Source organism: Marinobacter sp. AC-23 (assembly GCF_001858325.1).
Classification (GTDB): domain Bacteria; phylum Pseudomonadota; class Gammaproteobacteria; order Pseudomonadales; family Oleiphilaceae; genus Marinobacter.
In genome coordinates this window covers 1-41,326 of sequence record NZ_MBPP01000064.1, presented here as the reverse complement: position 1 = coordinate 41,326, position 41,326 = coordinate 1, and the positions used below count along the sequence as shown (strand labels likewise).

General features: G+C 53.4%; 44 protein-coding genes and 4 pseudogenes. 14 read left to right on the top strand and 34 right to left on the bottom strand.

Annotation, left to right across the window (positions count from 1 at the left end; genetic code table 11):
* Positions 1-76: 76 nt before the first annotated feature.
* The 3 genes from BCA33_RS16620 to BCA33_RS16615 form a co-directional block, all read right to left on the bottom strand.
* On the bottom strand, positions 77-1,072 hold the full coding sequence (locus tag BCA33_RS16620) for an HAD-IC family P-type ATPase (protein ID WP_254774526.1): 996 nt from the start codon (positions 1,070-1,072) through the stop codon (positions 77-79).
* Positions 1,051-1,446: a cation transporter gene (locus BCA33_RS22205; RefSeq protein WP_254774525.1), complete on the bottom strand. Its 396-nt coding sequence runs from the start codon at positions 1,444-1,446 to the stop codon at positions 1,051-1,053. Before BCA33_RS22205 ends, BCA33_RS16620 begins: the two co-directional genes overlap by 22 nt.
* A gap of 72 nt (positions 1,447-1,518) precedes the next feature.
* Positions 1,519-1,920, bottom strand: coding sequence for a MerR family transcriptional regulator (locus tag BCA33_RS16615; protein WP_071267603.1), 402 nt, complete (start codon positions 1,918-1,920; stop codon positions 1,519-1,521).
* 172 nt (positions 1,921-2,092) lie between these two features.
* Here BCA33_RS16615 and BCA33_RS16610 point away from each other — a divergent pair, with 172 nt between their 5' ends.
* The 8 genes and pseudogenes from BCA33_RS16610 to BCA33_RS16575 all read left to right on the top strand — a co-directional run.
* Positions 2,093-2,305, top strand: a complete 213-nt coding sequence (locus BCA33_RS16610; RefSeq protein ID WP_071267601.1) for a hypothetical protein — start codon at positions 2,093-2,095, stop codon at positions 2,303-2,305.
* The gene (locus BCA33_RS16605) at positions 2,305-3,888 is read left to right on the top strand and encodes a multicopper oxidase family protein (protein WP_071267599.1); all 1,584 of its coding nucleotides are present in this window, start codon (positions 2,305-2,307) and stop codon (positions 3,886-3,888) included. Before BCA33_RS16610 ends, BCA33_RS16605 begins: the two co-directional genes overlap by 1 nt.
* Positions 3,889-4,147: 259 nt before the next feature.
* Positions 4,148-4,531: a hypothetical protein gene (locus BCA33_RS16600; RefSeq protein ID WP_254774524.1), complete on the top strand. Its 384-nt coding sequence runs from the start codon at positions 4,148-4,150 to the stop codon at positions 4,529-4,531.
* 123 nt (positions 4,532-4,654) lie between these two features.
* Complete coding sequence (locus BCA33_RS16595; RefSeq protein WP_071267597.1) at positions 4,655-4,924, top strand: hypothetical protein; 270 nt, start codon at positions 4,655-4,657, stop codon at positions 4,922-4,924.
* A 99-nt stretch (positions 4,925-5,023) separates the two neighbouring features.
* Complete coding sequence (locus tag BCA33_RS16590) at positions 5,024-5,536, top strand: DUF411 domain-containing protein (RefSeq protein WP_071267595.1); 513 nt, start codon at positions 5,024-5,026, stop codon at positions 5,534-5,536.
* A gap of 10 nt (positions 5,537-5,546) precedes the next feature.
* Positions 5,547-6,401 carry a hypothetical protein gene (locus tag BCA33_RS16585; protein WP_254774522.1) on the top strand — a complete coding sequence of 285 codons (855 nt, stop codon included), beginning with the start codon at positions 5,547-5,549 and terminating at the stop codon, positions 6,399-6,401.
* Positions 6,394-6,822, top strand: coding sequence for a cytochrome c (locus BCA33_RS16580; protein WP_071267593.1), 429 nt, complete (start codon positions 6,394-6,396; stop codon positions 6,820-6,822). The genes BCA33_RS16585 and BCA33_RS16580 overlap by 8 nt, the downstream gene beginning before the upstream one ends.
* A 45-nt stretch (positions 6,823-6,867) precedes the next feature.
* Positions 6,868-7,182 (top strand): annotated as a pseudogene (locus BCA33_RS16575) (cytochrome c biogenesis CcdA family protein); the annotation flags it as partial.
* Between the two features lie 422 nt (positions 7,183-7,604).
* Here the strand turns inward: BCA33_RS16575 and BCA33_RS16570 are convergent.
* The 8 genes and pseudogenes from BCA33_RS16570 to BCA33_RS16540 form a co-directional block, all read right to left on the bottom strand.
* Positions 7,605-8,512, bottom strand: a pseudogene (locus BCA33_RS16570) (cation diffusion facilitator family transporter).
* A 705-nt stretch (positions 8,513-9,217) separates the two neighbouring features.
* The gene (locus BCA33_RS22200) at positions 9,218-9,874 is read right to left on the bottom strand and encodes an efflux RND transporter permease subunit (RefSeq protein ID WP_254774520.1); all 657 of its coding nucleotides are present in this window, start codon (positions 9,872-9,874) and stop codon (positions 9,218-9,220) included.
* A gap of 13 nt (positions 9,875-9,887) precedes the next feature.
* Positions 9,888-12,436 (bottom strand): annotated as a pseudogene (locus BCA33_RS16565) (efflux RND transporter permease subunit).
* A 9-nt stretch (positions 12,437-12,445) separates the two neighbouring features.
* Complete coding sequence (locus BCA33_RS16560) at positions 12,446-13,729, bottom strand: efflux RND transporter periplasmic adaptor subunit (RefSeq protein WP_083394801.1); 1,284 nt, start codon at positions 13,727-13,729, stop codon at positions 12,446-12,448.
* A gap of 21 nt (positions 13,730-13,750) precedes the next feature.
* Positions 13,751-14,395 carry a TolC family protein gene (locus tag BCA33_RS20565; RefSeq protein WP_302848230.1) on the bottom strand — a complete coding sequence of 215 codons (645 nt, stop codon included), beginning with the start codon at positions 14,393-14,395 and terminating at the stop codon, positions 13,751-13,753.
* Positions 14,311-15,012 carry a TolC family protein gene (locus BCA33_RS16550; protein WP_071267589.1) on the bottom strand — a complete coding sequence of 234 codons (702 nt, stop codon included), beginning with the start codon at positions 15,010-15,012 and terminating at the stop codon, positions 14,311-14,313. The genes BCA33_RS20565 and BCA33_RS16550 overlap by 85 nt, the downstream gene beginning before the upstream one ends.
* Before the next feature lie 33 nt (positions 15,013-15,045).
* Positions 15,046-15,255 (bottom strand): hypothetical protein, encoded by a 210-nt coding sequence (locus tag BCA33_RS20905; protein WP_071267587.1) that lies wholly within the window; start codon positions 15,253-15,255, stop codon positions 15,046-15,048.
* A 186-nt stretch (positions 15,256-15,441) separates the two neighbouring features.
* Positions 15,442-16,107, bottom strand: a complete 666-nt coding sequence (locus BCA33_RS16540; RefSeq protein WP_071267585.1) for a response regulator transcription factor — start codon at positions 16,105-16,107, stop codon at positions 15,442-15,444.
* A 264-nt stretch (positions 16,108-16,371) separates the two neighbouring features.
* Between BCA33_RS16540 and BCA33_RS16535 the strand changes: the two genes are divergently transcribed.
* Positions 16,372-17,682, top strand: coding sequence for a sensor histidine kinase (locus tag BCA33_RS16535; protein WP_071267583.1), 1,311 nt, complete (start codon positions 16,372-16,374; stop codon positions 17,680-17,682).
* Between the two features lie 104 nt (positions 17,683-17,786).
* On the opposite strand, the gene BCA33_RS16530 is transcribed toward BCA33_RS16535, so the two are convergent.
* Positions 17,787-18,032 carry a hypothetical protein gene (locus tag BCA33_RS16530; RefSeq protein ID WP_071267581.1) on the bottom strand — a complete coding sequence of 82 codons (246 nt, stop codon included), beginning with the start codon at positions 18,030-18,032 and terminating at the stop codon, positions 17,787-17,789.
* 262 nt (positions 18,033-18,294) lie between these two features.
* Here BCA33_RS16530 and BCA33_RS16525 point away from each other — a divergent pair, with 262 nt between their 5' ends.
* The 5 genes from BCA33_RS16525 (at position 18,295) to BCA33_RS16515 (ending at position 20,263) form a co-directional block, all read left to right on the top strand.
* On the top strand, positions 18,295-19,377 hold the full coding sequence (locus BCA33_RS16525; RefSeq protein WP_071267578.1) for an IS630 family transposase: 1,083 nt from the start codon (positions 18,295-18,297) through the stop codon (positions 19,375-19,377).
* Between the two features lie 101 nt (positions 19,378-19,478).
* Positions 19,479-19,691 carry a hypothetical protein gene (locus BCA33_RS16520; RefSeq protein WP_071267576.1) on the top strand — a complete coding sequence of 71 codons (213 nt, stop codon included), beginning with the start codon at positions 19,479-19,481 and terminating at the stop codon, positions 19,689-19,691.
* Positions 19,692-19,856 carry a hypothetical protein gene (locus BCA33_RS20560; protein WP_175469821.1) on the top strand — a complete coding sequence of 55 codons (165 nt, stop codon included), beginning with the start codon at positions 19,692-19,694 and terminating at the stop codon, positions 19,854-19,856.
* 11 nt (positions 19,857-19,867) lie between these two features.
* A complete protein-coding gene (locus BCA33_RS22580) occupies positions 19,868-19,993 on the top strand; it encodes a hypothetical protein (RefSeq protein ID WP_302848229.1) in 126 nt (41 codons plus the stop codon).
* Positions 19,994-20,032: 39 nt separating this feature from the next.
* Positions 20,033-20,263, top strand: coding sequence for a thioredoxin family protein (locus tag BCA33_RS16515; protein WP_071267574.1), 231 nt, complete (start codon positions 20,033-20,035; stop codon positions 20,261-20,263).
* Positions 20,264-20,387: 124 nt separating this feature from the next.
* Here the strand turns inward: BCA33_RS16515 and arsJ are convergent.
* The 22 genes and pseudogenes from arsJ to BCA33_RS16420 form a co-directional block, all read right to left on the bottom strand.
* Positions 20,388-21,607: pseudogene (gene arsJ, locus BCA33_RS16510) on the bottom strand (organoarsenical effux MFS transporter ArsJ).
* Between the two features lie 2 nt (positions 21,608-21,609).
* Positions 21,610-22,614 (bottom strand): ArsJ-associated glyceraldehyde-3-phosphate dehydrogenase, encoded by a 1,005-nt coding sequence (locus tag BCA33_RS16505; protein ID WP_071267572.1) that lies wholly within the window; start codon positions 22,612-22,614, stop codon positions 21,610-21,612.
* A gap of 23 nt (positions 22,615-22,637) precedes the next feature.
* On the bottom strand, positions 22,638-23,717 hold the full coding sequence (gene arsB, locus BCA33_RS16500) for an ACR3 family arsenite efflux transporter (RefSeq protein ID WP_071267570.1): 1,080 nt from the start codon (positions 23,715-23,717) through the stop codon (positions 22,638-22,640).
* A 91-nt stretch (positions 23,718-23,808) separates the two neighbouring features.
* A complete protein-coding gene (arsC, locus tag BCA33_RS16495; RefSeq protein WP_083394799.1) occupies positions 23,809-24,222 on the bottom strand; it encodes an arsenate reductase (glutaredoxin) in 414 nt (137 codons plus the stop codon).
* Positions 24,223-24,228: 6 nt separating this feature from the next.
* A complete protein-coding gene (locus tag BCA33_RS19970) occupies positions 24,229-24,579 on the bottom strand; it encodes a helix-turn-helix transcriptional regulator (RefSeq protein ID WP_083394798.1) in 351 nt (116 codons plus the stop codon).
* 76 nt (positions 24,580-24,655) lie between these two features.
* Entirely contained in the window at positions 24,656-25,051 is a 396-nt protein-coding gene (locus BCA33_RS22910; RefSeq protein ID WP_139173041.1) for a competence protein CoiA family protein, read from the bottom strand.
* A 127-nt stretch (positions 25,052-25,178) separates the two neighbouring features.
* The gene (locus BCA33_RS20900) at positions 25,179-25,520 is read right to left on the bottom strand and encodes a hypothetical protein (protein ID WP_217632691.1); all 342 of its coding nucleotides are present in this window, start codon (positions 25,518-25,520) and stop codon (positions 25,179-25,181) included.
* 35 nt (positions 25,521-25,555) lie between these two features.
* On the bottom strand, positions 25,556-26,005 hold the full coding sequence (locus tag BCA33_RS20895; protein ID WP_217632690.1) for a hypothetical protein: 450 nt from the start codon (positions 26,003-26,005) through the stop codon (positions 25,556-25,558).
* A gap of 146 nt (positions 26,006-26,151) precedes the next feature.
* Positions 26,152-27,567, bottom strand: a complete 1,416-nt coding sequence (locus BCA33_RS16485; protein WP_254774518.1) for an ATP-binding protein — start codon at positions 27,565-27,567, stop codon at positions 26,152-26,154.
* A 172-nt stretch (positions 27,568-27,739) separates the two neighbouring features.
* Positions 27,740-29,821 (bottom strand): Mu transposase C-terminal domain-containing protein, encoded by a 2,082-nt coding sequence (locus tag BCA33_RS16480; RefSeq protein WP_071267564.1) that lies wholly within the window; start codon positions 29,819-29,821, stop codon positions 27,740-27,742.
* On the bottom strand, positions 29,811-30,626 hold the full coding sequence (locus BCA33_RS16475) for a heteromeric transposase endonuclease subunit TnsA (RefSeq protein ID WP_071267562.1): 816 nt from the start codon (positions 30,624-30,626) through the stop codon (positions 29,811-29,813). Before BCA33_RS16475 ends, BCA33_RS16480 begins: the two co-directional genes overlap by 11 nt.
* Before the next feature lie 114 nt (positions 30,627-30,740).
* Positions 30,741-32,573 (bottom strand): glutamine--fructose-6-phosphate transaminase (isomerizing), encoded by a 1,833-nt coding sequence (glmS, locus tag BCA33_RS16470; RefSeq protein WP_071267560.1) that lies wholly within the window; start codon positions 32,571-32,573, stop codon positions 30,741-30,743.
* Between the two features lie 57 nt (positions 32,574-32,630).
* Positions 32,631-33,995 carry a bifunctional UDP-N-acetylglucosamine diphosphorylase/glucosamine-1-phosphate N-acetyltransferase GlmU gene (gene glmU / locus BCA33_RS16465; RefSeq protein WP_071267558.1) on the bottom strand — a complete coding sequence of 455 codons (1,365 nt, stop codon included), beginning with the start codon at positions 33,993-33,995 and terminating at the stop codon, positions 32,631-32,633.
* Positions 33,996-34,100: 105 nt separating this feature from the next.
* On the bottom strand, positions 34,101-34,523 hold the full coding sequence (locus tag BCA33_RS16460) for a F0F1 ATP synthase subunit epsilon (protein ID WP_071267556.1): 423 nt from the start codon (positions 34,521-34,523) through the stop codon (positions 34,101-34,103).
* Positions 34,524-34,559: 36 nt separating this feature from the next.
* Positions 34,560-35,954, bottom strand: coding sequence for a F0F1 ATP synthase subunit beta (atpD, locus tag BCA33_RS16455; RefSeq protein WP_071267554.1), 1,395 nt, complete (start codon positions 35,952-35,954; stop codon positions 34,560-34,562).
* Positions 35,955-36,007: 53 nt separating this feature from the next.
* Positions 36,008-36,868: a F0F1 ATP synthase subunit gamma gene (gene atpG / locus BCA33_RS16450; RefSeq protein WP_071267552.1), complete on the bottom strand. Its 861-nt coding sequence runs from the start codon at positions 36,866-36,868 to the stop codon at positions 36,008-36,010.
* A 67-nt stretch (positions 36,869-36,935) separates the two neighbouring features.
* On the bottom strand, positions 36,936-38,480 hold the full coding sequence (gene atpA, locus BCA33_RS16445; RefSeq protein ID WP_071267550.1) for a F0F1 ATP synthase subunit alpha: 1,545 nt from the start codon (positions 38,478-38,480) through the stop codon (positions 36,936-36,938).
* Between the two features lie 28 nt (positions 38,481-38,508).
* Positions 38,509-39,045, bottom strand: coding sequence for a F0F1 ATP synthase subunit delta (locus BCA33_RS16440; protein ID WP_071267548.1), 537 nt, complete (start codon positions 39,043-39,045; stop codon positions 38,509-38,511).
* Positions 39,046-39,056: 11 nt separating this feature from the next.
* Positions 39,057-39,527, bottom strand: coding sequence for a F0F1 ATP synthase subunit B (locus tag BCA33_RS16435; protein WP_071267546.1), 471 nt, complete (start codon positions 39,525-39,527; stop codon positions 39,057-39,059).
* A 96-nt stretch (positions 39,528-39,623) separates the two neighbouring features.
* The gene (gene atpE, locus BCA33_RS16430; RefSeq protein ID WP_217632689.1) at positions 39,624-39,857 is read right to left on the bottom strand and encodes a F0F1 ATP synthase subunit C; all 234 of its coding nucleotides are present in this window, start codon (positions 39,855-39,857) and stop codon (positions 39,624-39,626) included.
* A 52-nt stretch (positions 39,858-39,909) separates the two neighbouring features.
* Positions 39,910-40,761, bottom strand: coding sequence for a F0F1 ATP synthase subunit A (gene atpB, locus BCA33_RS16425; RefSeq protein WP_071267544.1), 852 nt, complete (start codon positions 40,759-40,761; stop codon positions 39,910-39,912).
* Positions 40,762-40,776: 15 nt separating this feature from the next.
* Positions 40,777-41,169, bottom strand: a complete 393-nt coding sequence (locus BCA33_RS16420) for an ATP synthase subunit I (protein ID WP_071267542.1) — start codon at positions 41,167-41,169, stop codon at positions 40,777-40,779.
* Positions 41,170-41,326: the final 157 nt, after the last annotated feature.

The following is a 41,326-nucleotide window of genomic DNA, read 5'->3' as shown; positions in this document are numbered from 1 at the left end:
TGAGTCCTCGATCCCTGGCGCCCTTGACGATGGCTTCCCCAATGGGATGTTCGCTCTCGGTTTCCACAGCCGCGACTCAAGCCAACACCTCATCCTCACGGCCTTCCACCAGAATGAAATCCGTCAGCTCGGGCCGGCCCCGGGTCAGGGTGCCGGTCTTGTCGAGGACGATGGTGTCCATTCGAGCCAGCGTCTCCAGGGCCGCCCCTTTGCGGAACAGCACGCCCATTTCGGCGCCCTTGCCCGTTCCGACCATAATGGCCGTCGGCGTGGCCAGCCCCATCGCGCAGGGGCAGGCGATCAGCAGCACACTGACCGTTGTGACGAAGGCAAAGGACAATGCCGGAGCAGGCCCGAAGCTGAACCAGGTGATGAACGTCAGGATCGCAAGCAGGATCACAACAGGTACAAAAACCCCGGCGATCCTGTCAGCCAACGCCTGAATCGGGGGCTTATCGGCCTGGGCCGATTCCACCATACTAATGATCTGTGCAAGAACGGTGTCCGCGCCCACCCGGGTAGCCCGAAACGTCAGTGAACCATTCTTGTTGATGGTTCCACCCACCAGTTCGGCGTCTTTCTGCTTGGCGACCGGCACCGGCTCGCCGCTGATCATGGACTCATCCACGTAGGACTGTCCCTCTTCCACCACGCCATCAACAGGAACGCGTTCGCCCGGGCGGACCTGGATACGGTCGTCAGGCACTACCGCTTCAATCGGAACCTCGACGGCTTCCCCGTCCCGAATGACACGGGCGGTCTTGGCCTGCAGTTGTAGCAGCTTTTTGATCGCCTCCGACGTCCGGCCTTTGGCGATGTGCTCGAAGTAGCGCCCCAGAAAAATGAGCGTCACGATCACCGCCGCCTCGAAATAACTCTCGGCGGTGCCGGCGGGGAAAAATCCGGGAACCAATAATGCTGCAACGGAATAGAAATAGGCGGCACTGGAGCCGATCATTACCAGACTGTTCATGCCGGGGTTGGCATGGCGTAGTTCAGCGTAGCCGGACCGGAAGAACCGCGATCCGGCGTAAAACAGCACCGGCGTGGTCAGGAGCCATTCAATAGCCATCCAGCCCCGATGAGACAAGACACTGGCGTATATAGCTCAAGAGCAGGAATCATCTTGCCCATCGCAATAAGAACCACCGGAATGATCAATGCCGCAGCAAAGATCACTTTCCGGCGAAGGTCATTGCCCTCCTTGTCCAGCTCTTCCGCTTGAGTGCTGGTATCCGGTTCCCGAGGTTCATAACCGGCGTCCCGGATGGCCTGATGGATTCGCGGCAGCGACAGGGTGTCCGACAGGAACTCCACAAAGGCTTTCTGGGTGGTCAGATTGACACTGGCCTTGATCATACCGGGCTGCTTGTTCAATGCCCGCTCTACTCGCGACACGCAGGAGCCGCAGGACATTCCTTCAATACCAATCTCTATTTTTTGCATCCTGACCTCGCTCCTCCGCGCAACCAATCCAGCATCTCGTGGATCAGTTCGTCCCAACGATAAACGGGCGCACTACCTTTCCTGGGCAATGGCCTCGACGATCGGGCAACCGTCCATCGGCCCCTCCCCTGAACATTCCTCCAGAGTTTTCGACAGAACCGCCTCGATACGGGAGAGACTCTGGATCTGGTGCCGGATTTTTTCCAGTTGCTCTCTCGCAATGCGCTTGGCCTCTGCACGGTCACCATTGGCATCCTGAAGCATCAGGAGTTCACGAATCTCGTCAAGAGTGAAACCCCATTGTTTGGCGTGGATGATGAACTGCAGCCTGGCAATCGCATCCTCGGGGTAACGGCGATAATTGGATTGGGTTCGCGCAGGCTCGGGCATGAGGTTTTCCCGCTCATAGAAGCGAATCGCATGACTGGCCACGCCGCTTTTTTCGGAGAGTTCGCCGATATTGAATGTTTTCATTCATTCACCTCAAACTGAGTCATCAATAACTGTTCGTAACCATAACCTTAAAGTGAACTTTAAGGTTATGGGCTTTTTGAACTACTCGTAATTGCAAAATCCGAACAGGTGCCCAAGACTCATTCGACACGCCTTTTATTTCATGAGTGGCTAAGGACCCGGAGACACTGCGATGGAGGTTTTTGAGAAGCTATTTATTTTGATGATGGGGCTTTTCCTGCCTCTCTCCGCTCTTGCCGACGGCCCCGGGCGCATGGGAGACGGTATGATGGGCGGCGATATGATACTAGGCATGGGAACCTTCATGATGGTTATCTGGCTTTTTCTGATCGCCCTCCTAGTGCTTGCGATTTTGGCACTGATCAAATATCTGAGGAAAAAATGATGAGCCAGGACAAAGTTCAGCGCCGCACAGTGCTTCGGGCCATGGCGGGTTCAGGGTTTCTCCTTACGCTGTCGCCGGGATTTCTGCTTACTGGTTGTGATGGCGGTGTAAGAGCGGTCGAGTCGGGAACCCTCGGCCTGGATTCAAAGGAATACGATGTTGAACTGAGCCTTCGCGCCATGCCCGACTCGGTCCCCATACTCCCCGGCGGCCCGAGTGAGGTGTGGCGCTACAAGGCCAAATTACTGAAAGGTCCGGAAGATACGGTTTCCGAAAACGCAGACCGCTACCTGGGCCCAACGATCCGGCTACGCCGCAACCAGACAGTGAAAATCCATATTCACAATGAGCTCCCGGAAGACACTACTGTGCACTGGCACGGGCTTCATGTGCCTTCCGATGTGGACGGGCAACCAAGACTGCCGATCCGCCCTGGCGAGACTATGACAGTTGGCTTTAAGGTGTTGGACCGGGCTGGACTGTTCTGGTACCACTCCCATGCTCACGGCGATCAGGGCGGGCGCGTGGGGTTTCAGAGTTACGCGGGGCTTGCCGGACTCCTGATCGTTGAAGACGACGAAGAGTTGGGTCTCAAACTGCCGGCCGGTAAGAATGAACTGTTATTGGTGCTCCAGGATCGGACCTTCGCAGGCGCCAACGAATTGGTATACCTCGACGGTGGCATGGGTGCCATGATGGATCGCATGCGCGGTTTTCTGGGGGATCGGATATTGGTCAACGGAGCTCCCCCGACTGCCCGCAAAGTCGCCGCCCGCCCATACCGACTTCGAGTTCTCAATGGCTCCAATGCCCGCATCTACAAGCTGGCCTGGAGTGACGGGCGCCCCGTCACGGTTATCGGAGCCGACGGCGGTCTTCTTCAAAAACCGGAAGACAAACCCTATGCGGTTCTGGCTCCGGCTCAGCGACTTGACATCTGGGTAGATCTTTCCAATTCCAGACCTGGCATTACATTGGAGCTTATCAGTGGCAGCTATGAAGCTGGAATGATGAGCGGCGGGATGATGGGCGGAATGCGGATGATGGGTAACTCAGGTCTACCCGCCGGCAGCCGATTCACCCTGATGACACTGGAGGTGACCGAATCGATCAATACCGCCGAGACCCTTCCTGCGCAGCTCGCTCTGGCGCGGGAAAAAATACCCGTTACCGATTCCACACCGGTGAGGCAGTTTGAGCTAAGCCAAGCGATGATGCGGGGTTTTGCCATCAATGGTCGGCGCTTTGCCGGAACCACGGTTGCGGATGGCGAAAAAGTCCGCTTGGGGGATACGGAAATCTGGGAATTCCGGAACAACACACCAATGCCCCACCCCATGCACGTTCACGGCTTGCAGTTCAACGTTATCGGGCGCGATACCAAAGGCAATAGCCGCGGCTGGAATGGCCTGACCCAGGGACTGGTGGACAGTGGTTGGCACGATACGGTCCTTGTAATGCCGGGTGAAGCCGTTCAGTTGGCGATGACCTTCGAGCGTTTCGATGGCCTCTACATCTACCACTGTCACAACATGGAACATGAAGACAATGGGATGATGCGCTATTTTCAGGTGCAGAACTGAGCGCCATGATTATCCGCGACAGTTATGGCGCTTAGCTCCGGTTGGAGCCGGATGAATGCGAAGCTCATTCTCTGGCCGATGGGGAGCCTGGGCCTTTCTGTTCGAATGCCATCGTACAGGCCTTCGGGGATTTAACTTGCTCCTTTGGATTTAGAAGTAGTCGTGTCATTGAAATAAAAAACTGCTAGGATTTGGTGAACTCAAAGACGGGCTGTGTATCACAGTTTTGAACCTTCACAGTTTGGTGCTTGAAATCAGGATGACCGCAACGAACCGCCAATTCATTTCCGCGCTGCTATCGCTGCTTCTGGTGATAAGTGGGCCGGCGCTGGCTATCTCCAAAATGGCGAGCGGTCAGGCGGGCGCGGCAATGACGGATTGCGGTTCCATGATGATGGATCAGGTTGAAAGCGCCAGTTCCTCATCAGACACTGAAACTAATTGTGTCTCAGCCCCTGATATGGCCTGCCCGAGCGTCAGTGGGCTGAGCAAATGTGGCGTCAGCGTCAGCTTCGCTCTTTTACTGGGGAATTCCATAGGGTTAACCGATACCGGCTCCCAACCGGTATTGACCGCCCGCGCGGCCCTCTATCAGGACCCGTTCCTGGCTTCTATTACGCCCCCTCCAGAACATCACTCCTGAGTTTTAACCCGGATTCTCGCCCTTCGCGGAAAATCCATTAGCGTCAATTCTTGCAACGTTAATTGTTAAAGAAACCCCGTGCTTTCGTTCATTCGTCACGGGCCTTTAACTGGAGTGAATCAAATGCGCAATTCAAAAATCAAGCTCGCAATCACAGCGATTTTTCTGGCCGGTACCATTGGCACCTTCTCTGTATTTGCCCATGAGGGTGAAGGAAAGGGCATGATGTCATCGGAAGGCATGCAGGGAATGGGCGGCATGATGAACATGATGTCTGACATGTCTCCGGAAGATCGTAAAGCCATGACCGATGCCTGCATGAAAATGATGCAGAGCCAAGGCAGCGACCACATGGACGGCGGCAAGAAGGATAAAGACGCCGAAGCCAACTAAGGGTTCGGGCAACGCCCCGAACTGACATCCATTGCCCGGGGAAGCCAAGGCGACCTCGGGCCTTGCGCTGCCCATGACCGAATCTAATCGAGGATTACCATGAAGACAAAAAAACTTGCCCTGTATACGGGTGTGACCGCCATCGTTTTAGTCGCCGGCGCCACCATGCTGGCAATTCAGGCCAACGAGCCCGCCGGGGCATCAGCCCCCATGGTCTCCACTGGCGAGGCTGGCCCGGCCATCACAATCTATAAGAGCCCCAGTTGCAGCTGCTGCCAAGCCTGGGCGGAGCACCTTGATGCCAATGGCTTTGAAACCACCATTGTAGAAACCGACAACCTTAACGAGATCAAGCAGCAATATGACGTGCCGCGTGAAATGGCCTCCTGCCACACCGCGTTGATCGGTGACCTGGTGATTGAGGGGCATGTGCCAGCAGATGATATTGTCGCTTACCTGGAAAATCCCCAGTTCAATACAGTAGGGCTTTCAGTGCCCGGCATGGTCCAGGGCAGCCCCGGTATGGAAACCGGCAAGAAGGAGGATTACCAGGTCATCGCCTTCAGTGCCAACGGTCAGCAAAGTGTGTTCCGCGAACACAACGATTATTGAGGCTGGTCCCATGAGAGCGATTGTCCATTCTACGACCAGGGCGGCCTGGGGGTTTTGCGTACTCACGCTGGCAATCGTGCTGCCAGCGCTGGCTCAAGCCCAACCTGCAGACGACGCCCATCCAGTGACGGCCCTGACGATCAACTCATCAGGCGCTCTCCTGGTGCTACAGGACAGTGATCTCTTTACCATTGCAGGCGGAACTTCAACCAAGATCGCGCTACCGGCAACCGACCAGGGGGCTCAACCCACCTTCCTGGCCAGAGGTGTGGATGGGAGCGTCTACCTGGCCGGTCCGGGCCTGGGCGTGTGGCGTTACGACAGTGCCAGTGAGAGCTGGCAGTCTCTCAGCAACACCCTACCGAACCTCGGGGTTACTGCTATGGCCGCTCACGCCACACAACCCGAAACGCTCTACGCATACCTTGGGAAGGACGGCATGTTCCGGTCCAGGGACGGTGGCGCCGAGTGGGTCAAAGTGGACAGCGGTCCCCGGGAACCGGTGCAGGCTTTCCTGCACTCGGACATGCCCGGCAGCATGGACAGTGGCTGGCTATTCGCAGCTACTACGCGCGGTGTCTCACGATCCATGGACTGTTTTTGCTTCTGGGGCGATGCGGGAGACCTGCGTGGCACTGTTTCCGCTATCGGCTATGACCCAGCTGCCCCGGAAAACGTTTACGCCGTGATCGAGGGCCAGCTTCATCACAGCGCGGATGGCGGCGAAACCTGGACAAGCCTGAAGACTCCCCAATCCGTAACAGCCCTTGCCTTCTCGCCGTCACAAGGACTTGTGGTGGGCACGGCAAACGGGAACCTGCTTGCCCGTGGCGCCGCTGACGAGTGGACGCCTGTCCATGAATAAGTGGATCTACTCGCTAGTCCTGCTCGCCGCGCCGGTCTTTGCCGGCGCCTCGGGCGGGCCTGGGAGTGCGGACAGTACACCGACGGGAGTCTCCCAGGGCAGACAGATTTATGAGCAATACTGCGCTGCTTGCCACGGATGGCAAGGTGAAGGCGCTGCCAACTGGAAAAAGCCGGATGAGAAGGGGGAAATGCCCCCGCCACCTCATGATGAAACCGGCCACACCTGGCGCCACGGTGATGCCATGCTGTTCACGATTATTGCAGAGGGACAGCGACACCCCTTCAATAAATCCGACCGGCTGACCATGCCGGCGTTCGGGGAAAGTTTCACTGACCAGGAAATAGGCTCGGCAATAGAGTACCTGAAGACCCTTTGGACGAATGAACAACGGGAGTACCAGAAGACAGAAAGCCAGTAGCCCTGCCCGGCTTGCCCGGAAAACCATTAATTTTGGAGTTCTTAAATGCCAGACCTTGCAACCTGGGGCATCCTGGCCGCATTTTTGGGCGGCTTGGTGTCCTTCTTTTCACCGTGCACTCTGCCCCTCGTACCCGGCTATTTGTCCGTCGTTACTGGCGGAGCGGTGAGTGAGACCTCCAATCGCCTGAAAGCATTATGGCTGAGCTTCTGTTTTGTGCTCGGGTTCAGCGTGATTTTCATCGCGCTGGGCGCAAGCGCCAGTCTCCTGGGGCAGTGGCTGATGGCCTACCGGCAGGAAGCCAACATGGTCGCTGGGGTACTGATTGTGCTGACGGGCCTGTTCATGCTGGGCTGGTGGAAGCGGATATTCAAAGCGGACCGGTATTTCGGGCCATCAACCGCTGGGATCAGTTGCAACCCCAAGCCCTGTCAGCTGGTTCTGTGAACCGTATCCTGAAGGGGCTCGGGGAAACCTGCAACCTCGACGTTGTGCCGACCCTGAGCAGTCACAGCTTCCGGCGCGGTATAGCGCAACAATTAACTTGGCCGGTTCGTACAAGATAGTTGACGCTGGATAGGACGGTGAGGGGTTACATTGAAGAAGGCCAACAGTTTACGGACAACGCCGCAAGCATCCTGCTGGCCAAAGTCGCTGGCCTGATCGGGGACACTGGCTAATGGTCAGTATGGAGGTGCTTCGCTACGTTGCCTGAGAGCGCTCGGAGTGCGATGGGCAGGTATGGACTTCCACCGTCACATACACGGCGGAGAACCTTTCTCTTAACCGTGCCCATAGATATGGGCATCCTTGTGAATATGGTCGGGATGTTCGAACTCCAGTGTCGAATGACTTATGTTGAATTCCTGCTCCAGAGCCTGTTTTATCCTGTACTTGGTGCTCTCAAGCTGATCCCATGCGCTTTTCTCGATAACTACATGAGCGTCCAGCGACGCATCGTGTTCTCCCATCTGCCAAAAATGCACATGATGAAGGTCAATCACGCCTTCGATATTTGACAGGGCCAGTATTACAGCATCTGTATCGATATCCACAGGGCTACCCAGCATGAGTGTTCTGATGGTCCCACCGATTTCTGTAAGACCCAGGTAGAGAATGTAGCCTGCGATACCTATGGTGATTGCAGGATCAACCCACCGCAGGTCGTAGAGCAGAATAAGTATCCCGCCAATGATCACGGCGACCGAAGCGAGTGCGTCGGAAAGATTGTGAAGAAACAGCGCGCGGATGTTGACGCTGTCCTTCTGCATCGAGTACGTAAGCAAAGCTGTCAATGCATCCACTGCCAGGGCGATACCGCCAAGCCAGACTACCCACCAGCCCTTGATTTGCTGAGGATCGATTATCCGCATGCCACCTTCATAGACCAGGTAGAGCCCGATAATTATCAAAGTGGTGTAATTTATGAGGCCGCAACGACCTCAATTCGTCCGTAGCCAAAGGTCATCTTTGAGTCAGCCGGGCGGCGCGCAATTTTTCGAGCCGCAAAGGCTATAACGAGCGCTGCCATGTCTGAAAAGTTATGCAAGGCGTCGGCGATCAGGGCCAGGCTGCCGGCAAAGATGCCTCCCAGGATCTGTGCAACAGTCAAAATGCCGTTTGCCCAGATGGCCACTGCGACCCGTTTGTCTTTGGACTTGGGAGACATATGCAAATGCTCGTGACTCATTGATTCACGCCCCCCGATAACCTGAAGTCAGGAATTAAGATTGTTTGAAAGTAGCAGTAGGCTGGATTTTATACGAGTTATTGTCAAATCTGGTATATGGTCATCAGGCAGAAGGGACTTAATGAGACACTCACGATAAAAGTTGAGCAAAAGCGCAATCGGAAGTTATCAGCAGCTATTCCCTGCTGAAATCCGGCATCATTCTTTGTGTATTCGACTGGGAATTAGGAAAATATCTGCCGGCGAGGCATTTGCTCGCCCTTGTCGGCGCGCACTATCAAATTTCGGGTATAGGAAACCCGTGGCGTCTTGAAGACAGTGGCCTAAAACACTTGACCACTACAAAACGCAGGACTTCTCACCTTCGACCAGAATGGCCGTTCACGTTCGATCAGAATCGGTGTTCACGATGGGGCAGAATATGCAGGGCCTCGGGGGTTGCTGCTGGGGGGGGGGGCTTGAGTCTTGGCCCGACGTAATACAAATTCGGACATTTGTAATTATTTTTGGACAAATTCCATGTCTCGCTTAATTGTTTTTAGGCAAAGCCGATGAATAACCCTTGCAAGGAAAAAACGAACTCTGAGGCTTGGTATAGAAGCTTACCGCATTGGGTAAGGCTACCGGGCGGTAGCCCGACATGAAAGAAGGAATCCGCGAGTGCTCACCGAAGCTGTCGAGCACTCGCGGACAACACCAGACCTGTCAGGCCTGGTGTGTGCGATCCCCTATCCACCCCCGTGAAAAGGTCTGGTATAGAGTGGGCAATACCACAAGAGTAAGCAACGTAGCCGAGACCAGACCGCCCACGACGACGGAGGCCAATGGACGCTGTACGTCAGAGCCAATACCTGACGCCATCAGCATCGGTATGAGCCCCAGCGCGGAGGTGAAGGCCGTCATCAATACCGGACGCAATCGGGTGAGGGCCCCTTCAAAGGCTGCTTCAGCCGGAGGAAGTCCTCCCTCAACCCGCTGATTGATCGCGCTGATCATCACCACGCCGTTAAGAACTGCAAGGCCGAAAAGCGTAATAAAGCCGATGGAGCTTGGTACCGACAGGTATTGGCCGGTTATCCACAGACTGATCACGCCGCCTATCAGGGCAAGAGGAACATTGAGCATGATGAGTAGCACTTGTCCCACCGAACCAAATGCAAAGTAGAGCAGTAGAAAAATCAGTGCCAATGAGAGGGGGACAACAACCATGAGGGTTTGCTGAGCCCTGCGCTGGTTTTCAAACTGACCGCCAAAAACCACGGAATATCCCGCCGGTAAGTCGACCTCTTCGGTAATCCGCTGGTCAAGCTCAGCTACTACGCTGCCCATGTCGCGGCCCTCGATGTTTGCCTGAACAACCACCCGCCGCTGAACGTCATCCCTGCGAATCTGGGGGGGCCTTCCTCGATATCGACTTCAGCGACATCCTCCAGTCTGACCCAGGCGCCGTTAGGTGCCTGCAGGATGAGAGCGCGAATACTTTCCGCGCTGTTCCGGTATTGTTCGGCAAGTCGTACGTAGATGTCGTATCGTTCGTTGCCTGGATGACCTGGCCTGCGGTCTGGCCACCTATGGCGTCAGATACCAACTCCATGACTTGCGCCACCGAAATGCCGTAGCGGGCAAGGCGGTCCCGATCAGGGCGGACAATAAGCTGGGCCTCACCTGCGATCTGTTCCATCTGGACATCCCGGGCTCCCTCAACGGTCTTGGCAAGCGTTTCTATTGCCTGGCCTTTCTCAGCCAGTATGTCGAGGTCGGAACCAAACAGCTTGATGGCCAACTGGGCTTTCACCCCGGAGAGTAGCTCATCCACGCGGTTGGCGATGGGCTGAGAAAAGTTCAGAACAAGTCCCGGGTGAACCGAGAGCTCCTCCTTTATCAGTTCCTGAAGGCCTTCGCGATTCTCAGCCGATACCCATTGTTCCGCCGGTTTCAGGCCGATGTACATCGCAATGTTGGAGACAGGCTCGGGATCACCACCCAACTCGGCGCGACCAATGCGGCTGGTCACATAGGTGACCTCGGGGAATTTCATGATTCGCTGTTCCAGCTTGGGAGCAAGTTCGACGGCGGCACCGACATTGACCGAGGGGGCGAGAGTCACCCTAACCATCATTGTGCCTTCCTCCATTTCCGGCATGAACTCGGTACCGAGCCTGGGAACCAGGAAGATGGCGAACGCAAACATGACAATAGCCATTACCACGACGATCTTCCGAAATTGCATTGCACGTGCCAGCAGACGACGGTAAGCGGCCTCGACCGGCTTGAGTATGGGACTGGGCCGGTAATGGATGCCCCGTCGGAAGAAGTAGCTGGCAAGTGCTGGCACGACCACCAGGGCAGTACCCAGTGCAGCGAGTTCGGCAAGCACAATGCTTATCGCCATGGGAGTGAACATTTTTCCTTCCACTCCCTGAAGGGTAAATAGCGGTAAAAACACCACAACGATGATCATTACGGCAAAAAATACCGATCTGGCGACCTCTTTGGTTGCCTCTGCGATACGCAGTGATACCCCTTGCGGGTCGTCCTGCTCTGCCTGGTCATGGTCAATTTCCGTGCCGGGATCGTTTGGTGTAAGCGCCCGCCGGCGCTCGGGGTCGTGGAACCGATCCGGGCGGGATAGATGGCTGAAGATGTTTTCCATTACCACAATGGAGCCATCAACCATCATGCCGATGGCGATAGCAAGGCCGCCCAGGGACATGAGATTGGCGGACATACCGAAGTAACTCATGATCATCAGCGCCAAGCCCACCGAGATGGGAATGGAAATTAGTACGAGCAGCGAGGCCCGGAGGTTCAGGAGGAACAGGGCCAGGATTATCACGATAAAGACAAAAGCCTGGAGCAGGGCGTCCACCACGGTATCAACGGCGCTGAAGACCAGGTCAGACTGGTTATAATAGGGCTCGATCTTGACGCCTTCAGGCAGGGCCCTTTGGATTGTTGGAAGCAGTGCTTCAACGTCGGTAATCGTTTTAGCCGTATTCGCACCATAACGTTTGAGTACAATACCGGCGACCACCTCTCCCATAGACTGAATTTCACCGTCGGCGGATCTTTTTGTCATGGTGACAGCACCCTGACGAATCTCTCCACCGTAGGCCACATCAGCTACATCTCTGACAGTTATGGCCGTGCCGTCGACCTCCTTGACTGGCACGTTAGCGATGTCCCGCAGGCCGTCTGCACCGCTTCGCACCCAGCCTACACCACGGATAACCAGCTGTTCGCTACCTCTGTTCACATACCAGCCACCAGCATTACGGTTACCCGCGTTGATGGCTTCGGAGATGGCGTCTGCTGTCAGGTCGTAGGCCAGCAGCTTTGCAGGGTCCAGATTCACCTGGTACTGACGGACCTCGCCGCCATATGAAAGCAGGCCTGTGACACCGTCCACCGGCATCATCAGCAGCTTGACCACCCAGTCATTGAGGCTCCTCAACTCCATGGGGCCATATTTTCCCGGGTTTTCGCTTGTCAGAACATACTCGTAGATCTGGCTGAGTCCACTGGTATTCGGGCCCATTTCCGGTTGGCCGACGCCTCGGGAATCTGCTCCCGCGCAGCCTGGAGCTGTTCGAAGACGAGTTGCCTGGCGAAGTAGATATCTTTTCCTTCCTCGAAGACGACGGTGATCACCGAGAGGCCCGTGCGCGAGATTGAGCGCACCTCCTCCACGCCGGGAAGGGAATAGATTGTTGCTTCAATCGGAAAGCTGATGAGCTGTTCAACTTCTTCGGCGGCCAGCCCGGGTGCCTCGGTGTTGACGACGACCTGAACGTTGGAAACATCTGGAAAAGCATCCAGGTTGAGTCGAGGGATTGCAAAAATGGCGACGATAACGGCGGCAAACAGGCCGATAACGACTAACAGGCGGCTTCTCACCGCCCAATCGACAATGGCGTTAAGCATGAGGTTCCCTTAATGGTTGTGGACGGAAAAACTGCCCTTGGCAATCTCGGAGTTGAGATAAAACGCCCCGTCGGTCACAACGGTGGTTCCGGGCTTCACGCCAGCAACTTCTACCTTCCCCGAGAGCTCCTTGAGTCTTTGGACGTCAACCTGGCGGTATTTCCCTGGCACCTCCTGAACGAATAGTACCCATTCACCAGCGCTATTGCGGTTAAGTGCCCGCTCGGGAACCAGCATTCCGGGTTCGCCCTGATTGGCTTCAATGGCGACTTCAACAAATTCGCCGGAGTGAAGTAAGTTCTCGGTATTCAGTTCGAGCTCAATTCGGACGCCCATCGTGCGGGTGCTTTCATCCAGTCGATGACGTTTTTGTACGACCTTCCCCTGATACCACTCTTTACCTATACGGACACGGGCAGGCTCTCCTGGATCAATTGCGCGTGCATCTGATGCTTGAACCGTCGCCTCTACCCAGACGCTGGATTCATCAGTGATGAAGAAAAGTGTCGTACCCGTCTCTACATACTGGCCCACAACGAATTCATCCTCAATAATGGTGCCCTCTACTGGTGCAAGCAATCTGAATTGCCCCAGTTGGAGTTTGTCTTCGCCGCGCAAAAAACGATCAACCTGGATTTCGGTCATACCGAAGGCTTGCAACCTTGACTGAGCCTGTTCGAAAGCGACACGGGACTCAATGTAGCGACTTTCACCCACAACGGATTTTCCTAGCCCTCGAACACGTTCCCATTCGCGAGCCGCGATCTGGAGGGCGCCCTGGGCTTCAGCCATATCGACGCTGGTCAAAAGCACAAGAGGGGTGTCTTTCTCGACCACGTCGCCAAGTTTCGCCATACGTGACACCACTTGAGCGGGGATCCGAGTGCTTACACGAGCCGATCGATAAGCATTAAGCTGCACTTCGCCGGGGGCTGTGATTATTTCCGGTATCGGCTGCAGGTCAATTTGTTTGGTTTGAATGTTGGCAATGCGTTGGGATTCGCTACCCAGTTCCACGATTCCCTGAGCACCCTCATCGTGACCTCCCTCTTCTTGCTCCCTGGCATGCTGATCTTTTTCTTGATGGGGGTACTCCTCATTCGACTCCTCACCGTGCCGATCCTCGCCCTTGTGACCTGAATCATCGTGGGGTTCTCTCTGAGACTGTGGTTGGTCTTCCTCGCTGGCGTGGCTAGTCTCACCGGAGTGTTCATTACCCGTCTGAGCCGTCGCCGGAGTCCCAGCAAGCATGACCAGCAATGCAAATGTAAAAAGTTGTGAGTGCATGTTCATGCAAAGTTCTCCATTAAAACGTTAAAGCCCAAGTCGACCCAATTCTGTTTGCCAATCACCACTGACCACGAGCCAGTTTGCCCAGCTTCTCCAGGTCTGAGCGCGTAGGCGCGCTCCTGAGGCGCGAGTGTCAAGGCGCTGCTGAACTTGTAGCAAATATTCGGTGGCGCTGAGTTCTCCCACCTTCCAAAGGCGCTCCAGAAGCTCAAGGCCTTCGTCAAGACGTCCACTGACGGTAATATCCCAGGCCTCAAGGGCACCACGGCTATCCTGATAGTTCTTGAGTGCTGTCCTCAACTGTGCCTGCAGGCGCTGGTACTCAGCATGCATTCGAGCTTCGACCGCCAAGGCGTCATTGGCAGCGGCGTCAACTTCGGCGCGAAAGTTATTGCGGACGTATAGGGGAATGCTGAAGTTGAGGCCCACGATATTGTTCTCGCCCTCTCGTGATATGCCAGCACCAATTACAGGGTCCGCCCGGCGCTCGCTTTTAGCGACATCAATTTCGGCTCGGGAGGCGGCCAGTTTGCTTCGCAAGGCGACTATTCGAGGGTGGCGTTTTGAAAGTTCCTCAAACGCGGCTATTTCAACTGGTGGTGGAAGTCGCTCAGGCAGTCCGGGCCAGCTTTGGGGCGCGCCGGTTGCAAGCTCGCGAACTTGCTGCAATGCCTCGTTACTCTGAAGCCTCTGCTCAGCCAGAGTACTTTGGCCCTCTGCCAGAGCGAAGCGTGCAAGGTCAAGATCAGTCTGGCCGATATCACCTGCACGCTTTCGCTCCTCAGCCAGATCAACAAAACGCCGCAGCGCGTCGATTCGGTGCTTTGCCAGATCGAGAAGGCGCAGAGACGTACGATAGCTGATAAGGCGTCCAGGGCTTTTGCTGCAATTTCCTGTTCTACCATGGTGAGCTCTGCCCTTGCGCTCAGAACATCACTTTTCGCTGCCAGAGCGCGGACCTCACGCTTGTCGCTCCAGTCAATGGATTGACTGATACCAACACCCAGTGTGCTGACCTCTTTTCCAAGAGCATCTCCCTCGCCCCCATTTTCGGCCTCGAAGTTGAGCCGGGGATTGTAGAGTGGCTGAGAAGCCGCGTTTTGGCGGCTAACGGCCGCCTCCGCTTCTCTGCGTGCGGCCACTACATCGAAGTGCTGCACTGTCACCGATTCTGCAAATTCGAGCAAAGATGTATCCGAGTTTTTGGTCACGGGTTCAGCTATGGACAATGGGCTCGCCAAACCACAGGCAAGCCCTATGGCCGCGAGCCAAATTTTATATGACATAGATTACTCCTGGGTAAATTACCCGAGATTTGTTCACAAAACTGATGGGTAGTTAAGCCCTGGGAGGTTGTTTGCAAACGCGGTTGCGAGTGCCTCATTGAGCGTCAGAGTGAGCGACATCGACGTTTGCTGGGCCTCATAGGCTTTAAGCGAAACACTTTGCCCGGCCTGGATCACACCAGAGAATACTGCCGCGAGACAAAGCGCGGCGATTGCTAAGTAATTATTTGTAGGGCCTCTCATAAATTCCTGCCTGCATCCGTTAACGTCAGCACGCATGTCGTGCTTCTGAATTTATACGAATGGCAGGCTACCCTACGATGTTTAACACAGCTTGAATTCTTAAGAATTAATGGACGGGATTGAGTGCTGGCAGAGTGGGTGGCCGGAGACACGCCAGGGAGTTAGAAAGAGGGGCTTAACGGTGCATCACTCTGACTTGACGAAATAGTAACCCTGCCCGCGAAGAGAGCGGATACAGTCCTTACCAACCATTTTTCTCAAGCGCGCTATATAGACCTGGATCACATTCAGAGTTGGACTGCGATCAATATTGTATAGCTCATCAATCAGCTCGGCGATGGAGAATACCCGCCCAGGTCGCGAGATAAAACAACGCAGCAAACGAAACTCTGTTGCTGTCAGTGTGTAAACCACGCCGTCAGGACACTCCAGCGAACGGCTCTCATCTTTAAGAACATAACCGCGAACGGAGAGCTGCGAAGATACCCGCCCCTCAGATCTGCGAACAATGACCTCAAGCCGGGCAAGAAGTTCTTCGAAATGGAAGGGTTTTGGCAGGTAGTCGTCAGCCCCGGCCCTGAGACCCTCCACCCGTTCCATCCATTTTGAGCGGGCAGTTAACAACAGCACCGGCTCGAAACGATTTTTCCGGCGCCACTGACGAAGCAGGCTCAGGCCGTCCATGCCTGGCAGGCCTATATCAAGAACAACCACTCGGTAGGCCTCAGATTTAAATAATGCGTCCGCTGCGTTGGACGTAGTAGCATGGTCGACGGCATAGCCCGCTCGCTCAAGCCATTCGACCAGTTTTTCGGCAAAAATCACTTCATCTTCTACAAGAAGTAATCGCATTGCTCCCCCACAAGAATAAATAGGTATCAAAGTTATTTGCTACAATAAGCCACCTTTTATGCGGCTGATAATACCTCGAAGTCCGCCTGCACATTACAAATTCTGCGGGTAAACAGTAACAGGATTGTTATTCTGTTACTGAGTTGACTCATCATACTGATTGCTGGAAAGGCGACACGGCACTTGATTGCCTGAACTCAGCATCACCACGTTGGCTACAGGCTCATATTATCGCGCTGACCGATCTTCATAAGGGGATATTGATTGTTTCGACGCTCCATCCGGTTGGGATTGCTCGCCTGGCTCATGCCTCTGAGCTTTTTTGTCATGTTGGCGGTCTGGTTGGGGCACGGAGTGCTGTTAGAGCAGTTGTCACGTGACCTGAGGCAAGAAAAGCTTGCACAGGAATCCATTCAACTACAAAACCTGTTAACCCAATCCTACCCGGATATTGCAAGGGCGGTAAAGGACGTTGAGCAACTTGAGCTTATTTTTCAGCATGCGTTTGCGTTTAAGGTAGGACAGAAACCGTTTTTTTCTGCCGGAATTGACAAAGACGTCATGACTCCGCTGCTTTCTGAGAAGACCTCCGGGGTTGTCTATATGAAGTCGGGTCAACAGTCCCTGATAGGCTACCGGCGTACTTTCCTGATAGACGGCCAACCTGTAGTGCTGGTTGTAGCGGAGACACAAATACCGCAACTCGCAGGATGGGAGCGAGTTCATGTGTCAATTGCCGTACTATCTGTTTTGCTTTTGATTGTCCTCTGCGGTTTGATTTTTCTAGCGGTCCATCTTGCCCTGTCGCCGGTATCCCGGGTCCGCAATGAGCTCGCTGATCTGCACTCAGGCCGGCGCACCCGATTGCATGACGCTGTGCCTCAGGAATTTTCCGGTCTGGTGACTGAGTTTAATCGGTTGCTTGAAATTCTGGATGCCCGCCTTGAGCGCTCCCGGAGGACCACCGCCAACCTTTCACACAGTATTAAAACGCCGCTCGCCTCTGTGTTGGCCATCCTCGAAACCGACTCATCGCACATCAGCGGCGATGACCGTATCTACATGGCGACACAGTTGAAGTCATTGCATAAAACGCTCGACTCTCAAATGAGACGCGGTGATGTATCAGGCCTCCAGGTAAGTCGCAGTACGCAGGTTGTTGTTCTGGCTCAGGACTTGTTGGATCTGGTCAGCCGAATGTGCCCGCAAAAACAGTTCAGATTCTCCTCAACCCTCGACGTTCAATTCCGCTGGCCAGTGGATGAGCAGGACTTCAGTGAAGTTATAGGAAATTTATTAGAAAATGCAGGCAAATGGTCATTATCCGTTGTTGATCTCAGGTTGAGTGAATCAGCTGAGGGCCTGACTCTAGAAGTCAACGATGACGGCCCAGGCATACAAGAGGACGATCGAAAACGATTGCTGGAACGCTGGGTCCGACTGGATGAGCAAGTTGATGGTTATGGACTGGGGCTAAGTATCGTTAAGGAGGTTGTGGATGGTTACGGAGGGCGAATTGAACTTCTTGAATCCTCCCTGGGAGGACTACAGGTAGATATACTGTTTCCCCGTTAAACGGAGATGTGTGTGGGATGTTGGAAAAACATGCACTGAACAAGATATACACAGAGCCAGATTTTCTGACAATACACCCCCACTAAAAGTGGGGGGATAACCGCCTAAGAATCCGTTTTCTTTAGTTGGTTTGCGCTCAACTTTTTAATAGCCTTATGCTCTTCTTCGAGTTCTTTTATTGCCTCGCGGATATCAGTCACATTTTGGGAGGAATGACTCTCATCGCTTTTGTTTGGATAGCTCCTATCCTCGTTATAGCGATCAGCCTGACCACCATTCTTTCCAGCAAAGGCTAGCGAGGCGCCACCACTTAATAAGGAAATCATTAGAACTACAGCCGTTTTTTTCATGGAAATCTCCGATGCGAATTAAAAATTAACTTTCGATCTTTCTTATTCACTCGAATCCATTAAAACATCGGAAACTTAAATGAGCTTGAAAATCGGAAAAGTCGTGCTCACCATCGCAAATGGCTGAAAAAAACCACTCTGATTGCACGAAACTGCGGAATCCAATCGACAATATGTAGATTAACTAGTGTCTCGTCCGGTTAATTCGCTAGCCTGATTCTGCTATAATTGCCCAATACTCGCGAATTATGGAGAGGTTATTGTGGCTCGGAAACCTGCACCTTTTAATCTGACGGTTAACGATCAACTGGAGCTGGAGAGCTGGTTGCGAATGGGTACGCTGAGCCAAACCCTGGTGCAGCGAGCACGCATTCTATTGTTATTGAACGCCGGGCAGTCTCCGAAAGAGGTCATGGAATCGCTCGATGTTAGCAGCCCTACCGTGTTCAAGTGGCGCAACCGATATGTCGAGACAGGGCTCGAAGGGCTTCAAGATGCCCCAAGGCCAGGGCAGCCACGAAAGCTCGATAAGAAAAAGGTCAAAGCCATTCTCGACGACACCGTGCATAAGGTTCCGCGTGGCTCCACCCATTGGAGCATTCGGCTGATGGCGGAACATGCCGGCGTGACCCGCTGGCAAGTACAGCAGATCTGGCAGGCGGCAGACCTGAAGCCCCATCGTTTGAAAACGTTCAAGATCAGTAACGATCCAGACTTTGCGGAGAAGGTGTTTGATGTTGTTGGTCTGTATCTGAATCCGCCGGATAATGCCCTGGTTCTGTCAGTTGACGAGAAGACGCAAATCCAGGCTCTGGATCGCACCCAGCCAAAACTGCAACTGAGACCCGGACAGATTGAGCGCCGCACTCACGATTACAAGCGGCATGGCACAACCAGCTTGTATGCGGCCTTTAACATCCTGAACGGTGAGGTGATCGGACGAATCACCCAGCGTCATCGAGCCAAGGAATTTCTCGACTTTCTACGACAAATCGACCGGGAAACACCGAGTGAGCAAGATCTCCACCTGATTCTGGACAACAGCTCGACTCATAAAACACCCGGCATAAAGGCTTGGCTGGAGAAGCACCCTCGTTTTAAGCTCCACTTCACCCCGACCAGTGCGTCGTGGCTGAATGCGGTAGAAGGCTGGTTTGGCCAACTGGAACGACGAGCGCTATACCGGGGTATTTTTACCAGCGTTGGAGAACTCAAGACGGCTATTCGCCGATTCATCAAGGTCCATAACGAAAAACTGGTAAAACCATTTCGATGGCATAAAAGTGCGGAATCCATTATGACATCGGTGACGCGGGCAAAGCTCAGCGCTATTGATAATAAGTAAATTAATTAACCAGACGGGACACTAGACATGATGTTTTGCAGAAGGTTTTTCCAAATATAAAACAGCCGGGGTTTACCCCTCTATTAACCTGAGGCACTGTCGTGACCGATACACTGCTTGCTAACGAACCACTCATCCGGATCGGCTTTTTCCTCTCAGTGCTAACCGTAATGGCCGCATGGGAAGCGGTTGCGGCACGCCGCCCTCAGCGAATCAGCCGCCTGACCCTGTGGCCCAACAACCTGTTGATTGTTGTACTGGACACACTGGCTGTACGGCTGGTGTTTCCGTTAGCAGCGGTTGGTGCTGCCTAAATGGCATCGAAAAACGGTTGGGGATTGCTGAATCTTGTCACCTTGCCAGGCTGGCTTGCAGTGATTATCGCCGTACTGGTGCTGGATGCCGCCATCTACTTCCAGCACCGGTTGTTCCACTTGGTGCCCTGGCTCTGGCGCCTGCACTTGCACTGGGGGCGGTGATCTTCGAGGTATTGCTGAACACAACCTCCATGTTCAATCATGGCAATGTCCGGCTGCCTCTGTGGCTCGACAAACGCTTGCGGTTGGTTGTGGTGATGGCCACCACCACGGGGTTTGTTTATGGCAACTGGTGGTAATTTTACCCGTTACACTTATGTCAAAAGCGAGGATAAATTATGAAATTTACTATCTACGGCAGCGGCTGCGCCAAATGCAAACAGCTGACCGCGAATGCGGAAGACGCAGCAAACGCACAGGGGCTTGAATACGAAGTCGAGAAAGTGACCGACACCAATGCCATCATTGATGCTGGCATCATGCGCACTCCGGCACTGGCGATTGATGGCGAGATCGTTGTTGAAGGCAAGGTCATCAACGCAAACGACATCCAGCAGTTGCTTGCCTAGCGGGCAACATGCCAGCGGGACGTTGCCCGCTCACAGCTGCACCCTGCGCTTTGAAAGGATAAGTTCCTAGCCAGTGGTACACTTGGCAATACGCCATAGTCCTGACCGCACAGCTTGGTTTCCCCTAGCAAGCTTTCGAGCTGATGTTCGCTTGCCTGCTAGCCGGAAGCTGCGTTACTGCGATCGTTGCGATAAACAAAAACACCGACGAAACCCATAAACACGCCACGAGACCAAAGGTTGATAGATCCAGCCCGACAGCAGTGTGCCAATCAATCGCCCCATGGCGTTGGACATATAATAAAAACCGACGTCAAGCGATACGCCGTCAGTTCGCGCCAGGCTGACAATCAAGTAGCTATGAAGCGACGAGTTAACGGCAAATACAACGCCGAATATCATCAGACCACCGACCAGAACATACGGCGCGCCCATGTCGGTGCTCAGCCCAATAGCAATAGCGGCCGGGATCCCGGTTAACAATGCGGCCCATAAAGTGGCTATACGTCGCCCGGGGACTGCGTTCGTAGCGCGATGAGTGAACCGTGGTGCCAGTGTCTGTACAACACCGTAGCCAATCACCCAAATCGCCATAAAGCCGCCCACCTGCCAGAAGTCCCAACCAAAGGCGGTATGCAGATATACCGGCAGCGCCACCACAAACCAGATGTCTCGGGCACCAAATAGAAATAGACGGGCCAGAGACAGAATGTTGATCGCACGGCTTTTGGACAGTATGTCAGTAAACCTGAGTTTGCCCGCGCTCTTACCCAGCTCTTGAGTCAGCAACGCGAGGCTGGCCAGCCAGACCAATAATAGGCTGGCCGCCATGATGATAACCGCGCCGCGAAAGCCGACGAGCATCAATAGCGCGCCACCCAGAAAGAAACCCACCCCTTTGAGGGTGTTCTTGGAACCGGTTAACAAGGCCACCCATTTGTAGAGCTTGCCCTGCTCCGAGCCGGGCACCAGCAACTTGATACCGCTTTTGGCGGACATCTTATTCAGATCTTTGGCAATCCCCGACAGCGCCTGCGCGCCCATCACCCAGGGGACCGACAGCACGGCGGCCGGGACGGCCAGCATGCCCAGCGCCACAATCTGCAAAAAAAGACCGATATTCATGGTGCGGTTCAGGCCCATGCGAGCCCCAAGATATCCCCCCACCAGATTGGTGAGCACCCCAAAAAACTCATAGAAAATAAACAACAGAGCAATCTTCAGCGGCGAATACCCTAGCTGGAAAAAATGGAGCACCACCAGCATGCGCAAGGCCCCGTCCGTCAGGGTAAAGGCCCAGTAATTACCGGTGATGATCAGGTACTGGCGAACAGCGGAGCTCATGCTCAGGTGGCCCCAACCTTACGAACCAGTTCCACCGTTCGGTTGGCGTAGCCCCATTCATTGTCATACCAGGCATAAATTTTTACCTGGCTGCCATTGATCACCATGGTCGAGAGTGCATCGATGATGGACGATCGCGGATCGGTTTTGTAATCAATCGACACTAAAGGTCGTTCTTCAAAACCAAGAATGCCAGCCAGGGAACCATTGGCCGCATCCTTGAGTAAAGCGTTTACGGTATCCCGATCCGTTGGCGTTTCAACCTCAAACACACAATCCGTCAGAGACGCATTGGTTAGCGGAACCCGCACGGCATGGCCGTCGAGACGACCTTTAAGCTCTGGAAAAATCTCGATAATGGCGGTCGCGGACCCGGTGGTGGTGGGAATTAGAGAACTGCCACAGGCACGAGCCCGCCGGAGGTCTTTATGCGGTGCATCGAGTATTGTCTGGGTGTTGGTCAGGCTGTGGATCGTGGTAATCGACCCGTGGCGGATCCCAAGGTTTTCATGAATAACCTTGATCACCGGCGCCAGGCAGTTGGTTGTGCAGGAGGCCGCCGTGACGATCTGGTGGATCGCCGGATCAAATTGATCGTCATTGACGCCCATCACGATATTGATTGCCCCGGTTTCCTTGACCGGTGCCGTAACGACAACACGCCTGACCCCTTGCTCAAGATAGCCCTGCAACACGTCGACGGTTTTCATTTTGCCGCTAGCCTCAATCACCACGTCGCAGTCAGACCAGTCCGTTTCCGAAATGGATTTATTGGCGGTAACCCGCATGCTGTGGGAGCCAACCATAAGGCGTTGCCCATCGGCTGTGGCTTCGTGCTGCCAGCGGCCGTGAACGCTGTCAAAATTCAGCAGGTGAGCGAGGTGTTCAGCACTGGCGCCAGGATCGTTGATCGCCACAAAAGCCATATCTGGCCAGTCAAATGCGGCACGCAGTGCCAGCCGACCGATACGGCCAAATCCGTTAATGCCTACTTTCAGTGTCCTCATAATGAAAACTCCTCTTGGGCCATCTACGCAGCCGGGGTGGATGGAAACCAATGTCGAGTCCGGTTAGCAAAAGCAACCAGCGCGAGCATGACAGGTACTTCTACGAGAACACCCACTACCGTTGCCAATGCTGCGCCGGACTGCAGGCCGAACAGGGCAATGGCAACCGCTACGGCCAACTCAAAAAAGTTGCTGGCGCCAATCATACCGGCAGGCGCTGCGATGTTGTGGGATACCTTCCAGGCTTTGGCCCAGCCATAAGCGATGAAGAAAATCAGGAAGGTCTGAAGAATCAACGGAATAGCGATCAGCACGATGTGCAATGGGTTCTCGATTATTACGTCGCCCTGAAAGGCGAACAACAGCACCAGCGTGATGATCAAGCCAATGGGGGTGATGGGTGCCAGGCGTTTCATGAAAACGTTGTCAAACCACTCAATACCACGCCGCTTGATAACAGCCTGACGAGTTAAATAACCGGCGCCCAGTGGAATGACAATGTAGAGCACCACCGACAGGATGACCGTATCCCAAGGCACCTGAATGTTAGACACGCCGAGCAGGAAAACGACGATGGGCGCGAAAGCCAGTAGCATGATCAGATCGTTAAGCGCCACCTGAACCAGCGTGTAGGCAGCATCACCGCGCGTAAGGTAGCTCCATACGAAGACCATGGCCGTACAAGGTGCAGCACCCAAAAGAATGGCCCCGGCGAGGTATTCATTGGCGCGATCAGCTGGAATCAGAGGTGCGAACACCACGGTCAGAAAGAACCAGGCGATAGCAAACATCGTGAAAGGTTTCACCAACCAGTTCACCGCTGTGGTGATAACAAGGCCTTTGGGCTGACGGCGGACACCAAGAACAGAGGTAAAGTCGACCTGCACCATCATGGGAAAGATCATGGCCCAAATCAGCACCGCCACCGGAATTGAGACTTGCGCGTACTCGAAACGCGACAAGGTCTCGGGAATGACTGGCGCGAACTGCCCTATCAGCACACCCAGCACGATGGCCAATGCCACCCAAAGCGAAAGAAAACGCTCGAACAGCCCCAGACCTTCAGACGTGTTGGGGGCCTGTGAGACCTCGGATGTGGTCATGCCACGACTCCTTTTATAAACAGTGGGTTACGCAACGTGCTTTCGATGACAGCATTGATGCGGCCGAAGTAAAGGAAGGGATTCAGCCGGCTCATCGTGTGTCTCGCAGGTGGTGAATCACCTCGCCATCTTCTTTGGTTACGTGTTCGACGGGACATTCAAGAAGACCCAGCACCCGCTCGGAAGGCCGACATAGGCGAGCCCCCTTGTCAGTCACGACGATAGGGCGATTGATCAAAATCGGATGCGCCATCATCGCATCGATCAGCTGATCATCGCTCAAAGCGGGGGCGTCCAACCCCAACTCATCGTAAGGCGTGCCCTTGCGTCGAAGGAGTTCGCGCGGAGTGATCTGCATCATCGAGAGCAGTGCTACTAGCCGCTCACGACTGGGTGGCGTCTTGAGATATTCGACGACTTCAGGCGTTTCACCCGAGGCCTTGATCATAGCCAGCGTGTTACGTGATGTACCGCAGTCAGGGTTGTGATAAATCAGTGGTTGCACAGTGCCTCACAATTCGTCTGGCTGGTCAGGGCAAGCGACCAGCGAGGATATTAGCGGCGCACAGACCTCGGGATGGCCTGCACAGCAGTCATTGACCAGGAATCGGATCATCTCTTGCATGCGATTCAAGTTCGCTCGATAGATGATGGAACGACTCTGGCGTTGGGAGAGAACAAGCTCTGCACGGGTAAGCACAGACAAATGCGCTGACATCGTGTTGTGCGGTACACCCAGTTGTCTTGCGATCTCTCCCGCCGGAAGCCCCTCTGGCTCATGACGAACCAAAAGCCGAAATGCTTCCAATCGAGTCTCTTGAGAGAGAGCACCAAAGCTTGCTATTGCCTTTAACGTTTCCATATGTCCAAGAATATGGACATCTTACAGTTTAGTCAAGCTTGACGATTTCAGCGATAGTCCGAGTGACCCTGGATGATCATAACGACAGGTCGGATATCAACCAGATAATCCGAATATCCCTTCTTTGAATAGCGATACTGAACAGTTTCTGGGCGAGGCTCGGGTGGCGGCGTTTCGGCGAAGAGTACGCCATCTCACCAGAACACTGGGATGGCCTCCTTACATTTCCAGCACCCAGCCAAAACCCGGCATTTCGTAATCTTGTGTATCTACTTTCTGGGCGGCAATTTGTGCCCGGTCGATGAGCAAAATGGTCGACTTTCACATCACCACATCGAAGTGTCACGGGGTCACCGCAATTTGGGCAACCGTGCTGCTCGCCTCCGGTCGCTCCAACAGCCGAGACTAATTTATCCCGACTATCGAAAGCGTATGGCAATCTAAGATTCTCTGGAACAATGTCCGCTGACATTCGGGCATTCACTCCTAATACAGCATATGCACTGAGCAAATGACGAGTGACCCAGCCCTTTCCAAGGCGAGGCCGAACACTTCCCGGTGACAACACTCAGTTGCTGAAAATTTTTGAGTTTTCTCAATCACTCTACTGCCCTTTCATCGAGGATGATTTCTCTCCGGCGCTGGCGCAATCGTTTAACGTAGGCACCATCTACCAGCTCTTCGGCGCCATGGTCGAGCGCACAGTTCGCTAACGAAGCCAGTGATTCGTCACTCAGTCGAAAATCCCTAGGGATGAGGCCAAATTTGGATTGGCTATTTTTCTCCAGCGCAACAAACAGAGACTTGAAGAAGTCGGCTCGGGATGATCGTGCCCCCTCAGTGCCGGCCGCCGTCAACGCGTCACCGGCATTAATTTTTGTAGTATCTGCATCCGTCGCGATCGCCTGAATCACTACAGGCAGCGACGGCCAATACTTCATATCGTATTGGCCGGAGAGCCTCTGAAGTGGCTCTTTTACATGCCACTGGAAGAGGGTTTGGTCACTGCCGGCTGCTCGATAGCTGAATAGACATCATAAATCTCGCCGCCGAAGAACCCCGAATGATTGTTAAGAAGCTCTCGCTCTTCCAACAACTCCGCCAGTTTTTGCGCACTGGCCGCGATCTTACGATTCACCTCTCTGAGCTTCGCTCGCTCTTGTCGCGCCAGGGCACTCTTTTCAGGGCACCAAAATGCCGCGGTCGAAAGTAGGGTCCTCAAAACAGTGCGCAACCCACTAGGAGATCTGTCAAGTTTTTCCTCCAACTCGTTGTAAACCTTTAGTAGCTCTAATGGCCGTCGCAAAAGCCGATCAATAATGGCGACCTCACTGGGGAGTATATTGTGCTCGACGTTGTAGTCTCGTTCAGACTTTAAAATATTCTCGCACTTGGCTTGCGGAGATCTGTTCTTTGCTTGTGTCATCTTCCTGTCCTATCTGATGTGTGACACCCAGTAGTCTAAGGAGTGATTAGGCCCAGTTCGGTACCTGAGAAACGAAAAATTCGGAGGCGATCAGGTACTTATTTCTTTTGGAGACTTCAGGCTGCCAAACACATCAAGACTTTTGGCTAAATATACGCAAGCAAATCAATTACCGTACCCCTGCTCTTCAGGCTCTGGTAGCTCTTCTCCGGATCTTCCTGCCGAATCAGCCTCAGGTCGTCATCCACATACACGGGATCAAGAAGCGTTCTTTTGTCTCGTTTTGGCTGTGCTTGCTTAGCGGTCGTTTCATTTTTTTCGTTAAGATTCTTAATGTGAGCAACGAGGCTGAAAAGATCGTCAGCCGGCTTTTCCTCTAAGGCTTGCTCTGCGACAACGGGCGCAATGTCCTCACCAATACCCATTTGGACCAATATCGTAATTAATCGATCCCGCATTGAGTCCTCAGCATCAGTGCGTATTCCTCGCACAACCGGTATGTGGGGAGCTTCCTGCAATGCGCTTTGAACACGCAGGGCCTCCCTAGGCACATCAAGATCAGCGTATTGAAGAATCGTTTCCTCGCGGCCGCTTCGCAATGCTGCAATCATTGGATGCACCATTGCGAGCTCTTCCTGGTAGACCTTGGTTACGAGGACTCGATCTATCGCCTCACGACCCGCTACAACCGCTCTCACCTGGCTGAGGTAAAAAAGGGCAACGGCTATGTGAGCAATACCTTGGGTGTACTCCCAGAACAAGTCCATCATTTCATGGGTGAGAGGAGTTGCATGCTCAAACCATTGCAGCTTCCATAGGCGCTTGAAGAATCTTTCCCACTCTTCATCACTCCCAGTATTCTCGGTACGTGCAAACCGCCCCCAGTCCAGGCTACCAAACTGAGCCGCCCTCCGCGCCGACCGCATAGTTGGCTGGAAAAGCTCTAGGGCTTTAGGCGTCCCAATAAACAAGACCGGTACTTTAATCACGTTGGTCAGCGTGACGAAGAAGTTGAGCATCTTGTCTGCACCTCCAGACCGGGATTTCTCCAAGTGCTGAATTTCATCAATGACAAGCACGCCAACTGAATGTAACGCAGACACGCGAGCAACGTCTCCCAGCATGGACTCTGCAGAGGATCGACTCTTTACATAGAGAGCTTGGTAATCAGTACCCAAGGCGTCGTCAACAGCTCGGAAAAAGTGAGTACATAAACTCTTCACCGAGCCATCATGAGGGCATTCCACTTTTAACCAAACGAGCTGGCAATGTTGGTAATCAGGATGAAAAATCGCTTGCGGGTAACTTCTTAGGATAGCCTCGACAGCTGTAGTCTTGCCGGTGCCAGAACATCCAATGACGGAACTGACCAATGCCTCATTACCTGCATTTCGAAAAATTGCACTGAAATCAGTATGCGCAACGTCATCAAGGTTACGGTGGTAGTCAGGCGCAGCGATATTCCGGCTCAAGTAACCACGGCGAATCATGCCCGAAATCATTTGTTCCAACTGTAGATGAGATTTCGTTGGATACAGAAATTGATCCAGAATCCGCATCATTGCATGGCGCCGAATGTGAGCCGGGAGTACCTTTTCGGCATCGTCTACGTTGGGGAGGCGGGCCAACATCTTCGCAGTGGCCTGCGGTGAGTTGATAGGAGGCAGAGCGTTAATCAATGGGTGCCCTTCATATTCCCGTATTTCCGCTTCTCGATACTCGGCGAATGGCAACTTAATCATCATCATCCTCCAGAAAAGCATCCAAATCGGGGTAGTCTACGCTCTCATTTGAAGGCGTTTTTTGAGAGCGGAAAGGCACTACATCTGCTGGACGATCTTGCTTGATCTTTTTATTAGTTTTAATACCACTTTGATCCCTTTCTGCCTCTTTTTCTTTGAGGCGATTATCCCGTATTCCTCGAAGTCGCTCTGAGTCACTAGTAGATGATTTGTTGGCTTTTTGCCGCTTCTTGGCTGTTGAAACGATTTGTTCAACAGCAGCCAGTGAATCCGGCTTCCGATATTCTTCAGCTTGCCGAGCTGTCGCTCTGGTGCGACTCATGGCTTTAAGCACACCGGCGGCTTCGACAAAACTCATGCCACGAAATCTCCGGCTTCTATCCGATAGCTCACACACCCAATAGTTCTCAAAGGTTTTGTCGGGTCTCAGGTAAACGGTATTGGTTCGCCTGGGGTCGAAGGCGACTTCCATTTTTGCAGGACGGTTCTGGCGAATACGATCAAACCAGCCTGCTGCCAATGCTTCCTGACAGATATAAACCAGACCTTTGAAGGTGATGCCAACCTGAGATACTGTCCCGTTTTCATAAGGCAAAAGGTTAATGCGGGCAAGTTCTTCGTCACACGAACGGAGCTTACCGGTACGGTGCTGGATTCCCCAGTTCCATAGGTCTAATGGCACTGCTGGCAAGTCTGAAGGCATGTCGGGAGAAAAGTCATAACCTTCAATAACATGTTGGGTGTTGTAAACAATAATCAAGTTGATCAGCATTTCTGTGAATTCATAAAGGTTCAGAACTGCATCCAATTCATAGCGTTTACCGTTCCGCTTTTTGCCATTTACCGGCTCCACTACACCACCCACGTAAGGTCGGAACTGGCTCTGAATTGTGTTGAAAAATCGTTCGCAGATTGCTTTATCATCCCCTCGGTAGGCCCGTGAGTTACTCAGTTGCACGCCAAACCTGTTAACCAGTACGTCAGCTTGGCGGTATAGAAGTTCGCCCCTATCGGCCATAACCCCAGCAGGAATACCGATACTGGGCCAATCTTCTGTTCGTATATTCACGCCGTATTCCCGGCAATAAGCGGATTTGTCACTAAAGGAATTACCCAACGCCATCATTGCGGCCACCCACGAGGGATTTTCCAGGCCCACGTACATTCCGACCACCATTCGGCTAAATACATCTTTGACGAAGTACAAAACGGGTCGGCCGATGATAACGTTGGGGTCATCCTCGGCCACGAGATAAAGATCAGCAATCGTCGCATCGATTTCGTACCGTGCTCCGGGGCCAAAGTTCAAATTCGCTGACGTGCTGGTCAGCGCCCGCATATCCTTTTGGTAAATTCGTGCAGGTGTTCGCTTCCGCACTACTTCGCTATTCAGATAGTTAGTTTGGAAAAAGTACCGAAACTGCGCCAGTGTTGGCATAGCCGATTCTGTAGCGGTCGGGTATCTAGCCTTAAAAAGGCCAACGGCCTTGTCCTTTGCAGCGGTCAACGGTACCTTTTCGTTGGTCAGATAAAAACCATCAAGCGCCATTCTGAACAGTTCCGCGACTTCTTCCGTTACTGGCACACCCACCCCCGGAGAAACCGTTCGCTTTCGCCCGACCTTGTTTTCAATCTCGCGCCTCGGTCGCCCTCTGGCCCCACATTTATGGTAGTCCGGTGCCAAGGAATTTGGCACCATTCCTCTCTGCCAATAACGGCGAAGTTGGCGGGTGACATAAAGCCTTGGCTTATCCGTAGATCTTAGAAGCTGATTTATCAGCTGATTACGTTCACTCTTGATGAACAACGATGAATAATGCTCAAGCAAGGGGCTAATCGTGTTCCAGGCTTCATCCCGCCTTATAGCACCAACACTTCCCTCTTCGACATTAACCAAAGGATAGGGGTCAGAGATAGGTTTATACCCAACTGCTTGGAATTCTTCTTCCGAGACAGGGAAAGGCAAAGCTTTCTCGCTATCTACATCGATTAGCATTAAATCACTTAGCTGCTCCAGAACAACTCTGTAACGCTTGTTCGTCTCTGGTTCTGTGAAAACTCTGTTAAGAAGCATTGTTCACCTCGCTGACTCGCAGGGTTTCTCTGAGTGTGAGATCTCCATAGGTCCAACTGTGGAACACTTTATTCAGAGGTACCCGTATGAACCGGAAGGCTACCGCATGCCTAAGGGTGCTCAGATGGAACCCGGGCTCTAATCCATATTGGTCGTCAAGCTTCGCGCACAGCCGCGTCGCTTTGGTTCGGGGGTGGGGCTCTAATCGATGTAAAAGGTCCCGCACTTCGACAACGCTCAGCTCCTGGTGATCAGTCATATCAGGGTTTAAATAGGGCTGGATCCAGAGTAGGTTTTCTCGCATACCATCAGTTATTTCTCTCTCAGTGAAAATCCTCCACTCCACACCACGGGCTTCCCAGAACGATTTTTCAATTTGAAGCTTTTCTATAACTCTTGGCTTTGCCAGTTCAGATGAGGGTTTGACGGCAATAGCCAGTTGCTTACCAGAAGACAGGTCTATCAAAAGGTCGGTTGAAACCACATTCAGAAGGCCGCGAACCTGGGGATGACGGATACCCAGGCGCGCGCAAATATCAAGACTATCTTCGACTTGCAGGGGATATTGTTCACGGATATCGATGGTTTTCTCAAATTGGTCGAAAACCAGGAAGGCAAAAAGTTCTATCCCGGATAGCAGATGATGCACTCGCCCGACGGAAGCACTTCGGATTCGAACGCTTTCGCCCTGGCTGCTGAGTTCATGAACCTTGATGAACGGCTGATAGGCTTTACCCACTCCCTTACCACGAGTCTTGAGTCGCTTTTCGTGGCTGGGATCAATGCGTTTATTGGTGTCTGTCATGAAAAAAGGTCTCCTGCTAAATTGAGAATAGCAGGAGACCCACTTTGATCAAACTTTATTATGATTTATCAAACTTTAATATACTCTGACAACCAGTAATGCTTCTGTTGGTGTCTACTCAACCGTCACGCTTTTTGCCAGGTTTCTAGGCTGGTCCACATCTGTGCCCTTCAGTACAGCAACGTGATAAGACAGCAGCTGCAACGGAACGGTGTAGACGATTGGCGCAGTAATTTCGTGCACTTCCGGAAGCTGCAACACGTGGATGCCCTCTTCCGGCTTTAAATTCGCAGCGCGGTCAGCAAACACAAACAACTCACCGCCCCGGGCGCGTACTTCTTCGAGGTTCGATTTGAGTTTCTCAGCCATGTGGTTATTGGGCGCGACCGTAACTACCGGCATTTCGCTGTCTACCAAGGCAAGCGGGCCGTGCTTGAGCTCGCCAGCGGGATAGGCCTCCGCATGAATGTAAGAAATCTCTTTCAGTTTCAAGGCGCCTTCCAAAGCCACCGGGAACTGCGAGCCGCGACCCAGGAACAGCGCATGATTTTTGTCCATGAACCGCCGCGACATCTCTGCAATCTCGCCGTCCAGCGCCAGTACGTCATTAACCTGGCCGGGCACCAAATGCAGAGCCTTAACGATATCGGCTTCGCGCTCTTCGCTCAGGCCGTTCTCGCGGGCCAAAGCCAGCGTAAATATAAGCAACGCGGTGAGCTGAGTGGTGAAAGCTTTGGTAGAAGCGACGCCAATTTCCGGCCCCGCCTGGGTCATGATGACCAGGTCGGATTCGCGAACCAGAGAACTGCCTGGCACGTTGCAGATGGCCAGAGCCGCCCGGAAACCAGCCTTTTTGGCTTGCCGCAGCGCAGCCAACGTGTCGGCGGTTTCGCCAGATTGTGAAATACACAAAAACAACGTGTCTTCCTGGATTACATGATTGCGATAGCGGAACTCGGAGGCCACTTCTACGGAGCAGGGCACGCCTGCCAGATCTTCAATCCAGTAGCGAGCGACCATGCCCGCATGGTAACTGGTGCCGCAGGCGATAATCTGCACGTGGCGGACGTTTTTCAGCAGGTCGCCGGCCTCGGTGCCCAGAGCTTGCGCCAGCACCCGCGATTCCGTCACGCGGCCTTCCATGGTGGCTTTGATCACTCGCGGCTGCTCGTGAATTTCCTTGAGCATAAAGTGGCGATATTCGCCTTTGTCTGCTGAGTCTGCGCTGTGTTCGAAGCGGCTAATGGCACGTTCGACCGGCGTGCCTTCACGATCATGAATCTCGATGCTATCCCGGCGAATATCCGCAAGATCGCCTTCTTCCAAAAACATGAAACGATCGGTTACTGGCAGCAGTGCAAGCTGGTCAGAGGCTATAAAGTTTTCACCAATACCCACACCAATTACCAGCGGGCTGCCCTCGCGGCAAACAACCATGTGCTCGGGCTCATCCGCATGCACTACAGCAAGCGCATAGGCACCGCGCAGGCGGGTAACGGAGGTCTTCACCGCATCATAAAGTTTACCCAGTTCGCGGAAATTCTTTTCGATCAGGTGCACAACCACTTCCGTGTCGGTCTGGGAAGTAAACTCATACCCATCGGCTTTCAGTTCTTCGCGCAGCTCTTGATAGTTCTCAATTATGCCGTTGTGTACGATCGCCAGGCGGTCACCAGACATGTGCGGATGGGCATTAAGCTGTGACGGTTCACCGTGGGTTGCCCATCGGGTGTGGGCGATACCCAGGTAGCCAGAGAGCGGGTTGGCTTCAATGGCGCCGGCAAGCGATGCTACCTTGCCCACTTCCCTAGCGCGCTGAACAGCGCTTTTACCATCCAGAACGGCCATACCGGCAGAGTCGTATCCGCGATATTCCAAGCGGCGCAGACCTTCAAGAAGAATGCCCTGGACGTCACGTTCTGAAACTGCACCTACAATCCCACACATGCTGCTTACCCTGTTCGTAATAAAAATCGTGATAAAAACGGTGAAACAATATCGTACTCAGTGTTTTTCGGGCTTTTGCCAACCGGAAATGTTGCGCTGACGACCCCGCGCCACGGCCAGTTGCTGCTCTGGCACATCTTTGGTGATTGTAGAGCCAGCACCAACGGTGGCGCCTTCGGCTACCGTAACCGGTGCTACTAGCGAACTGTTGGACCCAACAAATACGCCATCACCCAACACTGTCTGGTACTTGTTTACACCATCATAGTTGCAGGTAATGGTACCTGCGCCCACGTTTACATCGGTTCCCAGCGTAGCATCACCCACATAGCTGAGGTGGTTAATTTTACTGCCCTCGCCAACGATGGTTTTTTTGGTCTCAACAAAATTACCCACTTTGGTGTTGGCGGCCAGTTGGGTGCCAGGGCGCAGGCGCGCGAATGGCCCCACCTGAGCATTAGGGCCAACGCTGGCCTGATCGATCACACTGTGGGCATGAATGTGGGCGCCATCGGCGATGGTGGAATCGGTAATCACGCAACCAGGGCCAATGGACACATGGCTACCCAGCGATACTTTGCCATTGAATACCACGTTCACATCAATCAATACATCGTTGCCGATGGTGAGTTCGCCGCGCACATCTACTCGCGCGGGATCGGCCAAAGTGGCGCCTTCGGTCATCAAACGATCCGCTTCGCGGCTCTGATACCAGCGCTCCAGTTCGGCCAGCTGCAGGCGGTTGTTCACCCCTTGCACCTCAAACGGGTTGCCCGGCTGAGCCACGTTTACCGTCATGCCCGCCTGCACGGCCATGGCGATGATATCGGTGAGGTAATATTCGCCTTGGGCGTTGCTGCTGGAGAGTTGGGGCAACCAGGTTTTGAGGTGGCGAGCGCTGACCGCGAGAATGCCGGTGTTCACTTCGTTAATGGCCAACTGTTCAGCACTGGCGTCTTTTTGCTCAACAATGGCTGTCACCTGCCCGGCCTGTTTGCGCAAAATACGGCCGTAGCCTTGAGGGTTATCCAGAGTCACGGTTAACAATCCCAGCGTTTTCTCGTCCAGGTCCTGCACCAATCCTTGCAGAGTTTGCGCGGTGGTCAGCGGTACGTCGCCGTATAGCACCAACACCCTGGCATCGTCGGGGAGTTCGGGAAGTGTCTGGGCGACAGCATGGCCGGTACCCAGCTGTTGCTCCTGCATTACCCAGCTAACGCTATAGGAATGGGAAGCGGCTTTTACCTGATCAGCGCCATGACCAATAACGCCGTGAACTTTCTCTGCCCCCAAAGTCTGAGCCGTGTCGATCACGTGGTGGAGCATAGGCCGCCCGGCCACTTTGTGCAGTACCTTCGGCAGCGATGATTTCATCCGTGAGCCCTGGCCGGCGGCCAGGATAACAACGTGCAACGGTGACATGGGGCAACAACTCCCTTACGTGGGTCGGGGTTAAATCAAAAAAAAAGCCGCACCTCGCAGTGGGTAGCGGGATGCGGCTTTTCGGGGCAAGCCTGGCAAACCGTTCTATCGAACGTTTTTACGCAGCTTTTGCAAAGTGCGCAGCTGAGCGGCCGCTTCGGCCAGCTCCGCAGCCGCACGGTAGTACTCAAACTCGCCCGTTTTGTTCGCCAGTGCTGCTTCGGCGTCTTTTTGAGCCTGCAAAGCTGCAGCCTCATCAACGTCTTTAGCACGCACCGCCGTGTCGGCCATCAGGGTCACGAGGTTAGGCTGTACTTCCAGGTATCCCCCAGATACGTACAGGATTTCCTCTTCACCACCCTGTTTGATGATCCGGACTGCCCCCGGTTTAAGCGCGGACAGCAACGGAGCATGGCCTAACTGAATACCCAACTCACCCTCGGTGCCGGTAGCGATCAACATCTCTACCAGACCAGAGTAAATCTTCTTTTCAGCACTTACGACGTCACAATGTACAGTCATAGCCATATCTCTAAGCCTCTTAGGTCAGAAATTGAAAGAAGATTACTTACCTTCTTTCGCCTTCATCGCCTTCGCTTTCTCAACAGCTTCTTCAATGCCACCGACCATGTAGAAGGCCTGCTCTGGCATATCATCGTAGTCGCCGCTGAGGATGCCCTTGAAGCTGCTGATTGTCTCCTTCAAAGAAACATACTTACCGGGCGAACCGGTGAATACTTCAGCAACGTGGAACGGCTGCGAAAGAAAACGCTCGATCTTACGGGCACGGGATACAGCCAGTTTATCTTCTTCTGACAGCTCGTCCATACCCAGAATCGCGATGATGTCTTTCAGTTCCTTGTAGCGCTGCAGGTTGGTCTGCACGCCACGGGCGACTTCGTAATGCTCGTCACCGATGACCAGAGGATCCAGCTGACGCGAGGTGGAATCGAGTGGATCGATCGCAGGGTAAATACCCTTGGAAGCGATGTCACGGCTCAGTACCACGGTAGCGTCAAGGTGGGAGAAGGTGGTTGCCGGAGACGGGTCAGTCAAGTCATCCGCTGGTACGTATACCGCCTGGATCGACGTAATAGAGCCATCTTTGGTAGAGGTAATACGCTCCTGCAGCTCACCCATCTCCTGGGCCAGCGTGGGCTGATAACCTACCGCAGAGGGCATACGGCCCAATAGAGCAGATACTTCAGTACCAGCCAGGGTATAACGGTAAATGTTGTCAACGAAAAACAGTACGTCACGACCTTCGTCACGGAACTTCTCAGCCATGGTGAGGCCGGTCAGGGCTACACGCAGACGGTTTCCTGGGGGCTCGTTCATCTGGCCGTAGACCATTGCTACTTTATCAAGAACGTTGGAGTCCTTCATTTCGTAGTAAAAGTCGTTACCTTCACGAGTCCGCTCACCAACACCGGCGAATACGGAGAGACCGGAGTGCTCTTTCGCGATGTTGTTGATCAGTTCCATCATGTTAACGGTTTTGCCTACACCGGCACCGCCAAACAAGCCAACCTTACCACCCTTGGCAAACGGGCAAATCAGGTCGATAACCTTGATGCCTGTTTCCAGCAGGTCGGCAGAAGCTGCCTGGTCTGCGTAGCCAGGTGCTTTGCGGTGGATACCCCAACGCTCTTCTTCACCGATCGGGCCTGCCTCGTCAATTGGACGACCCAAAACGTCCATGATGCGGCCCAGAGTCTGGACGCCCACGGGTACCGAAATCGGCTTATGTGTGTTTTCTGCTTTCAGGCCACGCTTCAGGCCTTCGGTGCTGCCCATCGCGATGGTACGAACAACGCCGTCACCCAGCTGTTGCTGAACTTCCAGAGTTGTTTCGCCACCTTCAAGCAGCAGTGCGTCGTAAACGCTTGGCACGGCGTCACGTGGAAATTCCACGTCGATAACCGCGCCAATGATCTGAACGATGTGTCCGCTACTCATGCTCGGTTCCTCGTTATCTTAATAGTCAATAAAACCAGTAGGATTGTGGCGGATCAGACCGATGCCGCGCCGCTCACAATTTCCGAAATCTCTTGCGTAATGGCTGCCTGACGAGCTTTGTTATACACCAACTGCAGGTCGTCAATAATGTCACCGGCGTTATCGGTAGCACTCTTCATGGCAATCATTCGAGAGGCCTGCTCACAAGCCAAATTCTCTACCACACCCTGATACACCTGGGACTCGATAAAACGTGGCAGCAGCCCTTCGAGAATCGGACGCGCATCCGGCTCATAGATGTAATCCCACTGGTGACCAATTTCTTCGTCCGCGCCTTCCGGCAAGGGCAAGAGTTGCTCGGCTTTCGGCGTTTGCGTCATGGTGTTCACAAACTCGTTGCTAACCAGGTATAGGCGATCAATCTTGCCTTCACTGAATGCATCGAGCATTACCTTGACGTTACCGATCAGCGTTTCCGCACTTGGGTTATCGCCCAGGTGCGTCAACGCAGCAATCACGTTCCCGCCGTAGTTGCGGAAGAACGATGCGCCTTTCTGCCCGATCGCACAGAGGTCGGTCGCAACGCCCTGCTCTTTCCAGTCACGCATTTCGCGAACCAGCAGTTTGAACATGTTAGCGTTCAAACCACCGCAAAGGCCGCGATCAGAGGAGACAACGATGTAGCCAACCCGCTTCACCTCACGCTCGAGCATGAACGGATGACGGTAATCCTTGTTGGACCTCGCAATGTGTCCAATTACCTGGCGCATCTTTTCGGCATACGGGCGAGTCGCCTGCATGCGTTCCTGAGCTTTACGCATCTTACTGGCCGCCACCATTTCCATGGCGCTGGTAATTTTTTGCGTGCTCTTGATGCTGCCGATCTGGTTACGTATTTCTTTTCCGATGGCCATAGGTCACTGCCTTTTCAAGTTAGACACTCATTTGGACCAGCTGGCCCGCCGCAGCGGGCCGGCGGTGTTACCAGGTTTGAGTGGTCTTGAATTTCTCCAGTGCAGCTTTCAGGCCAGCAGCAATCTCATCGTTGTAGATGCCGGCGGGACCGATTTTCTCAAGCAGTTCTTTTTGCTCTGCCCGCATCCAGTCCAACAGCTGGGCTTCAAACGGAACGACCTTTTCGACGTCAACGTCGTCAAGGAAGCCTTCGTTGGCGGCGAACAAAACAGTACCCATTTCAGCCACAGACATCGGGCTGTACTGGTTCTGCTTCATCAGTTCGGTAACACGTTGACCGTGCTCAAGCTGCTTACGGGTAGATTCGTCCAGATCCGATGCAAACTGAGCAAACGCTGCCAGCTCACGGTACTGAGCCAGAGCCAGACGAATATTACCGCCCAGTTTCTTCATGATCTTGGTTTGGGCCGAACCACCTACCCGCGATACCGAGATACCTGCGTTCATCGCCGGACGAATACCGGAGTTGAACAGGTTGGTCTCGAGGAAGATCTGACCATCGGTAATGGAGATTACGTTGGTCGGTACGAAGGCAGATACGTCGCCCGCTTGGGTTTCAATGATTGGCAGCGCGGTCAAAGAACCGGTCTTGCCTTTCACTTCACCCTTAGTGAACTTCTCCACATAATCCGCGTTTACGCGGGAGGAGCGCTCCAGTAGACGGGAGTGCAAGTAGAATACGTCACCCGGATAGGCTTCACGGCCCGGCGGACGGCGCAACAGCAGGGAGATCTGACGGTACGCAACAGCCTGTTTGGACAGGTCGTCGTATACGATCAGAGCATTTTCACCGCGGTCACGGAAGTATTCGCCCATGGTAGTGCCTGAGTATGGAGCCAGGAACTGCATGGATGCGGGATCTGCTGCACCTGCAGCAACCACCGTGGTATGCGCCATAGCGCCGTGTTCTTCCAGCTTGCGTACAACCGCAGCAATCGAAGATTGCTTCTGGCCGATGGCAACGTAGATACACTTGATACCCGTGTCTTTCTGGTTAATGATCGCGTCGATAGCAACGGCTGTTTTACCGATCTGACGGTCACCGATAATCAGCTCACGCTGGCCGCGGCCAACTGGAACCATGGTATCGATGGCTTTCATACCCGTTTGAACCGGCTCATCAACGGACTGACGCTCGATAACACCCGGTGCTACTTTTTCAACCGGATCGGTCAGCGTGGTACCCAGATCGCCCTTTCCGTCGATTGGGTTACCCAGCCCGTCTACTACACGGCCAAGAAGCTCCGGGCCTACCGGAACTTCCAGAATACGGCCGGTGCAACGCACTTTCTGGCCTTCGGCAAGATCTTCGTAGTCACCTAATACCACGGCGCCCACGGAGTCACGCTCCAGGTTCAGCGCCATGCCGAATATGCCATTAGCGAATTCGATCATCTCGCCGTACATAACGTCGGCCAGGCCGTGGATCAGCACGATGCCGTCTGCTACAGACAGAATGGTGCCTTCGTTTTTTGCTTCAGAAGAGATATCGAGGTTCTCGATTCTCTTCTTAATGATGTCACTGATCTCGGATGGATTCAGTTGCTGCATGCCTTTGTCCTCAAACCTTTTGCTGAAATCAGGAGCCCAGTGCTTTAGCCATTTTGGCCAGCTTGCCACGGACTGAAGCGTCAATAACCAAATCGCCGGTATTTACCACCACGCCGCCGATCAACGAACGATCAACAGAGGTTTCCAGGGCGACTTTACGCTCCAGCTTCCTGGACAATGCTTCTGCCAGTTTTTGCTGCTCGTCGGCGGTCATTTCAAACGCCGTGCTTACCTTCATATTAACCGTGCGCTCAAATTCTGCGCGGTAGAAGGCAAACAGAGTCGAAATTTCCGGCAGCAACGCCAGGCGCTTGCTCTCAGCAAGAATCAACAGGAAGTTTCTGAGTGCTTCAGGCATCTGTTCTTCCGCAGTATCGAAAAACAGTTCTGCCTTGCGCTGCTCAGACAGGCCAGGATTGGCCAGAATCTTCTTAATAGCGTTGTCGGCCGCCAACAGACCAACAAAAGCAAGTGCCTGATCCCAGGAATCAACGGCATCTTGCTCTTTAGCGGCAGCAAAAACGGCTTTCGCATAGGGCCGGGCTAACGTAATCAGTTCTGCCATGGGACCCTCGCTTAGAGTTGTGCGGCCAGCTTGTCCAGCATCTCGCTGTGAGCTTTAGCATCGACAGAGGTTTCCAGGATCTTCTCTGCACCGGCAATGGCAAGTACTGCCACTTCTGTCCTAAGTGCATCGCGAGCCTGAACACGCTCCTGCTGAATTTCCGCCCGGGCCTGCTCAATGAGCTTTTCACCTTCTTTGCGGGCATCGTCTTTAGATGCTTCCACAATCTGGGCGGCGCGCTTGTTGGCCTGATCAATTAGTACAGCAGCTTCTTCTTTGGCTTTCTGCATTTGCTTGGCGGCTTTTTCCTGAGCAAGCTCAAGATCCAGTGACGCTCTGTCAGCAGCAGAAAGACCATCGGCAATTTTCTTCTGGCGCGCTTCCATGGCTGCCGTAATTGGCGGCCATACATATTTCACGCAGAACCAGACGAAAATAGCGAAGGCAATCGATTGCCCTATTAACGTAAGGTTTATATTCACGGCAATATACCTCTTGCTATTCGTTGCGTGCTGGAACCCAAAAAACCGGGCGCCTGGCTCTGATAGTCAGAGCAGCGCCCGTATCTTGAGGCTGTGTTAGCCAGCAACAACGAAGATCAGGTACATCGCAAGACCAACACCGATCATAGGAACGGCATCCAGCAGACCGGCCATGATGAAGGCTTTAACCTGCAATTGGTTCGCCATTTCAGGCTGACGAGCGGTTGCTTCGAGCAGCTTGCCACCTAGAAGACCAAAACCAATACCGGTAGCCAGAGCGCCTAGGCCGAGAATGATTGAAGCCGCAATGTAAACCATTGAAATATCCATTAAAAACTCCTCAGTTTTTCATTTAGTTAAGGGTGTATTTTTAAAACGTTAATCAGTGATCTTCGTGTGCTTGTGCCAAATAAACAATCGTAAGCATGGTGAAAATAAAGGCCTGAAGCGGAATAATCAGGAGATGGAAGATGGCCCAAGGCACGCTTAACGTCCACTGAGCCCAGAATGGCAGCAGCGCGATCAGGATAAAAACAACCTCACTTGCGTATATGTTACCAAACAGACGCAACGCAAGGCTGAACGGCCGTACAATCATGACCAGAATTTCCAGTACCAGGTTCACTGGAATCAATGCCCAATGATTGAATGGGTTCATGCCCAGTTCTTTAGCAAAACCGGAGATCCCTTTAACCTTAAAGCTATAAAAAATAGTCAGCACAAACACGCCAATGGAAATACCAAAGGTAGCGTTGGGGTCTACGCTAGGAACGATCTTGAAGTACTCGAGTCCCATTGCCTGCGCAAGCACTGGAATAAAGTCAACCGGCACCAGGTCAAGCGCACTCATTAGCAAAATCCACACAAAGAGTGTTAGCGCCAGTGGAGCAATGATCGGGTTACGCGCATGGAAGCCATCGCGAACGATACCTTCAATGAACTCAATGGTTACTTCCACAAAGTTTTGCAGGCGACCGGGCACACCGGTGGTGGCGCGAGCGGCAACAAACCGGAACAGGCCAAGAAACAACACACCCATTGCAATGGACCAGCCCAGCGTATCAACGTGAAACGCCATAAAGCCCATATCAGATGCTTCCTGCGCTGTACGCGCAAAAGTCCAGCTAGTTTCGCTCATAACGCTGCCGTCAAAGCGCTCATAGCCAGCTTCAAGCTTGCCATAGGTCAGATTTTGTAAGTGATGCTTTATATACTCTACTGGGGTACCAGCCATACCGCTCTCGTCCAGTCATCGCCATGGTTGCGGTCGTATCAGCCAGCGCAACGCGCCGCCTGCTACAACCATCACAGCAAAAGTGAATAACAGGGCCGGCACATACACCGGCTCCATTAAAGTGAAAACAGCCGCAAAAAATACTGCGGTAAGGGCGATTTTGGTGGATTCCGCCCGGAATAAATTCCCCACCATAAGGCGCATTTGACGGGCGCCTTCATAACGATAGACCCGACGTACAAACCAGGCATTTGGCACGATAAAAATAAGACCGCCGATAAATGCGGAATAGCCAGCCAAAGGACTGTGGAGCGACCATAACAGACTGAGAATAACCAAGCCTGTAAATTCAATGGTCAGCCAACGGGCCAAAGGAACGTGGGTGATTCGAGATTGCCGAGATTTCATATCATTGCCATCATTCCAATCGCGCGAAATTATATGTTTTAAGCACCTGTTGTTCAACCAGGCTTCACACGAAACCTGGCTGAAATTTCATCAGACTGGGAACAGTGACCGTGGTTTATCACACAATTTGTGGCTGGCGCCGTTACGGTCACGACAT

Coding starts and splice junctions, on each gene's coding strand:
- BCA33_RS16590 (WP_071267595.1), top strand. CDS start 5,024: ATGAAGACAAAAAAACTTGCCCTGTATACGGGTGTGACCGCCATCGTT.
- BCA33_RS22910 (WP_139173041.1), bottom strand. CDS start 25,051: ATGTCAGCGGACATTGTTCCAGAGAATCTTAGATTGCCATACGCTTTC.
- BCA33_RS16480 (WP_071267564.1), bottom strand. CDS start 29,821: ATGCTTCTTAACAGAGTTTTCACAGAACCAGAGACGAACAAGCGTTAC.
- BCA33_RS20560 (WP_175469821.1), top strand. CDS start 19,692: ATGGCATCGAAAAACGGTTGGGGATTGCTGAATCTTGTCACCTTGCCA.
- BCA33_RS19970 (WP_083394798.1), bottom strand. CDS start 24,579: ATGGAAACGTTAAAGGCAATAGCAAGCTTTGGTGCTCTCTCTCAAGAG.
- BCA33_RS16460 (WP_071267556.1), bottom strand. CDS start 34,523: ATGGCTATGACTGTACATTGTGACGTCGTAAGTGCTGAAAAGAAGATT.
- BCA33_RS16550 (WP_071267589.1), bottom strand. CDS start 15,012: ATGTCATATAAAATTTGGCTCGCGGCCATAGGGCTTGCCTGTGGTTTG.
- BCA33_RS16610 (WP_071267601.1), top strand. CDS start 2,093: ATGGAGGTTTTTGAGAAGCTATTTATTTTGATGATGGGGCTTTTCCTG.
- BCA33_RS22205 (WP_254774525.1), bottom strand. CDS start 1,446: ATGCAAAAAATAGAGATTGGTATTGAAGGAATGTCCTGCGGCTCCTGC.
- BCA33_RS20895 (WP_217632690.1), bottom strand. CDS start 26,005: ATGACACAAGCAAAGAACAGATCTCCGCAAGCCAAGTGCGAGAATATT.
- BCA33_RS20905 (WP_071267587.1), bottom strand. CDS start 15,255: ATGAGAGGCCCTACAAATAATTACTTAGCAATCGCCGCGCTTTGTCTC.
- BCA33_RS16580 (WP_071267593.1), top strand. CDS start 6,394: ATGAATAAGTGGATCTACTCGCTAGTCCTGCTCGCCGCGCCGGTCTTT.
- glmS (WP_071267560.1), bottom strand. CDS start 32,573: ATGTGTGGGATTGTAGGTGCAGTTTCAGAACGTGACGTCCAGGGCATT.
- atpG (WP_071267552.1), bottom strand. CDS start 36,868: ATGGCCATCGGAAAAGAAATACGTAACCAGATCGGCAGCATCAAGAGC.
- BCA33_RS16420 (WP_071267542.1), bottom strand. CDS start 41,169: ATGAAATCTCGGCAATCTCGAATCACCCACGTTCCTTTGGCCCGTTGG.
- atpE (WP_217632689.1), bottom strand. CDS start 39,857: ATGGATATTTCAATGGTTTACATTGCGGCTTCAATCATTCTCGGCCTA.
- BCA33_RS16615 (WP_071267603.1), bottom strand. CDS start 1,920: ATGAAAACATTCAATATCGGCGAACTCTCCGAAAAAAGCGGCGTGGCC.
- atpD (WP_071267554.1), bottom strand. CDS start 35,954: ATGAGTAGCGGACACATCGTTCAGATCATTGGCGCGGTTATCGACGTG.
- BCA33_RS16515 (WP_071267574.1), top strand. CDS start 20,033: ATGAAATTTACTATCTACGGCAGCGGCTGCGCCAAATGCAAACAGCTG.
- arsB (WP_071267570.1), bottom strand. CDS start 23,717: ATGACCACATCCGAGGTCTCACAGGCCCCCAACACGTCTGAAGGTCTG.
- BCA33_RS20900 (WP_217632691.1), bottom strand. CDS start 25,520: ATGAAGTATTGGCCGTCGCTGCCTGTAGTGATTCAGGCGATCGCGACG.
- BCA33_RS16540 (WP_071267585.1), bottom strand. CDS start 16,107: ATGCGATTACTTCTTGTAGAAGATGAAGTGATTTTTGCCGAAAAACTG.
- BCA33_RS16620 (WP_254774526.1), bottom strand. CDS start 1,072: ATGGCTATTGAATGGCTCCTGACCACGCCGGTGCTGTTTTACGCCGGA.
- BCA33_RS16475 (WP_071267562.1), bottom strand. CDS start 30,626: ATGACAGACACCAATAAACGCATTGATCCCAGCCACGAAAAGCGACTC.
- BCA33_RS16605 (WP_071267599.1), top strand. CDS start 2,305: ATGAGCCAGGACAAAGTTCAGCGCCGCACAGTGCTTCGGGCCATGGCG.
- BCA33_RS16560 (WP_083394801.1), bottom strand. CDS start 13,729: ATGAACATGCACTCACAACTTTTTACATTTGCATTGCTGGTCATGCTT.
- BCA33_RS16440 (WP_071267548.1), bottom strand. CDS start 39,045: ATGGCAGAACTGATTACGTTAGCCCGGCCCTATGCGAAAGCCGTTTTT.
- atpB (WP_071267544.1), bottom strand. CDS start 40,761: ATGGCTGGTACCCCAGTAGAGTATATAAAGCATCACTTACAAAATCTG.
- BCA33_RS16485 (WP_254774518.1), bottom strand. CDS start 27,567: ATGATGCGGATTCTGGATCAATTTCTGTATCCAACGAAATCTCATCTA.
- glmU (WP_071267558.1), bottom strand. CDS start 33,995: ATGTCACCGTTGCACGTTGTTATCCTGGCCGCCGGCCAGGGCTCACGG.
- BCA33_RS16505 (WP_071267572.1), bottom strand. CDS start 22,614: ATGAGGACACTGAAAGTAGGCATTAACGGATTTGGCCGTATCGGTCGG.
- BCA33_RS16530 (WP_071267581.1), bottom strand. CDS start 18,032: ATGAAAAAAACGGCTGTAGTTCTAATGATTTCCTTATTAAGTGGTGGC.
- BCA33_RS16585 (WP_254774522.1), top strand. CDS start 5,547: ATGAGAGCGATTGTCCATTCTACGACCAGGGCGGCCTGGGGGTTTTGC.
- atpA (WP_071267550.1), bottom strand. CDS start 38,480: ATGCAGCAACTGAATCCATCCGAGATCAGTGACATCATTAAGAAGAGA.
- BCA33_RS16595 (WP_071267597.1), top strand. CDS start 4,655: ATGCGCAATTCAAAAATCAAGCTCGCAATCACAGCGATTTTTCTGGCC.
- BCA33_RS16600 (WP_254774524.1), top strand. CDS start 4,148: ATGACCGCAACGAACCGCCAATTCATTTCCGCGCTGCTATCGCTGCTT.